This window comes from Mesorhizobium sp. P2_E10 (assembly GCF_056404235.1).
The window spans coordinates 1-47,871 of record NZ_JBFUEK010000026.1 but is presented as its reverse complement, the minus strand read 5'-3'; the positions used below and the strand labels follow the sequence as shown (position 1 = coordinate 47,871).

39 protein-coding genes and 3 pseudogenes are annotated in these 47,871 nt (G+C 57.6%); 25 read left to right on the top strand and 17 right to left on the bottom strand.

Annotated features, from left to right (window positions below; genetic code table 11):
* Window positions 1-385: 385 nt before the first annotated feature.
* A complete protein-coding gene (locus tag AC1D0N_RS30355; protein ID WP_477250136.1) occupies window positions 386-1,408 on the top strand; it encodes a DUF1403 family protein in 1,023 nt (340 codons plus the stop codon).
* 5 nt (window positions 1,409-1,413) lie between these two features.
* Window positions 1,414-2,109: an SMC-Scp complex subunit ScpB gene (gene scpB, locus AC1D0N_RS30350; RefSeq protein ID WP_477250128.1), complete on the top strand. Its 696-nt coding sequence runs from the start codon at window positions 1,414-1,416 to the stop codon at window positions 2,107-2,109.
* 65 nt (window positions 2,110-2,174) lie between these two features.
* Here the strand turns inward: scpB and AC1D0N_RS30345 are convergent, their stop codons facing one another.
* The 5 genes from AC1D0N_RS30345 to AC1D0N_RS30325 form a co-directional block, all read right to left on the bottom strand.
* Window positions 2,175-3,533, bottom strand: coding sequence for a Shedu immune nuclease family protein (locus AC1D0N_RS30345; protein ID WP_477250126.1), 1,359 nt, complete (start codon window positions 3,531-3,533; stop codon window positions 2,175-2,177).
* 342 nt (window positions 3,534-3,875) lie between these two features.
* Entirely contained in the window at window positions 3,876-4,790 is a 915-nt protein-coding gene (locus tag AC1D0N_RS30340) for a TIR domain-containing protein (RefSeq protein ID WP_477250124.1), read from the bottom strand.
* A gap of 76 nt (window positions 4,791-4,866) precedes the next feature.
* Window positions 4,867-6,693, bottom strand: a complete 1,827-nt coding sequence (locus tag AC1D0N_RS30335; protein WP_477250123.1) for a ThiF family adenylyltransferase — start codon at window positions 6,691-6,693, stop codon at window positions 4,867-4,869.
* Window positions 6,686-8,299 (bottom strand): nucleotidyl cyclase domain-containing protein, encoded by a 1,614-nt coding sequence (locus AC1D0N_RS30330; RefSeq protein ID WP_477250121.1) that lies wholly within the window; start codon window positions 8,297-8,299, stop codon window positions 6,686-6,688. Before AC1D0N_RS30330 ends, AC1D0N_RS30335 begins: the two co-directional genes overlap by 8 nt.
* The gene (locus tag AC1D0N_RS30325) at window positions 8,300-9,343 is read right to left on the bottom strand and encodes an adenylate/guanylate cyclase domain-containing protein (protein ID WP_477250119.1); all 1,044 of its coding nucleotides are present in this window, start codon (window positions 9,341-9,343) and stop codon (window positions 8,300-8,302) included.
* Window positions 9,344-9,566: 223 nt separating this feature from the next.
* On the opposite strand from AC1D0N_RS30325, the gene AC1D0N_RS30320 reads away from it, so the two are divergent.
* The 4 genes from AC1D0N_RS30320 to AC1D0N_RS30305 all read left to right on the top strand — a co-directional run bounded on the left by AC1D0N_RS30320 (window position 9,567) and on the right by AC1D0N_RS30305 (window position 13,073).
* Window positions 9,567-10,475: a helix-turn-helix transcriptional regulator gene (locus tag AC1D0N_RS30320; protein ID WP_477250118.1), complete on the top strand. Its 909-nt coding sequence runs from the start codon at window positions 9,567-9,569 to the stop codon at window positions 10,473-10,475.
* A gap of 22 nt (window positions 10,476-10,497) precedes the next feature.
* The gene (gene halB, locus AC1D0N_RS30315; protein WP_477250117.1) at window positions 10,498-11,184 is read left to right on the top strand and encodes an anti-phage Hailong system nucleotidyltransferase HalB; all 687 of its coding nucleotides are present in this window, start codon (window positions 10,498-10,500) and stop codon (window positions 11,182-11,184) included.
* Window positions 11,185-11,334: 150 nt separating this feature from the next.
* Window positions 11,335-12,210, top strand: coding sequence for a hypothetical protein (locus AC1D0N_RS30310; RefSeq protein WP_477250115.1), 876 nt, complete (start codon window positions 11,335-11,337; stop codon window positions 12,208-12,210).
* The gene (locus AC1D0N_RS30305; protein ID WP_477250114.1) at window positions 12,120-13,073 is read left to right on the top strand and encodes a hypothetical protein; all 954 of its coding nucleotides are present in this window, start codon (window positions 12,120-12,122) and stop codon (window positions 13,071-13,073) included. The genes AC1D0N_RS30310 and AC1D0N_RS30305 overlap by 91 nt, the downstream gene beginning before the upstream one ends.
* Here AC1D0N_RS30305 and AC1D0N_RS30300 read toward each other — a convergent pair.
* Window positions 13,051-13,245 carry a hypothetical protein gene (locus tag AC1D0N_RS30300; protein WP_352479091.1) on the bottom strand — a complete coding sequence of 65 codons (195 nt, stop codon included), beginning with the start codon at window positions 13,243-13,245 and terminating at the stop codon, window positions 13,051-13,053. The two genes, AC1D0N_RS30305 and AC1D0N_RS30300, sit on opposite strands and share 23 nt — an antisense overlap.
* Window positions 13,246-13,419: 174 nt before the next feature.
* Between AC1D0N_RS30300 and AC1D0N_RS30295 the strand changes: the two genes are divergently transcribed.
* From AC1D0N_RS30295 to AC1D0N_RS30285, 3 genes are all read left to right on the top strand, one after another.
* Window positions 13,420-15,570: a KAP family P-loop NTPase fold protein gene (locus AC1D0N_RS30295; RefSeq protein ID WP_477250112.1), complete on the top strand. Its 2,151-nt coding sequence runs from the start codon at window positions 13,420-13,422 to the stop codon at window positions 15,568-15,570.
* A 502-nt stretch (window positions 15,571-16,072) separates the two neighbouring features.
* Window positions 16,073-17,332, top strand: coding sequence for a metallophosphoesterase family protein (locus AC1D0N_RS30290; RefSeq protein ID WP_477250110.1), 1,260 nt, complete (start codon window positions 16,073-16,075; stop codon window positions 17,330-17,332).
* Complete coding sequence (locus tag AC1D0N_RS30285) at window positions 17,329-20,796, top strand: ATP-binding protein (protein WP_477250108.1); 3,468 nt, start codon at window positions 17,329-17,331, stop codon at window positions 20,794-20,796. Before AC1D0N_RS30290 ends, AC1D0N_RS30285 begins: the two co-directional genes overlap by 4 nt.
* Window positions 20,797-20,997: 201 nt before the next feature.
* On the opposite strand, the gene AC1D0N_RS30280 is transcribed toward AC1D0N_RS30285, so the two are convergent.
* The 5 genes and pseudogenes from AC1D0N_RS30280 to AC1D0N_RS30260 form a co-directional block, all read right to left on the bottom strand.
* Entirely contained in the window at window positions 20,998-22,233 is a 1,236-nt protein-coding gene (locus tag AC1D0N_RS30280) for an arabinose transporter (protein WP_477250106.1), read from the bottom strand.
* Between the two features lie 46 nt (window positions 22,234-22,279).
* Window positions 22,280-23,023, bottom strand: a complete 744-nt coding sequence (locus AC1D0N_RS30275) for an SDR family oxidoreductase (RefSeq protein ID WP_477250104.1) — start codon at window positions 23,021-23,023, stop codon at window positions 22,280-22,282.
* Window positions 23,024-23,054: 31 nt separating this feature from the next.
* Window positions 23,055-23,450, bottom strand: a pseudogene (locus AC1D0N_RS30270) ((R)-mandelonitrile lyase).
* A 20-nt stretch (window positions 23,451-23,470) separates the two neighbouring features.
* Complete coding sequence (locus AC1D0N_RS30265; protein WP_477250103.1) at window positions 23,471-23,938, bottom strand: cyclophilin-like fold protein; 468 nt, start codon at window positions 23,936-23,938, stop codon at window positions 23,471-23,473.
* Window positions 23,935-25,125, bottom strand: coding sequence for an MFS transporter (locus AC1D0N_RS30260; RefSeq protein WP_477250101.1), 1,191 nt, complete (start codon window positions 25,123-25,125; stop codon window positions 23,935-23,937). Before AC1D0N_RS30260 ends, AC1D0N_RS30265 begins: the two co-directional genes overlap by 4 nt.
* Before the next feature lie 152 nt (window positions 25,126-25,277).
* Between AC1D0N_RS30260 and AC1D0N_RS30255 the strand changes: the two genes are divergently transcribed.
* The 3 genes and pseudogenes from AC1D0N_RS30255 to AC1D0N_RS30245 all read left to right on the top strand — a co-directional run.
* Entirely contained in the window at window positions 25,278-26,171 is an 894-nt protein-coding gene (locus tag AC1D0N_RS30255) for a LysR family transcriptional regulator (protein WP_477250100.1), read from the top strand.
* A gap of 453 nt (window positions 26,172-26,624) precedes the next feature.
* Complete coding sequence (locus AC1D0N_RS30250; protein ID WP_477250134.1) at window positions 26,625-27,512, top strand: hypothetical protein; 888 nt, start codon at window positions 26,625-26,627, stop codon at window positions 27,510-27,512.
* Between the two features lie 88 nt (window positions 27,513-27,600).
* Window positions 27,601-27,713, top strand: a pseudogene (locus AC1D0N_RS30245) (amino acid ABC transporter permease); the annotation flags it as partial.
* A gap of 106 nt (window positions 27,714-27,819) precedes the next feature.
* On the opposite strand, the gene AC1D0N_RS30240 reads toward AC1D0N_RS30245, so the two are convergent.
* Window positions 27,820-28,326, bottom strand: coding sequence for a peptidase (locus AC1D0N_RS30240; protein ID WP_477250098.1), 507 nt, complete (start codon window positions 28,324-28,326; stop codon window positions 27,820-27,822).
* Between the two features lie 28 nt (window positions 28,327-28,354).
* On the opposite strand from AC1D0N_RS30240, the gene AC1D0N_RS30235 reads away from it, so the two are divergent.
* Both AC1D0N_RS30235 and AC1D0N_RS30230 read left to right on the top strand, forming a co-directional pair.
* Window positions 28,355-29,812, top strand: a complete 1,458-nt coding sequence (locus tag AC1D0N_RS30235) for an ISKra4 family transposase (RefSeq protein WP_477250097.1) — start codon at window positions 28,355-28,357, stop codon at window positions 29,810-29,812.
* Between the two features lie 264 nt (window positions 29,813-30,076).
* A complete protein-coding gene (locus AC1D0N_RS30230; protein WP_477250095.1) occupies window positions 30,077-30,244 on the top strand; it encodes a hypothetical protein in 168 nt (55 codons plus the stop codon).
* Window positions 30,245-30,400: 156 nt separating this feature from the next.
* On the opposite strand, the gene AC1D0N_RS30225 is transcribed toward AC1D0N_RS30230, so the two are convergent.
* Entirely contained in the window at window positions 30,401-31,564 is a 1,164-nt protein-coding gene (locus AC1D0N_RS30225; protein WP_477250094.1) for a M24 family metallopeptidase, read from the bottom strand.
* 13 nt (window positions 31,565-31,577) lie between these two features.
* Complete coding sequence (locus AC1D0N_RS30220; RefSeq protein WP_477250092.1) at window positions 31,578-32,246, bottom strand: aspartate/glutamate racemase family protein; 669 nt, start codon at window positions 32,244-32,246, stop codon at window positions 31,578-31,580.
* A 183-nt stretch (window positions 32,247-32,429) separates the two neighbouring features.
* Between AC1D0N_RS30220 and ehuR the strand changes: the two genes are divergently transcribed.
* Complete coding sequence (gene ehuR, locus AC1D0N_RS30215) at window positions 32,430-33,878, top strand: MocR-like ectoine utilization transcription factor EhuR (RefSeq protein ID WP_477250090.1); 1,449 nt, start codon at window positions 32,430-32,432, stop codon at window positions 33,876-33,878.
* 146 nt (window positions 33,879-34,024) lie between these two features.
* Here ehuR and AC1D0N_RS30210 read toward each other — a convergent pair whose 3' ends face one another.
* Window positions 34,025-35,053, bottom strand: a complete 1,029-nt coding sequence (locus tag AC1D0N_RS30210; protein WP_477250089.1) for an NAD(P)-dependent oxidoreductase — start codon at window positions 35,051-35,053, stop codon at window positions 34,025-34,027.
* Window positions 35,054-35,411: 358 nt separating this feature from the next.
* Here AC1D0N_RS30210 and AC1D0N_RS30205 point away from each other — a divergent pair.
* The 10 genes and pseudogenes from AC1D0N_RS30205 to AC1D0N_RS30160 all read left to right on the top strand — a co-directional run bounded on the left by AC1D0N_RS30205 (window position 35,412) and on the right by AC1D0N_RS30160 (window position 46,743).
* Window positions 35,412-36,863: pseudogene (locus tag AC1D0N_RS30205) on the top strand (ISKra4 family transposase).
* Entirely contained in the window at window positions 36,860-37,264 is a 405-nt protein-coding gene (locus tag AC1D0N_RS30200; RefSeq protein ID WP_477250088.1) for a hypothetical protein, read from the top strand. Before AC1D0N_RS30205 ends, AC1D0N_RS30200 begins: the two are co-directional and overlap by 4 nt.
* 220 nt (window positions 37,265-37,484) lie before the next feature.
* The gene (locus AC1D0N_RS30195; protein WP_477250086.1) at window positions 37,485-38,588 is read left to right on the top strand and encodes an ABC transporter substrate-binding protein; all 1,104 of its coding nucleotides are present in this window, start codon (window positions 37,485-37,487) and stop codon (window positions 38,586-38,588) included.
* A 248-nt stretch (window positions 38,589-38,836) separates the two neighbouring features.
* A complete protein-coding gene (locus AC1D0N_RS30190) occupies window positions 38,837-39,835 on the top strand; it encodes an ABC transporter ATP-binding protein (protein WP_477250133.1) in 999 nt (332 codons plus the stop codon).
* 13 nt (window positions 39,836-39,848) lie between these two features.
* Window positions 39,849-41,612, top strand: coding sequence for an ABC transporter permease subunit (locus AC1D0N_RS30185; RefSeq protein WP_477250084.1), 1,764 nt, complete (start codon window positions 39,849-39,851; stop codon window positions 41,610-41,612).
* Window positions 41,613-41,804: 192 nt separating this feature from the next.
* Complete coding sequence (gene eutB / locus AC1D0N_RS30180; RefSeq protein ID WP_477250082.1) at window positions 41,805-42,791, top strand: hydroxyectoine utilization dehydratase EutB; 987 nt, start codon at window positions 41,805-41,807, stop codon at window positions 42,789-42,791.
* Complete coding sequence (gene eutC, locus AC1D0N_RS30175) at window positions 42,791-43,783, top strand: ectoine utilization protein EutC (RefSeq protein ID WP_477250080.1); 993 nt, start codon at window positions 42,791-42,793, stop codon at window positions 43,781-43,783. Before eutB ends, eutC begins: the two co-directional genes overlap by 1 nt.
* A 66-nt stretch (window positions 43,784-43,849) precedes the next feature.
* Window positions 43,850-45,025, top strand: coding sequence for a M20 aminoacylase family protein (locus AC1D0N_RS30170; protein WP_477250078.1), 1,176 nt, complete (start codon window positions 43,850-43,852; stop codon window positions 45,023-45,025).
* Window positions 45,026-45,643: 618 nt separating this feature from the next.
* Window positions 45,644-45,862: a hypothetical protein gene (locus AC1D0N_RS30165; RefSeq protein WP_477250076.1), complete on the top strand. Its 219-nt coding sequence runs from the start codon at window positions 45,644-45,646 to the stop codon at window positions 45,860-45,862.
* 395 nt (window positions 45,863-46,257) lie between these two features.
* Window positions 46,258-46,743: a hypothetical protein gene (locus tag AC1D0N_RS30160; protein ID WP_477250075.1), complete on the top strand. Its 486-nt coding sequence runs from the start codon at window positions 46,258-46,260 to the stop codon at window positions 46,741-46,743.
* Here AC1D0N_RS30160 and AC1D0N_RS30155 read toward each other — a convergent pair.
* Window positions 46,664-47,587, bottom strand: coding sequence for a tyrosine-type recombinase/integrase (locus AC1D0N_RS30155; protein ID WP_477250131.1), 924 nt, complete (start codon window positions 47,585-47,587; stop codon window positions 46,664-46,666). The two genes, AC1D0N_RS30160 and AC1D0N_RS30155, sit on opposite strands and share 80 nt — an antisense overlap.
* Window positions 47,588-47,723: 136 nt before the next feature.
* A partial coding sequence (locus AC1D0N_RS30150; RefSeq protein WP_477250129.1) for an ATP-binding protein occupies window positions 47,724-47,871 on the bottom strand: 148 nt, incomplete at its 5' end.

Here is a 47,871-nt window from a genome sequence, read left to right as displayed (position 1 = left end):
GGAGCTGCATGAGGTACGCGGACTTGGCGCTTTTGCCGCCCTTGGGTGGAGCGGATTTCGTGAGACTACCTGCATTCGAGTCGGAAATCGTGAGACTACGTGACAAAGTCAGGTGGCCAGCGGCCAGGATCAAAAAGCCTCGGATATTCAGGCGTTTAACCCCAAGCGGGTTCAACGCAGGGAAGGTAGTCTCACGAAAACCGATTCAAAAAGGCGGCGAATCTCACGATATCCGGTCAGCTGACAACGAAAATGGCCATTTCTCATGTAGAGCGCAAAACGARCGATAATGCAACATTATCATTCGTTTGATGTGCGCGACAGGCGCGGCGGTTATGTACAAATTGAGTTGCTAAAAGCGCCGGCAGGATTCATCCTGTCGCGGATGATTCTTCGACCCAAACTGTCCCTGCGCTACCACGGTACGCTGACTGGTGAAGCCAGCGTCGCTGCATCGAAAGCCGCCGTGCCTGCTTGGTTGCGTCGGGCGGTTCCCGATGCGCAAAGCCTTACTGGAAAAAATGTTGAGGAGGTGGCGCTCATCGCAGGCGCCACCATCGGCGCACTCGATGCGGTGGTCCGCCGGCAGGAGCGGTGGGCCGGCGCCTGGCGGCAGCGGCTGGCAATTTCGGCGGCCGCGGCAACGGCAAAGCAGGCGGGTCGCGTCGAGGACGAAGCGGCCTTGCGCGATGCCGTATTGCTTACAAGACCGGGCGACAATGTCGGTCCCGCCGGCCTTTTCCTTCTTGCTTGGCGGCGGCTGGCATCTTGGCCAGCGGACGATCTGCTGACGGAGAGAAATGTTGCGGCGATGTTGGAAGATCTAGGTCTCACGCTCAACGATGAGGCGGTCAGCGATCTGACGGACGATCTGCGACAGCTTGCCGCCAACACCGGCACGGTCGAAACGCTGGTCGGGGCCTTCGCGGCCGCGGAGCGTTACGGCTTCCGGCGCGTTCTCGGAGCCTGGCTTGCCGATGTCTTGCTCGCGCAGCGGCTAGGCTGGACACATGCAATCCCTTTGTTGGGCGCCGAAGCGACCTTAGTTGTGGGTACGGGCCGGGCGCGTCGACCAGGGACTGCCGCTCTGGCTGCCGGCGCCGAAACGGAAGCCGATTGGGCCAAAAGCCTGCTGGCCGCACAGGCGCGCGCTGCGCTGCGCGCCATCGATCTTTCCGCCGAACTTGGGCGCCGCGCGGACAGGCTGCTTGCGGTTGCGCCGAAACTCAGGGCCAAGGCGGCGGACGTCGTCGTGGAAAAGCTGCTCTCTAACGACGCGTTCGTCGCATCAGAACAAATCGCCGGCATGAGCGATCGCGGCCTGCGCCGCCTATTCGACCGGCTGGTCGAGCTCGGTGCCGTGCGTGAATTGTCCGGCCGCCCCACCTTCCGCATCTACGGGCTGTGAAGACAATGGCGGAGAGTGCACGTAGGCGAGGAGGGAGCCGGCCAGATGACCATCGATCAGCTGACCAGCTGTTTGACCGGGAGTTGGATCATCTGCCGCCGGAAGCGCGTTGGCGTGAATGGATGCACCGGGCCGAAGCAACGATCTTCGCCGCTAGCGAGCCGGTCGACCGCGAAATGCTCGCCCGCATCGTCGGGAAAAGCTGCAGCGTTGACCTTTTGATCGACGACATACGGGAGGAGCTGCGTGGCCGCCCTTACGATCTGGTGGCCGTTGCCGGGGGCTGGAAGCACCTGACCCGGCCGGCCTATGCAGACGCCATCCGCAGTGCAGTCGGCGGCAACGAGCGCGCGGCAGACCTCACGCAGTCAGAGGTGCTGGTGCTGATGTGCATCGGCTACTTCCAGCCGATGACGCGTGGAGAGTTGTCGTCTTTTTTTGGGAAAGAGATTTCTCGCGACCTGATCGGCCATCTGCGCGGCGCGAAGTTGATCGCTTCGGGACCACGCAGCCCGACGCCGGGCGCGCCCTACACCTACGTCACCACAAAAGAATTTATGCTGGAGTTCGGGCTCGACACTCTACGCGACCTGCCGGATTTCGAGGCGCTCGAGGATGCCGGACTGCTGTCGAAAGACAAGCTGCTGGCGGGGGATATCGTCCCCGATTTTGCCCCCGACCAAGAGGACGTCGGAGACTAGACGAGCGAATAGCTGCGCGTTGATACCAGGGGTCCCTGGCGTTGCAGAGGTCCAGCGCCATGCCGCTATGCCGGCTTTGCCGAAAGGAGCTCGCGAAGGGATTTCAGCTTCGCTAGCAGCTCGTCGAAAGTGATGATGGACAAACCAGACAAGCTGTTGCGATACAGCTCGAAGGAACGCTTCCGCTCGGTATCCGGGATCATACCCGCCAGCACCACGCCTTTGATGCCGTAGGCCTCCAGCTTGTGCTGGGGGTTAAGCGCCTTAATCCGGTAGATATCGCTGCGCAGTTTGTCGATCTGGTCCAGCGTCTGCACGACCGCGCCGACGAGCTCGGGGGAGGGCGTCAAAACTCCGCCCCGGTACTGCTTCTTGCTAACCAGGTCCATGCCGGGCGTTTTGATCTCCAGTATAGCAATACTGTCGGTTAGCTGGTTGGTGAACAGGAAATCGGCGATCTTCTCGCCTGACCCGTCGAGGATCTTGCCGCCGACATGGGCCTGTCCCTGCAGCAAAAGCACCGGCACGTTGAATGCCATGTCCAGGATGAACGGGTTGGCCTCGAACAGCTTCTGCCATTGCGGCTCGGTGGCCTTCGCGGCGAACTGCGTTTCCATATGCACTATCAGCTCATCGAGGGACGCAAGTTCGATCTCGTCATGAAGTTTTACGAGCCCGGCCCGCTGGGTTTTGATCGATTGACGAACCGTTGCGCCGGCAAGCCCGACGACGGCCGCACGGTCTTTTTCCGAAAGGCGGGCGTCTACAATGGTCTCGCCGATCAATTCCGCCAGATCATCAGGTGCGCGCTCGAGCAGCTTCAGCGGAAACTTTGTCCGGTCGAGCCTAGTGAGAAGGTTGGTGTAGGCCGCTTGGTGCTTGTTCTTCCTGCTCGCGGCGCGCGCCTTATCATCAAAGCGGTTGGCCCCGCGGCGCAACTCGTCGAAAAGGCGATAGCCCATCTCAAAGGTCTTGCCGTCGGCCGACCGAGAGACCTCGAGAGTCTTCTCGTCGGTCAGGCGCAATTGCTCGATACCGTCGATCTGTGACAGCGCCTGGGTGATGAATGAAAGCGTGCGGTCAAGCCCAAGCCCGAAATTCGGATCTTTAGTGAACCCCGAGGGCAAGCACTCCTCCAGGTACGTCTGCACGTCATCGAGGGTGCTCGGCGCGACGAAATGTTCGACTCCGTCGGAATCATCGATGATGTGGGCGAACCCATTCTTTAGTACCAGCTCGATCGAAACAATGGGATCGTGCTTAGGCGCCAGGAAACCCGCGGACGTGGGCATGGTATTGACGGGATAGAGCGTGGTCGTGTCCGTCCTCGCATCGAACGTCATAAGCAGGACGCGGGTCGTTAGGTCCCCCTCGCGGTGCGCGATCTTTAGTCGTGTCGCTGAAGGCTGGAAAAATACTTCCATGAGGCCACGTCCTCGTTCCTCGATGGACAAGGTGCCTAGGTCGTCCTCTCCAAATCGTGGGCCGAACGTTGCCATGCTAATCCTAGAGGTGCGCCGAAGCACCTGCGCCGGCAGCGGCTAGCAGGTCCGGCTTTGGATCTTGTGGCGGCGTGACGAAGGCATCGCCATGAACACCGTGTTCCTTCAGGAACGGAGCCTCCTTAGCATTTCGCGAAGGCCGACCATTCGCTTTTCCGCTCTACGGATGAAAGTATTGTAGGTCATCGGGATGATGGTACAGCATCGGTCCACTCGGTTCGAATCCCGCCCTCGGCGGCATCGCTCGTCGAGCGCCATACAACGCTACCCATTGTTTGGTCCCAGCCTGTTGATATGGTCCCGCAGTACATTGCACGCTGGTGCCAGGAGCGCTGCAGCGTCTCCCCCTTTCTCAAAGCGGTAGGTGACAGTTGTTATGCCGGCTAGGTCACTTGGCAACTTCACCTTTTCTTCGCGGGGCTCCATCAATATGGCTCGTGCCCGACCAAGGCGGCCCATAAACAGCCCTAGCTCGAACACCACGTTGTCACGAGGGCTTGGCCACTCCTTTCCGCGGCTGTCGGTCAAATCGTCTGCGTGTGCGATCGCAACGGCAAAATCGGAATCGTCAATCTGTACCTCAAGATCCTGCAGTGTGTAGTTTGCGACACGAAAAACTCCGTCTGTCCAAACGATCGTCACAAAGGCATCATGCTGGAACGCATTCTGCACCGCTCGTGCGATTGGCAGCGCTTCAGCCGACGAAATGATAAATATGCGGATCTTCTCCCGGAAATTATTGACCAGCGTGTTTCTCTGCATGAGGCGCCGGGACAGCTCCTGCGCAATATTACGATAAAGCGCAGTATGCCGTGAGGCGATATCAGCGAATGTCTCCTCGGTCACACGGGCGACTACCCCGTCCTCGCTGGCGTAAACGCTCGCTGACCTTTTCTGGCTTGGCTCGATAGCCGCCATTTCGCCGACGTGGTCTTTGGGCCCTCGCTTTGCGACGAGTCTGCCGTTGACCACTACGTCAAAAGTACCAGCGAAGATCAAATACACGTCGTTGTCGGAGGCGCCCTGCTCAATAATTGCCGAGCCCTTTGTCACCGCGATCAATTCAATGCGCTCTGCGAGTTCCTCGGCGAGTAAGTGGTCGCCCATTACAATCTTCTGTGCGGCAAGGGTGGCGATGCGTAGCCTCTTGCCAGCCTCGCCTTCAAACCGCTCGATCATTCCACGCCCCCTCCAACGATGGTCTCTGCCTGCCGTCGGTGATGTTGTGCACCTTGGAAGTGTTGGGCGAAATCCATCACGCGGCCTCTTCACGGTTCGCCAGTTCGCAACATCGGCATGCGGGCCAAGGACGGCTTATGGCCTTACCCCCATTGTGGTCGACACCCAGCAGTAGCTGCGCGGCCTCCGTCCACTTGCCGTCGAACTCTTCGAGGTGTTCGCGCCTGGCGGCCCAGATCCGGTGCGCGGAACGCCGAACCCTGTTAAGCAAACAATCGAGTGCGAGTTCGGCGATGAGATCATTAACGTGGCCCAGCTCGGTCGGACCATACGGGGCGAAATGCACTCCGCAGGCGGGCTCTTCAAACGTGGCCGGTCTGGCCCATTCCGTCATCTCGAACAGTGACATTCCAAGACTGTCGACGCCAGAAAACAGACATCCGCCCTCCGGTGCTATGGCGACCGCGTGGCCAGCTCCGGCGTAGGGTTCGGTCCATCCGTAAACAATGGGCGTGGAACGGCCAGAATTGCGATGCCACTCATTCAGCATCGTGTCGGCTCGGCCGCTTCCAGTGGTCGAAACTATCAGGTCTGCCTGGCTGAACCAGATCGGCGATTCGAAGATAATCTGCTCGGCGTTGGCGTCGTGGCCCGTGATAGTGGCGTGCGGAAAATTAGCGCTGAGCTGCTCGGCTAGCTCCGTAGCCTTATTGCGCCCAACCGAGGTCGCACCAAGATAATGTCTCCCGACGTTCGGCCAATCCAGCTCGTCAAAATCGACGATATCCAGAGTTCCAACTCCCGCTCTGATCAGAGATGCAGCCACAAAACTACCCAGAGAACCGCACCCGAATAGAACTGCTTTCGAATTCCTAAGCTTCGTCGTGCGAGGGTCTCGCGCGCGGCCGTGAATCCAATCAGCATCTGCGCGAGCGACCCTGCTGCGCTTCGGCTCGGAAGCTCCGAGGTAACGTCCAGCCAGGAGAGCAGCAGACATCTTTTCGGGCCTGAAGCCCCCTTTGAGGATTGGATCTACTCGCCGCCGAGCGCGATTTGCGTCAGCGGGACGGTCGACGGTGACAGCCATTAGACCCGGGCCGTCCCGGCCTTCGGCTCCAAGAATCACCGTGACGGAAGATGGAACATTTAGGAAAATGGACTCGAGTACTCCGATGCCGGAAGCGCCTGCCTTTTTCGCCAACTCCAGCAGGTCGGCGCCGCGGTGTGGATACTCGGAAGGAAGGGGCGCCTGGTCGAGCCATAGCAGGACGCCCGTTTGAATTGTCGGCTTCAAAACGCTTTTGAAACGATTTTCCAGCCATTTTTTGAGGGTTTCGTCGTCCTCTGCAAGCAGCGTGAAGGATCGTCCGTACCAAACCCGTATCGGGCGTGACGGACCCCGGACGTCGAGCAGACTGTAGTGTCGTTCCGGCTTGCGCAGATCGTATGCCCAATAAGTCAGGAACTCGTCCTTGAAATCGCGCTCGACAATCGTCCCCTCGAGCAGTTCCTCGATGAGGCGGCAAGAGCGTGCCAGCAAATTTTCGACAACCTTGACGGGGTTCTTGATGTCGATTTGGTGCGAATTGCCGAGCAAACATAGGATGCCGTCGTCTTCGACGTGAGGCCACGTGAGTTTGGGCGGATGATCGACTAGAGCTGTCCGCGGGGCAACGATCGGAAACAAAGGTGTTATCAGCACATCAATGCGGCGGACGACGCCGTCTAAAAATTTAACAGACAAACGCCAGCCGCCTGTGAACTGGCGAGTCGGATAATCGGTTAGCTCATCCGGCCCTAGTCTTGACCAGCCGTCTCCATTTACAGCCCGAAAGAGAGCCTCCACGCCCTCTACTACCGCAGGGTCCAGCCGATCGAAGGTGGAGGCGCTATTTTCAAGCATGGCGATTTCCGCCGCTGTTCTGAATCGCTCCTTCGCTGGCTGTGGCCCTCGTCGTCCATCCGGCGGAGGTGCCGATTGCGGCTGGGGCGGCTAAAGCGGCAGCTCGTGAAGAGTCGAGCGAGAGCCGCTCCGAGGCGTCGGCGTAGTCGAGGTTCCGGGCGCGACGAGTGGTGGCGTCGAACAGGTGCTGGACATCAAGCGAGGCTGCTCCGAAAGCGCGAGAACCGAGCGCGGTCTGATCTCCTTCACAGCCGGCCTGCAGTTCCTCAGAGTCGGACACGGCCTTGCTGGTCGCGCAGCGGACTGAAAATTCACCACGGATTCCGAGGCGAGTGATCGGCGTAGGGCCAAGCTCGATGCCGATTGCGATACCAAGGTTCGCAATACCGGGCAGGATTGTTCGGCACAGATTGAAACTGGATCGCATCGCCGCGGCGCAGATGACGCTTCGGCGAACAGTTTCGCGCTCGTCGGTCTCGTAGGCCGTTCCTTCGGCCACCAAACCGTGCAGGCAGTCACCGATAAACCGCACTTTGCGCCCATCAAAGTCATGCTTCAGAACGGCCGCAAGTTCCAGACGGATTGCATGAAGATTGGAGACCAACTCCGGGATCTGGTCCGTCGCCAAGCAATAATCCACGTATTTGGTGAAGCCATCAATGTCAGCGAAAATCGAGATGAGCGGCATGTGGATAGAGTTGGCGGGTGAAAGGCGCTCGTACTCGATTGTCCGAAGCGGCGGCGTGTGCCGATGGAAGATGAAGTTGGCTTGTCGAAAGATAACCTCTAGGTCGCGCTCGACATCCGTAGAGAGCGACTTAATGCGTGCGTCCGTGATGTAGCTAGGGCCTAACGTGCCCGCTGTAGAAACCCCACCGTGTCGCAGATTGTAAATTTGGCGCCGCTGATCAAACAGAGATCCGGCAGCCGACATACCGAGCACCTGCCGAGCCCGGTCGCTAAGGTAAATACCTGGCTCGGTACCGTCTGCTAGCTTTGCTGCATAGTTCGCCGGGCTTCCGAGGAACAGCGGCTCTGGCTCGGCGCCGCGGCCAGAGTTGACGGCAATCGACCGACCGGTGTCAATTCCTATACGTGTCTCTGTCTTGAACTCGCCGTTGAGAACGGTCTCTCCCGTCGCCTCCACCATTCTTGCGATTGCCTGAGCGAACTCCAGCGCGCGCTCGACGCGGCGGCGTTCGTTTGCTGGACCAGGAGGGGTGACGATTACGGCGTGCAGCCGTGGCCCATGGAAGTCGACCCGCTGCGCATCGTACTCTCGGATGATCAGGTCACAGGCGCTATAGTGAGTATGCAGAAACTGCAGCGCTCGGCGATGTCGCGCCTCGGTTTGCCGTTGGGCATCCTGCAGAACCGAATGATAACCCGTGAGCTGGACATAAACGTGGACCCCGTCGACAACGACGGCATGGGATGGCGGGATCTGCACCAGAGGCTTGGGATCGCGACTGTCGCTGGAGGCGAGAGCTCTCACCTTGAGCTGGCTATATCGATCGTCAAACAATTGCACCTGAACGATGTTCTTGGGAACCGTTTGAAGGGATTTCCGGATTCGTGCTTCGGACCGCGTGGCGCTCCAGCTCATCTAACTCTCCTGGTCAATCGAAATGTGAGCAGCGAACTCTCGGTCCCCTTTCACGACGAAGCGCCGGGTGTCCGATGACAACCGCTTCAGGAGATCAGGTTCTGAAATGAATGGGTAAACGGCCTCGCTGATGCGTAAAGGACCCAACGGGATCCCCTGGGTGTCGAACCGAGCCTGTTCGTACCTGGATGCCGAGTTCACTGTTTCTCCCATAACCGTATAAGCGATGCGCCCAGTGCCCCCGAAATCCCCGATTACGACTGGCCCCAGATGCAACCCGATGCGGATGTCCAATGGAAGTTGTTCTGCAACGACGATGCTCCGGATTCGGTCAATTGTTGCGAGCGCGGCGCGAGTTGCCTTGGGAACCCGGTCCTTTGTCCGAGTTTCGTCAGGCAAACGCCAAAAGGCCATCAGCCCATCGCCCATGAACTTGTCGATTTCGCCACCTGCCGTTCTAATCTCTTCGACCTGAACCTCCATGAAGCGTCGCATTTGCCGAGCTGCGTCGCTCGGGCCCATATCTTTGGAGAAACTTGAGAAACCGGCCACGTCACTAAACCACAGCAGCGCATCCGTCTGGTCCGGATCTATCTCTCTTGCGTTTGCGCTATCGAAGGTTGCATTCACAGCCATAAGACCATCGTCACAGACGAACTTGCGCAAAACCTGATCGAGGGAAACGTTGTCGGAGAGCAAGCGTGACCTTTGCTGCGTCGCTTCCATGACCTTGTCCGCCAGGACAGCAGCAACAGTTTCGAACCATTCCGATCGTTGTTCGGGGGAAAGCTTGTCAACGAAGGAGCGGTCGATTTCCCAGAGATTGGCAATCCCGTCGGCCTTCATTGAAGTGCTACGCTTCGTTTCTTCGCGGCGATGAAATGCAATTTCTCCGATCAGGTCTCCCTTGTGACGCCTGACGATCTTATTTCCATCGCCGACTACGATGATTCCATCGTCAATGATCCAGAAGCATTCCGCCGGCTCTCCGGCTCGACAAACTACTTCGTCATCATTGAGCCGGCGTTTTCTGCGCGTGGCCAAAAGCCGCTCCCTTATAAGCTGGGGGCGGCGAGCGTACCTCTCAAGGAATTTATCAAGTCCAGTCATGAAGCCATTGACCACGAAACGCTCAAAGTGTGGATCGTCGATAAAGGCAGTCGACGGGCTGCCACGGAATATGCAAACCTAATGTAGGTACGGAATCTAGTTCCGTCAAGAAAATAGGAGCGTTACGCAATAATGCATACATTAAATGGCGACGGGAATGGCTGAGACGAGGGTCTCCGACCTCAAATGGGGTGTGCGGAAGCGCCTCGAATTCATTGAGTTCAGGCTGTTTTGGGACGGCAGGCTGAACAGGGGCGACCTGGCCGACATCTTCGGAATGTCTCACCAGCAGGCATCATCAGATTTTGGGACGTACCAGAAGCTTGCGCCTGACAATCTCGTGTACGACAATGCGCTCAAGGCCTATATTCGAACGCCCGAATTCTATCCCGTTCTCATCGGCGACAATTCAGATCGTTACCTTTTGCAAGTTGTAGCCATCCATTCGGGATGGATGCAGAAAGAAGATACGTGGTTTGACCAACTGCCACCAGTTGAAGTGGTTACCTTAGGCCGCAAACCGCTGAATACCACAAATCTACTGGCGGTACTCGACGCGATTCGCGAGCGCAAAAAGCTGCAAATTGACTATCGATCGATGACCGGCACACCGGAATCCTGGCGCTGGATTGCTCCGCATGCAATGTCGTTTTGCGCAGGACGTTGGTATGTCCGAGCTTGGTCAGAAGAACATAATGATTTTCGAGACTACAGCCTCGGGCGAATTTTAGAGACTAGAGGCAGCAAGCCTGCATCTGGTTTCAGCGCACTAGACTATGAATGGGCACAGCGGATCAATCTTATTATCGGGCCAAATCCTCAGCTGTCAGAAGATCGACAGAGGGCTGTCGAGTTCGAGTACAGCATGGTCAACGCTGAGGTGCTCGTGCCCGTTCGGTTGAGCCTGAGCTTCTACCTCATGAGCGAGCACAATCTTGATGTCCAACCTGGCCAGTTGCTGCCGGAGAAGCAGCAGTTGGTGTTAAAGAATCGCCAAGACGTCGAGGATGCGCGTCGACTCGCTCGACAAATGTCGAAAGAAGCGCTCAAGCGTGGTGGGGCGTGATGGCCGTGGAAGGCACGGGCCGATGGGAATTCTAGCGCTGGCACTTTACGGCAGCCGCGCACGAGGTGACAACACCAGGTCATCCGATATTGACCTTTTGCTGGTGACGGATGACGAGCGACCCGGGCATTCCCAAAAGGGCAGTATCTCCATGTCGTCGTATTCGCTCCGTGCGCTTAAGGAGCGCGCGAGTGAGGGAGATTTGTTTCTGTACCATCTCGTTTTTGAGGGTCGTCCCCTCTACGATCCGGACAATCATTTCTCTGGTCTAAGAACGGCGTTTCGTCTCAAGCGATCATACTCGACAGAGATACAAAAGGCAGTTGACCTTGGCTGGTTCATTGTTGGTTTTGGAAATTCTATCTCAAATCGTCCGCTACTCAGCCGTCGCATTACGTGGGTTGTCCGAACGATCCTGATAGCGACCGCGGCTGAGACAGGTCGCCCGATTTTCTCACGAGAAGAATTGTTGAATATTGCACCCGGTCTGGAAACAGAGCGGCTGATCGGTCAGAAGGACGCCAGTGAACCTGATCCACGCAGCGGTCGTGATCTTGAATGGTTTCTAATAAGGTACGGCCGGCCCCCTTCCATTTCTACGAACGTGGCGAGGGACAAATACGTCGAGATGTTCAAAGAAACGAAAAACGATGTAGCTCTGCATCTGATTGTTAGTACCCCGAAAGCGCCCGTCGATGGATATACTTAGATGCACCTACATGCCTATTCGAGGCCTGCACAGAATCACGTTTGTCGGTAATCGGCGGGTCGTTGCCGCGTACAAGCTTTCAGGATTGGCGCAGGGGCGGGTGGCGTATTGAGCGAAGAGAAACGCTAATGAACTTGATAAAGGCATAGAATGCTGACGATTCGCGACACGTTGAGGCTGCTCTTTCCGGACGCGTCTCGCGAACTCTCCTCCTTTTCCGAGTCTCCGGTGCTCCCGGCGGATATCTTTGCTTTTGCAGCTTTCGTGCTTGAGGCGAGCGGTGCGTATCATCATGTCGTGCCGGATACGGGCGATCAAGGAGCAGAAAGGCAAATGGTTGTCGACGCGAGCCTTCGAGCGCGCGCGGTTTCGATCGGGCGGGCGTGGCGCCAAAGTTCTGTGTCTCCCGGTTCGCTTCCAAAAGTGCCGCAACATGTCCATGACCTCTGGCGGGAGCTTGGACCGATCTCAAGGGAGCCGATTTTTCAGGCGCTTTCGCCACTTGCCGACATACCTGGGTGGTGGTGGACGATGCTGGAGTTGCTTATGATCGCCGACGAAGCCAGCAGAGATCTGGGCTTCGATCCGCAGAACGTATTCTATCAGCCGATCGCTGAGGCCTTCACCGAGGGTGATGTCATCAGCGGGAGAGAATTCCGCCGAATTCAGCGCGCGCCGGCAACTGTCTCGACTGCGGACCCCAGTATCCTTTGTGTGCAGCCAAAATCGCGCACGCCATCCGTTGGCTGTACCATGCGATCTTTGAGCCATCACCTTGCTCTTTTGCCGGGGCAAGGGGCCGTGCGAGCACGGTGGGTCACGTCGCCCTTTGGCACGTCAGAAAGGCGACCCCATGGCTTGGGATTGCTCCTCATTCCTTTCCCTTATCAGATTGTCCCCGAAGCGTTTGTGGGGATTGGTGACCACGACGGTAAATGGGTTGGTTTGACGTCGATCAAACCTGGCTGCCCAAGCAATCTGAAACCGAGCGGCGCCGGGTATTTGTCGATTTTGTTCGAAATCTAATTCAGAAGGCACGAGCTGCGGACAAGCAAATTGATGGTGTCATACTGCCTGAACTGTCGCTCGATTTTCCGCTTTTTCGTCAACTCGCGAAGGCCTTGGCGGAGGAGAAAGTTGATTTCTTAATTTCTGGATTAAGCAGCGACCGGGAAGGTCGGGGCGGAAATTTTGTGGCAATTGCTCCATTTTTTCTTTTTGAGCCGTCGGAGGAAATCAGTGGATCTGGCCTGGAGCAGGTATTCTTGATCCGCGAAAAGCATCATCGTTGGAAAATCACGGAGCCTCAAATTAAAGCCTACGGTATCGACAGCGCTTTGTCGGCGACACGTAACTGGTGGGAACATCTGAATATTCTTGGCCGCAGTCTAGACCTATTCGTCTATAGAGGAGGGACGTCGCTCACGACCTTGATCTGTGAAGATTTGGCCAGAGTTGATCCCTGCCAGGCTGTACTTAGATCGGTCGGCCCAAATTTGGTTATCGCTCTGCTGATGGATGGCCCTCAGCTTGAAGGCCGATGGCCAGCCCGCTACGCCACGGTGCTTGCTGAAGATCCCGGATCCTCGGTGCTGACGTTCACGTCGTTGGGACTCATCGAACGACAGAATGCCTCAAAGACCTTCCCCCAATCTAGCTCTGTGGCGCTCTGGAAGGACGAAGCAAACGGCGTTCGGCGTCTCGAACTGCCCAGAAACGCGGACGCGATCTACCTTGCACTAACGGCGGATCAAAAGACCGAACACACTCTTGATGGGCGCTCTGACGACGCCTACTCGCATCGATGGATTTATGCGGATCACATTGGCATTGCAGCCGACCCGCAGGCTAAGCCGTCTTGGCTCCTTAGCGCGAGGGGCGACCAGTAGGATGCCGGTTTTCCGCAGTCGGCTTCAGCGTGCTGTAGGCGGCTTTCGCTTGCTTGCGGAAAGCGTCGAAGACACGCTGCTCTTCACGAGAACGTGGCTCCTCCTTCCGCTGCTTGATCGCCTCTTTTGCAGCACGAGTAACCGTGGCGTACCGAGTTTTCAGATTCTGCATGGCCGCTCCTTCGTGTCTGTAATGTAGGCCTATAAGTGTCGCTCGCCAAGGCCCCTACGGCGCTGATTCGATTGAGGCGTTGGTATCTGAAGGCAGTTCTAAGACAAACCTGAGGTCGGGGCTCGGGCCACGAGGAGCCGCTCGAAGGCGACCAGCGATGCAGGATAAAGATATATGTCCATATCGAGCGACTTGCCCATAGCTTTGCCATCCGAGGACCGATACGGCCTCACCCCTTTCGCGAGAGCGCTCGCGGGCAGTATTGCGGGCATGGCAGTTCCTACGGGAGCGGTCCTGGCCATCAACGGCCCTTGGGGGGCGGGCAAAAGCAGCGCCATCAATCTGATTGAGCACCATCTAAAGCCGTCCGTCGAAAGGGGTGAGATCGTTCTCGTGCCCTTCAATCCTTGGTGGTTCGCCGGGGCTGATACGTTGATCCTGGCGTTCTTCCGGGAACTCGGCAAAGCGATCGGGCCGTCTCTACCCTCTAAATTCAGGAAATCCATTGCCTCACTAGGACAAGGCATTTCCTCGTTGGGGACTATCGCAGGCGCCGTCGCAGACATGAAAGCTCCGGGTATTGGCGCCATTGTTTCGGGGGTGGCGGGTATCATCGGTAAGGCGACCGCGTCAGACAAGACTGTGGACGAGGAACACAGGCTGGTCTCTCAGGCGTTGGCCAATCAAGAAAAGCGCTTCGTGGTCGTAATTGACGACATCGACCGGCTCAGCCCGGACGACGTGCTAACGATCTTCCGTCTGATAAAGTCGGTCGGGCGGTTGCCCAACGTAATCTATCTGTTAGCTTTTGATCGACAGATAGCAGAGCGCGTTGTTGCGGAACGTTTTCCATCGGAGGGGGCCAGTTACCTAGAGAAGATCATTCAGGGCTCTTTCGAGTTGCCGCCGCCGCGTCTTGATTTCCTGCGTTGGCATTCCGCAGAAGTCGCAATGAAAATCATGGGTGAGCCGGGCGAGGCAAAAAAGACGCGCTTTTGGAACGTCTTCTATGACATCGTGAGCCCGACGATCCATACGCCGCGCGACGTGGCGCGCATCGGCAATCACCTGTCAACCACTTGGGGTGCCGTCGCCGGGAACGTCGATCGGGCGGACTTTTTAGCCATTACGGCGTTGCAGCTGTCGGAGCCGGTGATCTATGCCGGGATTCGACAGAACCCAGACCTGCTTTGCGGCATCGAGCATATCGGCATTCACCGTCGAGAAAATCGGGCCGAGGAGTATGACGCTCTTTTTGGGCTGGGCACCAGAACTGAGCGAGACCGAAAACACTTGCGGACGGGCCTCAAACGTCTCTTCCCGCGGCTCGACGCTGTTTGGGATAACACCTTCCACCAAGGCGAAAGCTTTGATCGGGACCGACGCATTGCTTCCGAAAAGCACTTTCGCAGCTATTTTGCGTTCTCCATTTCCGAGGATGTTATACCCGCCGACCAGCTCGACGCGCTAATTGATCGCGCTGATGATCCAGCTTTCGTTCGGGACGCGTTTCGCTCGGCGCTCGGCGCTAGGCGCGCCACGGGAGAGACGCAAGTCCCATTGCTGCTCGATGAGCTTAGTGCCCACGCCTCGGAGATTTCTGATGCAAAGATTCCGCAACTCGTAGCTATTTTATTTTCGATCGCCGACGACCTCAACATCAAGAGCGACGCGAAGCAAGGCTTCGGCGGATTCGGAAATAATCATCTTCGACTTCATTGGCTCCTGAACCGCCTGGTGCATGATCGGTTTCCAATCGAGCAACGTGAAGCAGTTTACCGAGCCGCGATGGCAGTTGGTTCCCTCGGTTGGATGGCGGATTTTGCCCAACGGTGCTTGAGATACTTCGCGCCGCCGGACGATGGGAGGGACCGGAGTGAGCCGATTGTCGGCGAAGCCGTCGCGGAGAAGTTCAAGCACCTTGCACTTGCCCGATTGCGAGATGCGGCGAGCGACGGGTCGCTGGTGGCCAATCAAGATATGGCCTCGCTCCTTTTCGAATGGAAGCGCCTCTCAGGAACCGATGGCGTCCAAGAGATTCGGGATTGGACGGATTCCGCCCTCTCGCAACCAGAATTCCTTCTCGCACTTGCGCAGCAGATGCCGTCATCGTCATGGTCATTTGGCATGGGCGATAGGGTTCAGCGGCAGACCGTCAAAGTCGACACCGAGGCCTATGGGAAAATGATCGATATCCCTCGACTTTACGCGCGAGTCGACGACGAACTTTCTTCTTCGCGGTTGCCGCCAGAAGAGCTTGAGAAGCTTCAGAGGTTCAAAGAGATTCCCCTCGGTGCACATGGTGATCGAGACGCTTCCGATTAGACCGGCGCCAACAAAAGTCAGCGAAGAAGAAATGGCGCGAGACATATTGGACATCGATTCGACCGGGCGTCCGCGGAGCCGCCGACGTTCGCCCTGCCGCCACATGACGGAATGATTGATGCCTTGCGGCGAGACTATGTAGCCATGAGCGCTGGGATCTTCGGTTTGTGCCCAATTTCGATCTAGTGCTCGAGAGCGTCCGACATTGAACGCGCCAGAAAGCTGACGCTCAAGGAGCAGCTCAATCGACCTTCTCAGCTCGCGCTGTGACGGCGCCCATTGGCCGCCAGGTCCCGATCGCCGCGCGGGCAGGCGCCCCGGTGCCAGGTATCGATCGCGAGCCCTAAAATTCGACGTTCGCAAGGTGTTGGGCAACTACCTGTCAACGCGAAGGCCTAACCCAACACATCGCCACTAGCTCGAGAGCCAACACCCCGTATCTTGAGATTTTTCCTGTCGAGCCGTAGCCGAACGCCGTTATGCTCGGACCGGAGCCAGTGTCATGCCATTTCGATTCGTTCACACCGCCGACATCCATCTCGACTCGCCGCTGCGTTCGCTGGCGATGCGAAACGGCGACCTTGCCGAACTCGTCGGAGACGCCAGCCGTCAGGCGTTTGTCTCCATAGTTGACCTCTGCCTGGCGGAACGCGTCGATGCGCTGGTCATTGCCGGCGATCTCTATGATGGCGACCAGACGTCGATGAAAACCGCCCGCTTCCTGGCGTCGCAGATGACACGGCTGCACCAGGCCGGCATTAGGGTCTTCAAGATCCGTGGCAATCATGACGCGCTATCGCGCATATCGAAGCAGCTGGTGTTCCCGGAGACGGTCACGATATTCGGTGGCCGTCCCCAGTCCGTGCTGCAGACAGCCGCCGGGCTCGACGTCATGTTTCATGGCTTGAGCTTTGCCAGCCCCAAGGCGCCGGACAGCCTGCTGCCCAAGTATTCAGTGCCGCGTGAAGGCGCGGTCAATGTCGGCATTATGCATACCAGCCTGGCCGGATCGCCCGGCCACGACGTCTATGCCCCCTGCAACGCCACCGACCTGCATGCCCATGGCTTCGACTACTGGGCGCTTGGGCACATCCATGTCCGCCAGGTCCATCCCGGGGCGAGCACGGTGGTGATGCCGGGAATTCCACAGGGCAGGGACATCAATGAGGCCGGGGAGAAATCCGTCACCCTGGTGACGATACGAGACGACCGCACCGTAGAGATAGAGGAGAGGCTGACCAGCATCGCGCAATTCGAAAGGGTGAATGTCGACCTGACCGAAACGGAGGAATGGTCCGATGTCGTCGGACGAGTCCGTTCCGCACTCGAACGTGTTCGCGCCTCTGTCAAATCCCGTCATGCCGTGGTTCGTCTCGACCTGACCGGTGCGTCACCTTTGTCCTGGGCCTTGATCCGTGATCGCGACCTGCTGCTCGCAGAGGCCGAGCAGGCCGCGGAGCAGACGGGAGACACTTGGGTGGAGAAGCTCGAGCTCAAAGTGTCTCCATCCACATCCCAGACCTCCGAGGAAGCCGCCGACCCGATTTTCGAGCTCGCTCAATCCATGCGCGCCGATGCCGGCTCGGACGCGTTCCGAGCTGAGGCGAGGGCCTTGGTCCAGAAGATGGTCGCAGATCTTCCGCCTGACGGGCGCGATTTCGCCGGCAAGGACGAGGCTGAGCTGGAGTTGTTCCTCGATAGGGTGCTTGCCAACGGCGCAAATCTGGTCACCGCCCGCCTCAAGGCCGGTGGATCACAATGAGGCTGCGCCGCCTTGACCTCATCCGCTACGGCAAGTTCACCGACAGGACGATCGACTTCGGGCCGAAACCGGAATCCGGTCCCGATCTGCATATCGTCTTCGGCCTGAACGAAGCCGGCAAGTCGACCGCGCTTTCTGGCTATCTCGATCTGTTGTTCGGCATCGAGGAACGCAGCCGCTACAATTTCCTGCACGAGTACAGTGCGATGCGCATCGGCGGGGTGCTCGAACTCGGCGGTGCGGAGCACACCTTCACACGCACGAAACAGCGCGCCAACTCATTGTTGGACGAGACTGGCCAGCCGGTCAGCGAAATCGCGATATTGGCACATCTGGCTGGCCTGTCTCGCGACGCATACGAGACCATGTTCTCGTTGGACGACGAAACGCTGGAAGCAGGTGGAAAATCAATCCTGGAATCGCGCGGCGACCTGGGCAAGCTGCTGTTCACGGCCAGCGCCGGCCTCGGGCACGCAAGCGATACATTGAGCGTGCTCGAGGCCGAAGCGGACAGGCTCTATCGCAAACAGGCACACGGAACCGAACTTGCGCTGCTCAAGAAGCGGCTTGCGGAACTGAAGGCCAGTAAGGACGCGGTCGACACCTTGGCGTCGAGTTATGAAAGCCTTGAAGCCGAGCGTCTCGACGCGACCGAAAAATACGACCGCAGCATCGCCGAACGGTCGGTGCTGTCGGCTCGCCTCGAGACCATCGCGAAGTATCTTCGGGCGATCCCGATCCTTGCCGATATCCGGCGCAAGCAAGCCCAACTGGCCGAGTTGCCAGAGATCGCCTCACCGTCACGGACCTGGACCGGCAGCGTCTCCGACATGATCGAGACCGACGCCAGTCTGAGAACGCGCTTAGCCGCGAGTGTGGACGAGCTCGAGCGGGTGACGACGAAAATCGCTGCGGTCGATGCCGACGAGACGATCCTTGCGATCTCCGAACGGGTTCGCGGCCTGGCCGACCGCAAGGTGCGCCACGTCTCGGCCGGCCTGGACCTCCCAAGCCGCAGGACGGAGCTGCAAATCCTCGACAATGCCGTGGCGACCTGCCTTGCCGCACTGGGAAGGTCCTCCGCGCCAGATCCTGCCAAGCTGCTTTTGCCTGCTGCAACCATCGGTGCTGTGCGCACCATGGTCGAGCAGCGATCCGGGATTGTTACCAGCGTGCGCGTTGCGCGCGAGGAGGCCACGGCAGCCGCTGACGTGCTCCAGGCGGCACGCGACCGGGTCGGCGAAGAACGGGCCGTGCCAGAGCCTGCCAGGGCAAGGCTGGTTTCGGCTTTGTCTAGGGCCAAGGCCAGCGGGTACATGAGGGAGATCAAGGCGGCACGCGAGACTGCGGATGCCGGTGAAATTCGGTGGCAGGCCGCGATCGCGCGTTTGCACCCCTGGTCGGGTGACGCTCAGGCACTGGCCAGGGTCGCCATTCCGAATGCTGCGCAGCTTGGCGCATGGAAAGCGCTGGCAGCAGAGCTGGGGAAGGGCAGGGGCGTCCTTTCCGATCGTCTTGCCGAGCACCAGGGCAATCACGACTTGCTTTCGGCGCGACTGGAAGCCCTTCGCGCCTCTGTCGACGTCACTGACGATGATGCGGCCGACGTCATTCGGCGTGCCCGCGACGATGCCTGGGCAAGGCATCGCAATGACCTGACTGGGGAAACGGCCGATGATTTCGCGGCAGCACTGGCCCGAGACGACAATGTGGGCGCAGGCCGTTTGGCCAACGCGCGGGAACTGGTCGAGATTCGCAGCACAAACCGCAACCTCGCAGAAACCGCGGCCACCATCGCGCATGCGCGTGATCAACTTGCACGCAACGGCGCAGATCGGGAGGCCGCGCTCCTGGAAATACGCACGGCCGCCAGAGAGCTGCTCGGACAGCGCGAGGAAACATCCCCCGAACCGCTGATCGAACTGATCGAGGATCGCATCGATGCCCGCATCGATGCGCTCGGGGCCTTGGAGGAGATCGAGCTTTCGCGCAAGAAGGCCGAGCGGGCAGTTGATGAGGAAGGCCGAATACGCCTTGACTTGAGCGGCGCGCTGGCGAGCGTCGGCGTCGGTTCGGATGCTGGTGACAGCCTGGAGACGGTCATGGCCGTGGCAGAGCTATTCCTTGAGAGACAATTCAAGGTGGACGCTGAGCGCACGGAAGCGCTCAAGACCGTTGGCACAAGGCAAGAGGATCTGGCCGCCAGGCGCCGCGCTGTCGAAGCTGCGGAGCGACGTGAGGATGAATGGCAGGCCGGTATTGCCGAATCGCTCAAGGGCACCTGGCTGGTGAGCGGCATCTCGGTGTCCGGCATGGGGGGCGTCCTTGACCAACTAGCTGAACTGTCCAAGGGCCTTCAGGACCGGGACGCCATGCAGCTTCGCATCGAGAAGATGGAGGCCGACAGGGACAATTTTCTGGTCGAGGTTTCCGCCGTTGCAGCCGAAGCGGGCGAGGCGGCCGACGACGAACCGGAACAGCTGGCCATTCGGCTTGCCGAGCGCCTGGAGCGCGCCGAACGGATGCGCGAGGCCAAGGTAAGCCTCGTCAATGACCTGCGGCGCCTGCAGGATCAGCGTGAGATCCTCGATGCCGAGATTTCGGCACATGAGCGCCGCAAGAACGAGGTTCTGAGCATCTTTGGCGTGGCCACGTTGGCGGAGGTCGTGCAACGCGACGAACTGCTGCGCGACAGGGATCGCCTGCGCACAACCGTGGCCGAACTTGAGGAGCAGGTGTCATCCGAGCTCGCGGTGGAAGGGTTCGAGCAGGCGCGTTCGATGTTGGATGCTGTCGATCTCGATAGTCTCGCAATCGAGAAGGCTGAGGCCGAGCAACGGCTTCGCGCTTCCGACGAAGCGATACAGCACCAGCTTATTCGGCAGATGCGCGCGACCGACAAGCTGGACGCCATTGGCGGCGACAGCGCTGTTGCCCGCATAGATGCCGAACGGCGCGCCGTCCTTCTGGAAATCGAGGAAAAAGCCGTCCGCCATATCGAGCTGAAACTGGGAATAATGTCCGCTGGCAATGCTCTGCGTCTCTACCGCGAGCGTCACCGCTCCGGGATGATGGAGCGCGCATCAGACGCATTCGCCCTCATGACGCGCGGCCAGTACTCGGGCCTGACAACTCAGCCGGTGAAGGGTGGGGAAGTGCTCATCGCGTTGCAGCGCGACGGGCAATCCAAGGTCGCCGATGCGCTGTCAAAAGGGGCACGTTTTCAGCTCTACCTGGCGCTCAGGCTTGCCGGGTATTACGAGTTTGCGCAGTTTCGGCCCTCAGTTCCATTCATCGCCGATGACATCATGGAGACCTTCGACCATGTCCGGTCCGAAGAGGTTTTCCGGCTGTTTGGGGAGATGGCCAGTGCAGGACAGGTAATCTACCTGACCCACCACCAGCACTTGTGCGAGATCGCCAAGGCTGTAGTGCCGGGCGTAGCGGTTCATGAGCTCGGATGAGACTGGACAAATACCGTGCTGTTCGATTCCCCTTAGCTAGTCTAATCGACATTTCCAAGCGCCGGCTTTGGCGTCAGCTTTGCGCCCGAAGCCGGACCTAGAGGCCAGCTTTGCCTATTCCGAAAGCCGACGTTGCAGGCGAACGCTCGGGAGGTCGTCGTCGCGCCGCACGCGGTCATTTTCAACCTTGCGATTGAATGGCTACTTTGGCCGGTTTAACGGACGTGGGTAGCCGTCCGCCTGCTGGCTTCGATGGGCGTTGTACGCTAAATGCAATGCAATGGCGGTTGTACAAAAGGTGACACCGGCGCTGATAAAGAAGACAACGCTCAAACCTGCTCGATCGGCAGCCCATCCCAACGCCGGGCTTCCTAGAGCCATCGCGACATCCAGAAAGGCCGTGTAGATGCCCATCGCCAAGCCGCGGTTTTCCGGCGATGTGCCACCAACCGCCTCCACGCCAAGCCCGGGGTAGACCAGGGAATAGCCCAGGCCCGCCAGCGCTGCTCCGGAGGAAGCAAGCACGCTGCTTCCTGCCAGCCCCATGAGCAGAAGCCCGGCTGACTGCACGAGCACGAACAGCACGGCGATCTTCGCACCGCCGTATCTGTCAGGCAAATGACCGCAGACCATGCGCGCTGCGATCAGCGCAGCTCCAAACGCCGTAAATCCAACCCAGACGGGTCGCCAATGATTGTCGGCATAGAGAAGGGAGCTGAAGGCAAGGACGGAGCAGTAGCCGACACTGGCGAGTGCCGCACCAACGCCTGGCAGCCATACGGCGCGAAAAACCGCTCTCACATCGGATTTTCTCTGCCGCAGTTGTATCCGAGGGTTTGGCGCTCGCATGAGCGATCCCAATACAAGCAACGGCAATAATGTGGTCAGCAGCCCTATCGCCGCAAAGCCATAGGCTGTGAACAACATGGTTCCGAAAGGTCCGCTGAAGGCCAACGCCGCGAACATCGCAGTGCCGACCCATGCAATCACTTTTCCCGAATGCCCCGTATCCACGAGCGCCAGGCCCCAGGCCACGCCACCTGTGATGATGAAGCTCTCGGCACCGCCGAGCACCGCGCGTCCAATGACCAGGATCGAGACGGAGAGAACGGGCGAACGCGCGACGGCAACGGACAGGAGATAGAGCAGCCCGGCAGCCGCTGCCGTAACCAGGCCCACGAGAACGGCTCGTTTCCCTCCGTTCCCGTCCGCAAAGGAACCCGACCACACGCGTGAGACCAGGGATGCCGCAAACTGCGTTCCCGCAACTATGCCGACAACGACACTACCGAATCCCAGATTGTGGCTGACGTGCAGCGGAAGAACAGGCAACGCTGCGCCGATGACAACAAACCCGGCCAACACCGCTGCCATGGGGGCCAGCAGGCTAGCCGCGACCGAACGCAATGGTGTTGACGATGTCGGCAGGTGTGTCATTTTCGGAAGCAATCTGATGACGTCGTTTGCGGGGCTTCGGTTCGGATCACCAAGGTTGGTTGGCGGGCCCGACCGTGAACTCGTTAATCGTGGTGTCTTCCGGTGCATCGATGGCGAACGCAACGACGTCAGCAATCCGGTCCGGCGAGATTCCGTATTTGTCATAGGTATTCTGCATCGCGGCCGCCGTGCCTTCATCGCTGATGGTTTCAAGCAGCTCCGTGTTGATCGCGGCCGGATAGATAGTCGCCGTGCGAATGTTCGTCCCTTCCATGGCGGACTCCATGCGCAGCACTTCCATGAAGTCGCGCACGAACCATTTCGTGCCTCCATAGACCGCCCCGTTCGGGTAAGCCTTGAGGCCGGCGACCGATGAGGTCGCGATGACGTGTCCGGATTTCCGTGCGATGAACTCCGGCAGCACCGCGGCGACGCCGTTCAGGACACCCTTGACGTTCACGTCGACCATCTCGTGCCAGTCGTCGGTCTTCAGTGCCGATAGTGGCGAGATCGGCATCAGGCCGGCGTTCAGGAACATGACATCGACGCGACCGAACGCCTTCTTGGCCAACTCGACGATAGCGTCGTTATCGGACTGCTTCGTCACGTCCAGTTCCTTGTAGGTCGCCTGACCGCCGTTCTTCGCGATCTCGTCGGCGATCTGCTTCAGCCTATCGGCGCGCCGCGCGCCAAGGACGACCTTGGCGCCTTTGCTCGCTAGCAGCTTTGCGGTTGCTTCGCCGATGCCTGACGATGCTCCGGTGATGATTACGACCTTGTCCTTGATCATGGCAGTTCTCCAAAGTTGATGATTTGGTTTCTCAGGCGCCGTATTGGGCGTCCGTCACATGCTCCATCCAGTCGACGACCTTGCCGTCCTTAACCTCCTGGAGGGCGATATGAGCCATGGCGGTTTCCGCTGACGCGCCGTGCCAGTGCTTTTCGCCCGGGCCGAACCAGACAACGTCGCCGGGACGGATTTCTTAGATCAGGCCGCCTTCGCGCTGGACGCGGCCGGTCCCGGAGACGACGATCAACGTCTGACCAAGCGGATGAGTATGCCAGGCTGTGCGCGCGCTCGGCTCAAAGGTCACCTGAGCGCCTTGGACTCGCGCGGCGTCGAAGGGGTTGAAGAGCTGATCGATCCGCACCGTGCCGGTGAACCAGTTCGCCGGGCCTTTGCCGGAAGGCCTCGTGCCTGCGCGAAGAATGTCCATAACTGATCTCCCTTGTGTCCTCAGATGCGTTCGATGCGGAGCGAGAACTCGCCGCGCACATGCAGGGCCTGCTCGCCCCCGTCGAAGCGGCCGAGCCTGATCAGCCCTGGGTGGCGGTAGTCATCGTAGAACATCGCCAGATTGCCCCACGGCATGAAATAGCAGAGGTCATAGGGCTGCTCGTTGGCGAACGGACCGCTTCCCTCCTCGGTTAGCTTGCGCGGCAGATAGGCGATCTTCTCGTTATGCGCATAGTCCTCAATGTTGAGGTCCAACGGCAGCATGGAGAAGAAGTCGCGCGCCGAGGGATTGTCGTAGAGCGTGGCGGTCATGGTGCGGCCGTTAAAAGTCATCCTTATCTTCATGTCGGTGGGCTCCTGGCTGGCTGGGGCCTTGCCCTCTTGGCTGGCGGCTGCGCGCGGCAAGGCCGCCACCGCGAGCGCGGCGAGCAATGTCCGGCGGCTGAGCGTTGCACATTCGATGATCATGGCAAGGATCTCCGGGCCAGATGCGATGCGGCAAAGGCGGTGAGCGCCGACCCGCAGAGCAGCACCGCGCCGAAAGTGAACGCTCCCCACCAGCCGACCGTATCGAAGAGCGTGCCGCCGATGGCGGCGCCGCCGGTGATGGCGAGCTGAATGACGGCCACCTGCAGCCCGCCGCCGGCCTCGGCATCGTCCGGCAACGTGCGGCTGAGCCACGTGCCCCAGCCAACGGGCGCGGCCGTGCCGAAGAAACCCCAGGCAACAAGTAGCAGCGCTGTAGGAGCCGGCAATGTGCCGAACGCGATCAGCGCAACGGCTAGCGCGGCCATGACCAGCGGGATGACGATGAGAATGCTGAACAAGCGTGTGCGCAAAAGCCGGCCGATGCACCAAGTGCCGGCCACTCCCGCCAGCCCCATCCCCAGCAGGATCGCCGAAAGCGAGGTGATGTCGAGTCGGGTGACGCTCTCGAGGAAGGGGCGCAGATAGGTGAAAAGCGCGAACTGGCCCATGAACAGCAGCATGATCGAGGCCATGCCGATGGCGACTGGAAGACGGCCCAGCAGCGCCAGCGGATTGCCTGGACGTTTCTTTTGGCGCGGGGGCAGCGCTGGAAGGCTGATCCACTGCCAGACCAAAGCCAGCAGACCGAGCGGCACGACGAGAAAGAAAGCGCCGCGCCAGCCGACATAGGCGCCAAGAAAGCTACCCACCGGTGCAGCAATCGTAGCGGCAATGGCATTGCCAGCGTTCAGCATGGCGAGGCCTTTTGGAACCATGTCTTGCGGCATCAGGCGCATGACGATCGCGGTCGACATCGACCAGAAGCCGCCGATCGCGATTCCGAGGAGCGCGCGGCCAAACATGAGAAGCGCGTAATTCGACGCAAAGGTCACTGCGAGCCCGGATACGATCAGGAGAACCGTAAAGCCGGTGACGACCAGCCGGCGGTCAATTCGCCGGGTGAGGCCCGCGACCAAGAGGCTGGTCACGACGGCAAAAGCACCCGAAACCGAAATCGCCTGTCCGGCGCGGCCTGCGGTGATGTTGAGATCGGCTGCGATCGGGGAGAGCAGGCTGACCGGCATGAATTCCGACGCGATAAGCACGAAGACGCACAGCGCCATCGAAAGCACCGCACCCCATGCGGCGCGGTCTTCTATGAATCTCGTATCGTATGTTGTTTCCATAATTGACGTCCTGCAAGGCGAATGGGGGCGGATCAGCCGCCTTCTCCAATCGTCATGCCCGGAATATATCGATGCGAAATCCATTCTATTAGACTGAGTAGTTCGCATGGACTTATCTGCCTATGATATAAATGCGGGTGAGGAGGTGACCTATGCAGCGTGATGGCATGAAGGATCTGCTCTGGTTCGTCGCGGTCGCCCGGGAGCGCAGCTTCACCAAGGCGGCGGCCAAGCTCGGCACCTCGCAATCGACCCTAAGCTCGACAATCAAGGATCTGGAAGCTCGTCTTGACGTCCGTCTGCTGACTCGCACGACACGGAGCGTCGCCCCGACGGAGGCCGGCGAGCGGCTTTTCCAATCTCTTGGCCCGCGCTTCGACGAAATCGAGGCCGACCTTGCAAGCCTGGTGGCCTTTCGCGACAAACCCTCCGGAACGGTCCGCATCACGCTGTCCGACCATGCGCTCCAGACGACTGTCTGGCCGAAGCTGCAGCCAGTGCTTGGCGACTATCCCGACGTGCGCGTCGAGCTCTACAGCGACAACGGCATGAAGAACATCGTGGAGGAGCGCTTTGACGCAGGCGTGCGGCTCGGCGAGAGCATCGACAGGGATATGATCGCAGTGCGGATCGGTCCGGATTGGCGGCTCGTGGCCGTGGCTTCGCCGGAGTACTTTGCCCACCATCCGGTGCCAACCACCCCCCAGGATCTGGTCGATCATGACTGCATAAACATGCGGCAGGCGACTTTCGGCGGATTGTATGCCTGGGAATTCGCCAGGGATGGGCGCGACCTTCGCGTGCGGGTCGAAGGCCAACTCACCTTCAATTCGAGCATTCCGATGGTCGAGGCTGCGATGGGCGGCTGCGGGATCGCCTATGTGCCGGAAAATCTGGTGAGCCAGCACATTGCCAAGGGACGGCTTAGGCTCGTGCTTGACGACTGGAGTCCGCCATTTGCGGGCTATCACCTTTATTACCCGAGCAGGCGGCAGCTCTCGCCAGCGATGGCGGTAGTCGTCGAGGCGCTCCGGTATCGCATCTGACCCCAGCCAAGCCACTCCTTGCGCTCGTTTGGTGCGGGGACGATGCGGGTGGCGATGTTCCATCGCACATCCCGGAGGCCTTCACCGGTCAGATCTTGCGACAGCAACGATCATACCCAGCCAACTCTGAGCTTGTTTGCGATGGCTGCTCCAGGAAGTTTCGCCCTGACACCGGACAGTTCGTTCAACGGCCGAGGAGCGGCCGGTGTCGAATCAAGAAAGCTGGCGCAGATCCAGCTTGATCGGCCTCTCGGCCTTCTGAGAAAAGCGCAGACCTTGTTGCATTGGCCGCTGGATCGCCGATCGCGCTATCGACCAAGCCCTCGCGAACTAAGCTAAGGCCCGTTCGGCTCCTGCAACATGGGACTTCTCGCCGACATCGACGCCAAGGGCACTTGCGCCTTCGTAAAGCGTTCTCCTGGCAGAGATGCGGTGAGGTGCGGCGCCATGATCATGAAGAGAACGGATGGGTCGAGTTCCAATGACAATGTCCCAACGGGCGCATCGGCTTCGTTCCCCTATGACAGGATCACCGTCGAACGCTTCCGGAAGAGTTTTCCCCGGGCCCGTTGGAGCGATGAACTCAAGGCCTGGTTTGTCCCGGGAAAGACCGCCGCTCGGCGTTTCAATCGTTGGCTGGAGCAAGAATTAGCCGGATCGAACGTGCATGCTGACAGCAGGGGACGCGACGCCTACGCCTTCGATCCTATCGTTTCCAAGTACCTGCTCGTGCACCAGGATCGGCTGGAGGTGCAAACACCATATTCTCGCTCGGTGGTAAACACGATGCGCGACGTGCCGTTTGCGTCCTGGGATCCCGACAGGCGCGCTTGGACAGTGCCTTTTCGCTCCTACGAACAACTGCATCGACGCTGGGCGGAAATCGAGGCGGCCGCCATTCGCAACGAGCCCGAAGCGCGAAAGCAGCGCGCGGCGCAGAGGCGCGGGTCTCCGCAAGACCTGGCGTCACGTGCACGTGCTATAGAACGCCGCCGCAGGCGCTATCCGCTCGACCCCGCCGATCTTCCACCTTTTGGCCGGCCCGTAATGACACGAAGCTTTGGTGTCGTCGTCTTCGTCGGATGCGATGGTGACTCCGTCGACGGCGAGATACTTCGTTCCCACTACTCCGACCTTCCAGACCACCATAATTATGTCTGGGGGCGATGGCGTCCCGCCGACCTCGATGAGCTCATCAAGACCTGGCCCTCGCGATCCAACACGAAGATCGATGGAGCAGTTTGGTGGCAGCCGACTCTCGACGATTTGAGGGCCGCAAGAAAGATGGCTCGCGCATTGGAGGGAAGGCGGACGCGGCTGCGAATAATTACCCGCCGTTGATGCTCTGCTCGATCTGCCGGGCCGATGGGCAAGATGCTGAAGTAGCCGTACTGGTCTGACAGATGGCTGTAGAACTTCGATCCGGCTCACTGCCGCGACCCAGACCTATCGTCCGATCGAAACCTTCACGATCGTCGCGCTGATCTACTTCGCCGTTTCGTTCCCGTCGGCCAGCTTGTCGGTTATCTCGAACGCCGCCGCGCGGCCGGGGAGCATGTCCCGGCTGTGACTCTCAGCGGCAAACGGAATATTGCCGGAGCCAGCTTCCGCATGGTAACAGCGTGATACTTCGACGGTCGCGCTCAGCCTAACTGGGATGGCTGAACTCCGCACGCGACGCCTGCAGCGCGACGCTCGACAGAGGCTCTCGCTGATCGGTCCGAATTACTCCCGGATCATAGCTCTTGCGGGCGAACACCTCCCGCACCATGGGCGCGAAGAACTCCAGCGGCCGGGTAGCGTAGTCCGGATCGAAGCTCGCCTGGTCCCATTTCTCGCAGCACTCGGCGCAGTCGTCGAAATAGGCGGCGTCCCTGAACGCATCCCGCTTGTGCGGGTTCGCACCGACATGCTCGGCGTAATAGACCAGCTGAAAATCGCCGTGCTTCTCCACCACCCAGGCGCATTGCTCGCGCAYGAACGGTCGTATGATGGCAGCGGCATATTCGTCGTGATTGTAGGGAGCGTAGATGTCGCCGATGTCGTGCAACAGCGCCGACACCACCCAGTCGATGTCTGCGCCGGCATTCCAGGCACGCGGAGACCGGTAATTTGTCTGGGGTCGAATACCGATTATTAGGTCCGCGTAGTCCATGAGCGTCGCTTTGTTCGGAGGGAAAGCGATGGCGGTAGAATGGACGATCACGATCGAGGGCAGGAACGAGTTCGGTGACGTTTGCCGCAAGGCGGTCCATATCGACAAGAGCTGGGAACGTCTGTCTGACGGCGACCTTGGCCTGTCGATCGAGGAGGGTAAGACGATCATGACGGCGCTGCAGAGGGCTGTCGTGAACCACGAGGCGGAAACGTATTCCCTTTTTCGACGAGTCTGCCCGGAGTGCCACAGGTTTCGGTCAGTTAAGGACTACACGACGCAACGGATCCGGACCGTCTTCGGCACCGTGGAGGTGCGCAATCCTCGCTGGATGATGTGCCGAGATTGTTACCCGGGCATGGTCATTGCCTTCGCGCCGCTGAAGGAGATCTGCCCCGATCGAGCGACAGCCGAGCTGATGGAACTGACGGCGCGGCTGGGGAGCATGATGCCGTACCGACGGGCAGCGGATGTGCTTGCCGAATTCCTACCTGTTGAGCCGACCGAGACGCATGCCACCGTGCGCAAGCGAACCATCAGGATTGGCGAACGGCTCGACGATCAAGTTGCAGAGGAAGAATTGCGCGCAAGGGCGCAAACGGGCGAACGACGCCAGCTTGAAACGCAGCTTCCCGGCGATCGCCGCAAAGAGTTCGTCATTAGCATCGATACGGCGCATGTTCGCAGCGCCGATTCCAATTCAGCGCGAAACTTCGAACTCGTCGTAGCCAGATGCGGCCGCGGCGGGCGTGGCGAAGGCGGCGGTCGCTATTTCGCGACCAGCAGCACCGACCAACGGGCAATCCGGGATCGAGCGCTCCATGCGCTTCAGCAAGAAGGATATTGCGGCTTTGGCGACGTCACCGTGATCTCGGATGGCGCCGAAATCCTGAAGCGGCTGCCCCGCGCCATGCCAAAGCCGACGGCCCACATCATCGACTGGTTCCACATCGCCATGAAGATCCAGCCGATGCAGCAGATCGCCGATCACATCGTGCGATCCCGGTCCGGTCTCTCTGAAGAGCTTCCCACCATCGACCGGGACATCAAAGCGGTGAAGTGGCGTCTGTGGCATGGGCGGGTTGATCGCGCGATCCCCGACCTGGGGCAATTCCTGGCGAGACTGAAGGCTTCGCAAGGAGACGGCGAGTTCTCGATCGCCCGTCTTCACAGCCTCGGCTCCCAGCTCCTGGCCTATGTCAGATCGAACCGCGGCGCGATCGTCAACTATGGCAAACGCTACCGTGCCGGGCTCCGGGTCGCAACGACCCTGGCTGAGTCAGCGGTGAATTCACTCGTCGGCAAGCGGATGGTCAAGAAACAGCAGATGCGCTGGTCGCTCCACGGCGCTCACATGCTCATGCAGGTCCGGACGGCAGACCTGAACGGTGAGCTTCGCGATCGATTGCGGGCACCGTTCCGACTGCCAGAGCCGAACGTGCCACCACTATTCAAGCCCAAACCGCCTCTTCTGCGCGCCGCCTGACCCCAGACAAATTACCGGTCTCACGACAGATAATTCTGGACGGCATACTGGAACCGGCCGGAAACACCGGAATGTTCGCCACAAGCGCCGACATTTTAGGTTCCGGTCTGCCTCGACGAGAGAATTGCCGCGCTGTGTCGTTCAGATCGGGCGTCAATTTACGGCCATGAGATGACGTTCCCAGACAAGAAACAGGGCCTGTCTAACCATAAGCTTGAATTCGCGCGTGATTGTCGGAAGCCGCCCAAAGCGACGCGAGTAACCATGAAACGTGTGGAAAAAGCACGGCCGTTCGTGCCGACCGAAATCCATGTCGGCACGGTCATGGACGAGAAAGGCACCTTTGGCATTCTCTCGATCCGGACAACTGAAGGCCTACTATTAGACCTTCCGACAAGTCTTGATGCGACGCAACGGCGATTGTCGCGCTAAGATCGGGGTGCAATGTCCTGCTTGCGCTACACAATTCCGATGGCATTACCGAGCGGAACATTTCACTCCCGGCAGTAAAGTTTGGGTTTCAGAGCAAGAGTAACTGACCTTAACTTGAAGGCGGATCAGGGACTCGGGTCAAGCCAAAGAGGATTTTTACTCTATGACGAACATACCTCGTCTTATGGTACTGAAGCTCTCGGCACCACCATCGGTGACGCGGACCGTCTCACTCAATATGTAACCCTCTTCCCGCTCCCAGATCCCCACAATAAAATGTAAGGTCGAGTTTGCGAGCAGGATACTGGTATCATCCCACTGAAGGCTATAATTTCCCTCAGCCCAATCAATTCCAATGCCATAACCAATACGCGACTTCTTTTTCACGCCGGCGGGCCCAAATACTTCCCAAAAGCGTGCATAAACATCGCAGCATCGAGCACCGGTTTTAAACGCGGGGAGTGTGGCCTCAAATGCGTCTCGAACGCTTTGATCGATATGGACAAGCCTCGCGGACGGTTTTCCAAGGAACGCGGTTCGAGAGACAGCCGTGCTGTATCGACGCTGATATGCACCGGTCTCAAAATTTGTTTGCATTCCCGCTTGGTAAATGCCGGATGACCAATAAACATGGGGTGCATTAGATATTGGCCCCACCGCCATCACGGGCCCCGTGATCGGTGGACCACCAGGAAAATCCGTGGTGCCCGCAGCTAGCGTCGAAACCACCTCGGCAGCTACGTCGGCTTCCCGAACGCCTCTGCCGATCTTCTTCACACCTGCCAAGATAGCGGCATCGGCAATAGCGCCCGCACGTCGCATGTACATTAATTCGTCTGTCGACTTCACAGCGCGAACTGCATTAACCCAGCCGCTGCCTTCAACGATTTCGACCGGGCCAATCGCCTTTGTGAGAGCAGCGTAGTTATCCACGGTGAGGCCCCGTGCAGAACGCTCGATAGCCAACCGGCCTGTATTCCTCCTTGCTGCAATGATTTCGCCGATCTGCCTCCAAACGGGCTCCTCACCCAGACCGAGCAAATCCTCATCGTACCGAATGATGTGCTCATCATTTAGGTATACGCTGTTCGCGCAAAGAACGTCCATCTCCCGCAGAATGAGCGTCGGCTGCTCGTCGCTCAGACAAACTAAGAGCCCCTGCGGAACGTAAGCTGAAAACCCTTCGTACCCTGTTAGGTACACTATATTGGGCTCACTGATAACAAAGAGGGTGCCAACTCCGGCCGCCTCCATTCGCAGCTTAACAGATCGCAGCCGTTCCTGGTATTCTAAAATAGTAAAGGCTAACGTCCTAGACACACGGTGCTCCTGACTATGTTACATTATCCGCGATGCCGCTAACTCCTAGAGCTGAAGCGGCGATAATCATGCGCGCCATTGCGATGGCATCAAAGACCGGACGGCGCGCACGCAGTTGATATTGCGGAACAAAACTGCATAGCGCACAGCACTCAACCAGCACGATCTCCACTGTTTCGTCATCACAAAGCTCTTGCAGAGCTTCTAACGAGTCTTCAAGGATCTGATCCCAGTCGTAGTGTCGGTGTTCGGTCACCTTTTTCCATGAGACGCTTCCTTCGAGACCGCTTAAGCGTATTGAATTCTTGGAAAGTGATGGCCACGCTGCTTCGAGATGTTGGTCCGTTAATTTGCTGGCGTCGAAGGTCAAAATGCCGATTCGACCGTCTCGGCTCAGAAGATTCTTCAGGAAAGGAAGCAGAAGAAGGCTGGACGTTGCGACCGGCACCGACACACTTTCCCTGATCAGTTTGTCGTACGCGACTGTAAATCCGCAGTTGCTGATGATTAGCTTTGCCCCTCGCTGCTCGAGAAATCGCGCAGACTCGACGAACGGGTCGCAAAGTTTTGGATCAGCGTTAACAATCGCCTCTACGGACGCACCTGGGACATTCTTCGTAACGACAGGCCAATCAAAATTGTCAGGATGGTCGAGTTCACGCGGCTTCGGATCAGCGTTCACAGGCTCGTCTAGTCGTAACAGTCCAACGTACGGTAACATTTCGAATTCCCAAATTTTCGCAGATACTTTTCACCTAATCCGGCCGCGAGACTCCGCTGCTCTCGGGCCTTCTCCCATAGAGGGCGGCCGAGCATGCACAGCCTTTGCGTTTCGTGGAACTAAGTGGTACGACACCTAGAAACGATGTCAATCGACGTATTGGATCATTTCAATATGCAAAGGAGTTTACTAAAAGTGCGATGGACGTGGAAGCCTGAAATTTTAACCTCTGGTGGTCCGCGCTACCAAGCGATCGCAAATGCGATCGCCACAGCTATCGACGCCGGCGAACTCCGTCCTGGAGAAAGGCTGCCGCCACATCGAGACCTATCATTCCGAATGGGGGTGAGTGTCCAAACGATCTTTCGCGCCTACGCCGAACTGGAACGTCGGGGACTTGTATCCGGTGAGATCGGACGAGGTACATTCATTCGCTATGCAAACCCTGACAAGGTGCCGAGTTCAATCGTCGACAAGCGAGAAGATGATCTCCTTGATCTGTCCACGATGGCTCCAATTGCCGGAGAAACCCATGTTCAAGCGTTACGTGAGATGCTCGCTGCGCTGTCCAAATCGCGCGAATTGGAGTCGCTTTTAGCGCACAGGCCGATTATAGGATTGCATCATCATCGCCTGGTGGGGTCCAATCTGCTGAAGACGATTGGACTAAGCGCCTCTCCCGAGACAGTGTTGATCACAAACGGCTGCCAACACGGCCTATGGGTTGCCCTCGCATCAGTCACCGAGCCTGGGGACATCGTCGCCACCGACCAACTAGTCGAAAGCAGCGTTATCACAGGATCAACAATTCTTAAGTTGCACCTTCGTGGATTGGTAAGCGACTCCCAAGGTATTCTTCCGGAGGCCCTTGCTGCTCTCTGTAGCCGCGAACATGTAAAAGCCATTTACCTCACACCAACGTTGAACAATCCTACCGTCAGCTTGATGAACGAGGACAGGCGACGAGCGATTGCGGCTATTGCGAGAGAATTCAATACGTGGATCATCGAAGACGACGTTTTTGGTCCCCTTATTGAAGAGCGGCCACGACCGATTGCCGCTTTTGCGCCGGAGCGCACCTGCTATGCAACGAGTTTTTCCAAGAGTATCATGCACTCCCTAAGAACCGGCTATTTGTTGGTTCCCGAACCTCTGCTGCCGCGGGCAATTTCCCGGCTGAGGACCACGGGCTGGATGTCAAATTCGTTTATGGCCGAGATTAGTTGTAGATGGCTCACCGACGGAACCACCGACCACCTCATTGCGTGGCAACGCCAGAAACTGGCCCAACGACATACTATCCTTGACCTGGAACTGGGAGACGCTCATCACAGTTCCCATCCGACGTCGCTTCATGTTTGGCTCCCCCTTCCCGATTCGTGGCGCACTACCGCGTTCATACAGGAAGCTCGAAGAAACGGACTATTGATAACCGGACCGGACCCTTTCATTGTCGGGCGCGAGACGGACCCTCATGCGGTAAGGCTGACGATAGGTGACTCCGTTCGCGAAGATAAGGATTTCGAGCGCGCAGTTAAGACGCTTGCACGCCTCTTGGTTGCCAACCCCCAGCCGAGTTCACCAGTCATTTGATCCGACCATGGTATAATTACCGGGGCGTTGTTTTTCAACGTATGGTTGGCAGGGAATAATAGCGACCTCTAAAGTGGTTTGGCTGGACTAACTCCGGCAGCGGCGACCTCCCGCTGCCGGATTAACGAGATTGCTATAACTCTCGTTTAATATCCCAAGGCCAAACGAATTTGCCGTTCCATTGGCTTCCCAGCGAAAAACTGTGCTACATTTTCCGTGCCAAACTGAATGTCTCGTTCGAGGACGTCGTCCGCATTTGCAGCTTGATCGTTAGACGTGATTACGTTCGGAAGCTTTTGAATATTAAGACGTGAACCCCAAGAGTATGGGAAAGTATTGCCGTAGTTATATAGCCACGGAACATCGGTCGCATAACCGCGCAACTGTCCTGAGGTCAGCGCCTCGTACAGAGCGTCCTCCTGCACCAGCGCGGCCCTCGAAACGTTGACGAGAAACGCCGATCTTTTCATCACATCGAGTTCTGCGGCTCCGATGAATCCACGCGTCTCCGGGGTGTCGGGCGCTGCAAGCACTACATAGTCACTCTGTGAGAGTACACCGTGTAGTTCATCTGGTCCGAACATGGCGTCAAAGCAATCCACAGGCGCAGCGTCCTTCGAACGTCGGACGCCAAGAACCTTCATATCAAAACCCTTTGCGTGCTTCGCCACGCGTGATCCGATGTTGCCGACGCCTATTACGCCGATAGTTCTACCATGCAGCATAGCGGAACGGTGTTCATCGGCATAAAGCGGGAACAAGAACTTCCCTTCCTCTGCAGCTCGATGTTTGACGACTGTCTTCTTCGCGAGCGCGAGCACGAACATCATAGCTTGTTCCGCGACAGCAACAGTGTTCGCGCCTCGGACGTTTGCAGCTTGGATGTCGCGCTGTCTGAAGATTTCAAACGCGCCCATTGACCTGAGGTCGTCGACACCGGTGTGCATCCAAGAGAAAACTTTGAGATTCTCGCAAAGTGGAAGAAGTCCGTTCGGAAGGCTAAATGCGATAATTGCATCAGCGCTCGGGGCAAGGTGCGCCACGTCCGCGTAATTGCAATCAAATCGTGAGAAATACTTGCCTTCCGGGGCGACCACCTCAGTCCCGGCCGGAAGCATAGACCTAGCGTAGGTTTTCTCTTCTTCGGTTGCATACCATAGGCACAGAACTTTCATTAACTCACACTCCTCTTGCTGGAAACTGATCCCGAACGATCCCATCGCAACCGTGCATTCGATGATGCTTCGGCGCCATGTTTGAGGAATCAAGCGACCATAAGTACACTCTCACCAGATGCAGGTTTCCATGTCAATTTCCAACATGACATGATTCAATACAGCGCCGTCACGAATTGAGCGATGAAGGATGGATGGGCCGTGATTGCACCCCTGTTGCCGAAGACAGTCGGGGGTGAAAAAGGGGTCGCATGGCAATCTCCTTGAGACCGGTAACTTCTCTGGGGTAATCGCGGCCACGATTTGTTAGCGTGAACTGGGCCATCAACGTCCCTTGTTCAAGGAGACGACGATGGCGATGGAATGGACGATCTCAATCGAGGGTAAAAACGAGTTCGGCGACATTCGTCGCCGAGAAGTCCGGATCGACAAAAGTAAGTAACGCCTGCGCGATGGAGACCTTGGCCATTCGATCGGTGATGGCAAGAAGATCATGGCCGCCTTGCAGAACGCGGTCGTGACCCAGGAGGCTGAAACCTATGCCCCTCTTTTAGACGGGTCTGCCCGGATTGCCACCCCTTTCGGCCAGTCAAAGACTATACGACGCGCCGCATTCGAACGGTCTTCGGCACTGTGGAAGTTCGCAATCCCCGCTGGATGATGTGCGGGATTGCCACCCAGGGATAGTCGACGCGTTCGCGCCGCTAAAGGAAATCTGTCCGGATCGGGCGACTCCCGAGTTGATGGAACTGACGGCGCGGCTGGGAAGCTTGATCCCGTATCGACAGGCGGCCAGCGTGCTCGCGGAATTCTTGCCCATCGAGCCGACCGAGACGCATGCAACCGTCCGCAAGCGGACGATCAGGGTGAGCGAGCGGCTCGACGACCAGATCACTAAAAGGAATCGTGGTGTGCGAGAGCGCAGATGGATGAACGGCGCCAGCTCGAAATGCAGCTTCCTGGCGATCGGCGGAAAGAGTTCGTCATCAGCATCGATACGGCTCATGTTCGCAGCCGATCCAAACTCAGCTCGAAATTTCGAGATCGTCGAAGCCCGATGCGGCCGCGGCGGGCGGGGAGATGCGGGCGGCCGCTACTTCGCCACCAGCAACACCGACCAACCCGCGATACGGGATCGAACCCTTCATGCTCTCCGGCGAGAGGGGTATGCGGCTTTGGCGATGTGACGGTGATTTCCGATGGCGCCGAAATCCTCAAGCGGCTACCCCGAGCGATGCCGAGGCCGACCACGCACATCATCGACTGGTTCCACATCGCCATGACCATCCAACCCATGCAGCAGATCGCGGATCACATGGTTCGATCCCGCTCGGATCTTGCCGGCATCCTCCCAACCATCGACAGGGACATCAGAGCGGTGAAGTGGCGTCTGTGGCACGGACGCTTGGATCGAGCGATCCGCAACCTCCAAGACATTATTACGCGATTGCTTCCGTTGCGAGGGGCTGGAGATCTGTCGGCCGCGCGTCTCCATACCCTCGGTTCGCAGCTCTTCACCTACATCCGCTCGAATCGCAGTGCCATCATCAATTATGGAGCCCGCTATCGGTCAGGCCTTCGCGTTGCCACGACCCTTGCCGAGTCGGCGGTCAATTCACTGGTGGCCAAGCGCATGGTGAAGAAGCAGCAGATGCGGTGGTCTCAGTATGGCGCCCACATGCTAATGCAGGTACGAACCGCCGAAATGAACTGCGAGCTTCGTGATCGGCTGCGTGCAGGATTTCGAGAACCAGATTTTCAAGTGCCTTCGCTGTTCAAGCCCAAGCCGCCTCTTCTCCGAGCCGCATGACCCCAGAGAAGTTACCGGTCTCTCCCGATGTCGAGTTCCATCCGCTCGACAAGCGCGGCGCAAAAACGGTAGCCGAACGCGCGAGGGTGCATCGGCAGGCAGTGCGTGACCTCGATCGATCAGCGCCAGATATCGATGTGGCTGCACGCCTGACCGCCCCCGGCGAAGCCCAGCCTGACACGATTCCATACGAGCCCTTCGGAACCGTCTCTTATGATCCGGCGAAGCGGCCGGCGCGGATCGTGATGCCGAAGAAGCCTTCGAGCTCCGAAGTGCACCGACGCGAACAGGACGAGCGGATATGCCCAACAAGCAAATCAGAAGCCCCGTCCAAAAATGCTGGGCATGAGAAAAACTACCTCTCGCCGCCGACTGGTAGTCCGGTGTGCCGAGTTGTTTGACGCCCTACTATACTATCGAAAGGCGAATCATTGGATCATACCAATTTTGCATTTGACATGCATACCAGCCGGTGGAAAGCTCTAAAGAAAAATGATGGCGCGTACGGTCAGGCTAGGAACGCAGGATGCTGGCTTAGGCGACATGACTTAGCTGCTCAGGCCAGAAATAAGAACGAAGGTCGGCCGATTGTGGTCCGGACACAGCAGAGGGTGAACTGAAATGAAACTCATTCTGAATCGTCGGCGTTTTGTCGCAACCGCATCCACCGCGCTTGCCTTAGGAGCATTACCGCTTCTCCCGAAAATTGCTTCGGCACAATCAAAAGAAGTGCGTGTCACAACTCACGGTGGAGACGCTGGTAAGGCTATTATCGAAGCGATGGTTAAGCCGTTCGAAGCTGAAACGGGGATCAAAGTAACCGCTATTACGCAGGACTTCGAGCCAGCTCAGCTCGAATTGATGGTCAATTCAAACAACGTCACGGTGGACGTCGTCGCGTTAGGTGGCGCATCGGCGATCTCCTTTTCTCAGAAGGGACTCTTGGAACCAATCGATTATTCGATTTACCGGAAGGACGACTTGGATGGCATCCTTCCCGATGCTCGACAGGCCTATGGAGTGGGCCAGTACGTTTATGGCTATGTGATGGTCTGGAACACGGACAAATACCCGGCTGGCAAGCCGCGGCCAACGTCTTGGGCGGAACTGTGGGATGTTAAAAAATATCCTGGTACACGATTTCTTGTCGCGGGGCAGTGGGGCGAGGAAGGTGCGTGGGAGGAGGCGCTTATGGCAGACGGCGTTCCTATAGACAAGATTTACCCCATGGATATAGACCGGGTGTTTTCCACACTGGACAAGATCAAGCCGCATGTCCGAAAGTGGTGGGCGAGCGGATCAGAAGTTCAGCAAATAATGCGAAGTGGAGTTGGGGACCTTGTACAATCTTACGACGGCCGGGCACAGCTGTTGATCGACCAGGGTTTGCCGCTTGAAATCAATCGTAAACAAAGCAAAATCGCCTGGGACTATTGGGCAATTCCAAAAGGCTCCCCGAATGCAGAAAACGCGCAGAAATTCATCGAATTCGCAATGCGTGCAGATCGCCAAGCTGCGTTTTCTCAACTGATCAGTTTTGGACCCACAAACCTAAACGCATTCAAGACGATCCCGGAGCAGGTGGCAGCAAAGCTCGCTAGCAATCCGAAATATCTGGAAAACAGTCTCAAAATCAATAAGGCCTGGTACGCCGAGATTGGCCCTGATGGCAAGACAAACACCACACGTCTGCAAGAGCGTTGGAATGAATGGATTCTGCAGTAGCGCTGCCGCGTGAGCGCGAGCTGTGCGTTGTCGCTTCCGAGCGTCAACGCGCAGACCTTTTGAATCACGACGGAGGAACTATGCCCCATCCCACTATTTTAAACAGGGACAGATCCCTTCGTAAAGTTCAGGCCACCGCACAATCGACCGCCGATGGAAAGGTGCTCAGGCTCGGCCTACCCGACAAGGATGTTAAGTTGCAGCACGGTTCCATTCATTCTCAAATCGAATTCCGCAATGTTACTAAGATGTATGGCAGCATCGCGGCGGTAAAAGATTTATCCATGAACGTCGCTCGGGGAGAATTCCTCACAATCCTGGGTCCCAGCGGTTCCGGAAAGACCACGGCGTTGATGCTTCTCGCTGGTTTCGCGATGCCGACAAAAGGAGACATCTTGATCTCGGGCAGATCGATGTCGGCAGTCCCATCCTATCGCCGCGATCAGGGTATCGTATTTCAGAATTACGCACTCTTTCCACACCTCACAGTTCGGCGCAATTTGGAGTTTCCGCTTCAGATGCGTGGGGTCGCTGCTGTCGAAAGAGCAAAGCGCGTAGACAATTTCCTGGACCGGGTCCATCTCAGCGATTATGGTCGGCGAATGCCGTCGCAACTGAGCGGCGGTCAACAGCAGCGCGTTGCGCTTGCCCGGGCTCTGGTAGCGGACCCCCCCATTCTCCTACTTGACGAGCCGCTCGGTGCCCTCGACCGCAATTTGCGGGAACAGATGCAGATTGAGATCAAAAACTTGCATAAAGAATTGGGAAAAACGACAATATGTGTGACACATGACCAAGAGGAGGCACTCACACTTTCAGACCGCATAGTTGTTATGCGATCCGGCCAGATTGAGCAAACTGGAACCCCCGAGACCCTGTATGATCGGCCAGCAAGTCGCTTCGTAGCAAACTTTCTTGGTGAAGCTAACTTCCTTGAAAAACTCGGAACTAAAGTCCAAGCAGACGTATCCCAGCCTGCTGGCACAGTAGCTATGATCAGGCCTGAGCGCCTTTCGATCACTGCAGCGACGGGTTCGGCGCCTAATGATACTGACGATTTTCAGTCAATAATCGGCAAGGTTGAAGACATGATCTACGCTGGATCCCTGCGAAAATACAATGTGCGCGCGGGAGATCAGCTGCTCATCGTTCGCGAACATGTCGCTTCCGGAAAGCCGGTTTTCCATACCAAGGATGATGTAAGGCTTAGCTGGCTACGGTCTGACATCCGTTTCGTCGCGGAATGAGGAAGGCCAACAGATGAAAAATCTCCTCAAATTGAGACGGACGCCTTTTCTTCTCACTGTTCCCGCGCTCGTAATTTTGGCAGTCGTGTTTGGCATACCGCTGATAGGCCTTTTTTTCACTAGCCTGAACTCGCCACAATTCTCTTTTCAAAACTATACAGCTTTTTTGAGCCAAACGGCCAATATTCGCGTTCTCGCGCAGACGATCGAGATCAGTGCGGTCGTAACCCTCGTGTGCGTGTTGATCGGTTATCCGACGGCTTATCTAATAGTCGCTGCCTCTAAACCAGTCCGTATGACAATACTCGCTCTCGTCGTTATCCCTTACCTCACCAGTTTTATTGCCCGCACTTATGCTTGGGTTGTCATCCTTGGTGATGGAGGGCTGATAAACACCTTGTTGATCCAATCCGGCCTCATCTCGAGCCCCTTGCAACTTATTTTCAATCGCACGGCGGTATACATTGGCATGGTTCATATAATGTTACCGATGATGATTCTTCCGCTAGTCAGCGTCATGATGGGTATCGACAAATCACTGGTGTCCGCCGCTCGAAGCATGGGCGCGAGCCCCTCCACCGCATTCTGGCGCGTATTCTTTCCCCTCAGCATGCCGGGTGTGCGGAGTGGCGCCCTACTCGTTTTCGTAATTTGCCTTGGCTTCTATATAACGCCCGCCGCGTTGGGCGGCCTAGGCGATGCAATGCTGTCAACCTTTATTGCCGCCCAGCTCCAATCTTCCTTCGACCTGCCGAAAATTGCGGCGGCTGCTTTTATACTTCTTGCCATAGCATTAGCGTTGCTTTCGATGCTGGGTCTTGACTTGTCTGGCAGCGGCCTCTCCGCTGGCGCCAACAGAACAAGACGACTGGTGCATCTACAGCTAATTAGCAGATTAAGACGCCAGGTGGATGAGCTTACAGCGCCTTATCGGAAAAGGCGCTGGACGACCTACCTATACAAGGCTGGCGCTTCCGAGCATCCCGCAAATGCGTTTGGCGGGGTGTTCGTCACGCTTGTCGTCACCTTCTTACTCTTTCCTGAAATGGTCGTTATCGTAATGTCCTTTAGTTCCGGCTCGTACCTCGAATTTCCTCCTTCAGGTTTTTCCCTGCGATGGTATCGGTCATTCTTCAGTGACCAAAACTGGTATGGGGCCGCTCAGACCAGTGTTCAAATCGCTGTCATGGTCGCAATGTTATCGACAGTCGTCGGGACGCTTGCGGCTTATGGTCTAAGTCGCACGCATCCCCGCGCTCGGCAAATATTAACCATGCTTATTATCGGGCCGATCACGATCCCGGTCATAGTGGTGGGTGTGGCAGTTTATCTCGGACTTATCGATTTAAACCTTGTTGGCTCTCAAATGGGCATTGTGCTCGCCCACATGCCCGGTGCGATTGCATTCGTGGTGGTGATTGTGTCTGCGACTTTAGCCAATTTTGACACTCGCCTAGAGCAGGCAGCTCAGAGCATGCGTGCTGGCCCGATCCAGACTTTTATTAGGATTACTCTGCCGTTAATCCGTCCCGGGATCATTGGCGGCGCAATATTTGCATTTCTCCACTCCTTCGACGAGGTGGTGATCACATCTTTAGTGAGCGGCTTCTCTGTATACACACTGCCCCTCAAAATGTGGGAGAACATGCGAAACGAAGTAGACCCCACAGTTGCCGCAGTAGCATCGCTTCTAACATTGCTTCCATTGCTCTGGATGATCGTGATCTATTTCAACTGGAGAAGGTCAAAAGCCCGCGTCCCCGGCCTCATAGCTTAACCTGGACTTCCGCGATGCACTTCAACTGGCTTACTATAGTCAGTTGAGGTCTGTGCAGGCAGCTCCGGACAATTTCCCTAGCATCGCGTCGATCCTCTGTCCCTTTTCCGGAAAGCCGCAAATGGTCAGCGGATACGCTGGAATCTGCAACCCGGTAGCGTGTGTTCGTAAGGATCAACAAGGAAATTGGATATGGTAGATATTGAAACCATCGGCGCTGCAAGTCGACGGATTGCAGAATATATTCGGCCGACGGCCCTTGTCAGCTCTCCTGCACTTTCCGAGATCGTAGGATCTCCTGTCGCCCTCAAGCTCGAGCACTCTCAGGTAACCGGCAGCTTCAAAATTCGTGGGGCGATTAACGCTATTCTGCAGCTAAATGATGGTGAAAGGGCTCGAGGCGTGGTTGCCGTGTCGACTGGAAACCACGGGCGGGCGTTAGCTTATGCCGCTCAATCGGTGGGCTCTAGAGCAACCATTTGCATGTCGCGGCTCGTGCCAGAAAATAAAATTGCCGAGATCCGGCGTTTGGGCGCGGACGTCCGTATCGTGGGCAACTCTCAAGACGAGGCGCAAGAGGACGTAGATCGATTGGTCCGTGACGACGGGCTTATCCTACTTCCGCCGTTTGATCATACAGATATTATTTCTGGACAAGGAACAATCGGCCTTGAAATCGCTGAGGCAGCCCCGGATGTCGAAACCTTGATAGTTCCCGTTTCGGGAGGTGGATTAGCAGCAGGAATAGGCGCTGCCGTTAGAGCGGTGAAACCAGACGTGAGAGTGTTCGGGGTCAGCATGCGTCGAGGAGCGGCGATGAGAGAGAGTCTTGACGCAGGACGGCCGATACTCGTGCAAGAGCAGCGGACGCTTGCTGACGCGCTCGGCGGTGGTATTGGGCTCGATAATAAGCTGACTTTCACAATGTGCCAGAACCTTTTGCTTGGTCTCGTTCTGGTTGAAGAGAGCGAAATTGCGGCTGGTATTCGGCACGCTTACGACAAAGAACGGCAGGTCATAGAGGGGGCTGGCGCGGTCGGTATCGCTGCGTTGCTTTCGAACAAGATAAAAGGGCTGAAGGGCCAGACCGTGGTCGTGCTGTCTGGGTGCAATATAGACATGGGCTTGCACCGCCGGATCATCAATAACGACAGTGAAATGTTTGAGGACAACATTTGATGTCACATGTAACAATTCTCAGCGAGCGAGAGCTACGTGAACTCGTTCCTCTTGATTTAGCAGCTGTTGAGTGTATGGAGCGGGCGTTTCACTCATTGGCGACGAAACAAGTCAATATGCCACCGATCCTTCGCCTCAACATTGACGAGCATCAGGGCGAAGTTGATGTCAAGACGGCGTTCGTTCAAGGTGCGAGCAGTTTCGCGATAAAAATTAGCCCAGGCTTTTTTGGCAATCCAAAACTTGGTTTACCGAGTACGAGCGGCTTGATGGTCCTTCTCTCAAGCGTCACCGGACTACTGCAGGCACTTTTACTCGACAATGGCTATCTTACAAATGTGCGTACTGCTGCTGCGGGCGCCGTCGCGGCTAAATTTCTGTCCCGCCGCGATGCGAGCGTTGCCGCGATATTGGGAACGGGAACGCAGGCAAAACTGCAGCTTAAAGCGCTCACGTTGGTTCGGCCGATACGAGACGCTAGAATTTGGGGACGCGATTTTTCCAAATCCGAAGCTCTAGCACGTGAGTTGTCGTCGGAATTGGGTTTTCCGGTTGTCGCTTGCCCAGCAGCGGTTGAGGCCGTTACAGGCTCAGATGTTGTGATAACGACCACACCGACTGGTAAGCCGATATTGGAGGCCGCGTGGCTGAAACCCGGCCAGCATGTCACGGCGGTGGGATCGGACGCTGAACATAAAAACGAAGTCGAGCCGACGGCAATTGCCACCGCGGATCTTTACGTCGCAGACAGTTTGATGCAAACGCGCCTCCTAGGCGAACTACATCATGCCATCTTTGCAGGCATCGTTAGAGGCGACAAATCCTTCCCCGAACTTGGCGCGATCATTGCCGGGACCGAAAATGGACGGTCGAATGAAGCGCAAATTACGATAGCGGACCTCACGGGCACGGGAATACAGGACACGGCTATCGCTTCACTCGCCTATGAAAAAGCAACAGCGAGTGGCGCCGGATTAACATTTGAGAGCTAACTGCGCCCATTAAGAGGTCTTGTCTTTGGGAACTTCTTATCGGCAGATTTGTAGGAACATCGCAATATGCCTGTCATTAATAGTTTGTACCAACTTGGAGAAACGGTCGCCGAGTGGCGCCGGTACCTCCATCAAAATCCCGAGCTAGATTTCGACGTAGGTAATACCGCTGCATTTGTCGCTGATAAACTTCGCGGCTTTGGGGCGGACGACGTCGTTACAGGTATTGCAGAGACCGGAGTCGTTGCGATAATCCAAGGCCGGCTGAGAGGAGGCCCTACAATCGGATTAAGGGCTGACATGGACGCCTTGCCAATCGTTGAAGCTAGCGGGAAACCATGGAGTTCTCAAATTCCAGGAAAAATGCATGCGTGTGGTCATGATGGCCACACCGCGATGCTGTTGGGAGCAGCGAAATATCTGGCTGAAACAAGAAATTTTAAGGGGTCAGTCGCTCTGATCTTCCAACCTGCTGAGGAAGGAGCAGGCGGTGGCAAAGCTATGGTACAGGCTGGCATCATGGAACGCTTCGGAATCTCCCAGGTGTTCGGAATGCACAATAGGCCAGGTCTCGATATCGGATCTTTTGCGATCTGCAATGGCCCTATAATGGCCGCTCTCGATAATTTTGACCTTGTATTGAAGGGTAGGGGCGGCCATGCGGCGGCCCCGCACGAAACGATAGATCCAATCATCATAAGCGCTCAAATTTTGCTTGGCCTACAAACTTTGGTTTCTCGAAGCACCGATCCACTGAAATCCTTGGTAATCACCGCAAGCAAAATCCATGCTGGAGGCGCGTATAATATCATTCCGATGGAAGTTGCAATCGCTGGCACGGTAAGAACGTTGGAACCAGAACTGCGGGATTTTGCGGCAAAGCGAATTCACGAAATTGCCGTAGGCATTGCGTCAGCATATGGAGCAACTGTAGATTTCTCTTACCAAAGGTTTGACCCAGTCACATTCAACCATCCAGAGGGCACGAAGCTTGCCCTTCGAGCTGCTCGACAGGTCGTCGGCGAGCGATCCGTTGACCCTTTCGTGGCTCCGGTGATGGGGTCGGAAGACTTCGCCTACATGTTAGAGGCGCGGCCTGGCGCCTTCATTTTTGTCGGAAATGGACCCACAGAACCTGCTCATCATCCTGGTTATGATTTCAACGATGAAGCTCTGCCCTACGGTATGAGTTTCTGGGTATCGCTCGTTGAATCAGTATTATCGCCAGAAGGAATTGCGTAGGAGACAATCGGCCTGGAGTACCCCATTTTGCGGGACGTGCGGGTTTAGGCCCGGGAACAAGAACTCGCGAGGTGAGCCGAATTTGAGGCCGGAGTGCGGGCGGACCTCACAAATGCCGGCCCCTGGAGATAACGAAAGGTTGTTAAGCGGCTGAGACGGTTCAGGCCTTGTACTTACACGGTATGAGGGCGTCGATTTCGCTGCAGGCCACCCGTTTGCGAGATGCTCATCAAGCGTCTGGTGAGCCAAGCTTGGGCGCCGACGGTATTCATTTCGCCTTTTCCAGCGGCGTTGACGTTGCCCCCAGTTTCTATCCAGTTTTGAGTTCGTTTCCGGCGTGGGTTGTGCCCTGCTGGGCGGGTGAAGCGACGGGCGCTGGCGCGGAGCCTTTGGCATAGCGCAGCGCGACCGACAAGCGCCGCGGGATCAACAGCCTGGCGCGGATGGTGCAGCAGGTGCTCGCGCTCGACCCGCACTTATGCATCGGGTGAGATTTTGTGGCGGATCCGTCCCGGCGCCAGCCGGGGACTGCCAAATCTAGAATTCTCCGCCCCATAATATTTCATGCCTCTCTGACGGACGCGGGATCCCCCTGCACCGCAATGCTGGAGGGGCAATATGCTCGACTTCTATTTTTCGTATCGTGGGGTACTCAAGCGCCTGCGTAGCGGTGCGCTCGGCGGCGAGATGGATTGCTTCGCGGAGCATTTTTTCACGCTCGGTTATAAGCGAGCGTCCGCCAAGATTTACCTGAGCCGGATTGCGCGCTTTATGCAAATTCCGACGATTAACCGGACATCGTTCCGATCAAAAACCGGACGCGATTCCGAGAATTAACCGGACGCGATTCCGATTAAATACTGGACAGTTTTAAAGCCTAGATAGTGCCTTTGGGTCAGCAACCTGCGCATGCATTCCCTCGACGGTAGAAGAGAGGTGCATGCCGAAGAGAAGAAAGCTGACCGTGAGACAATTGAGACAATTGCTACGACTAAGCGCGGAGGCATAAGCGTTCGTGACATTGCCACCATGCTTGGAATTGCCCGCAGCACGGTGCAGGACAACATAGAGAGAGAGCGACCGCCGCCGGTCTTTCCTGGCCGTTACCAGCGGAGCTGACCGACGATGTTCTCGAACATCGGCTCTTCTCCCGACAGGGCGTCAAACAAGGACTGCGCCGACGCGCCGAGCCCGACTGGGGCGCGCTCGCGGTCGAGCTGAAGAAGCCGGGCGTGACGCTGTCGATCCTGTGGGAGGAGTATCGGGCCGTTCATCCTGACGGTTACGCTTACAGCAGATTCTGTGATCTCTTTAGAGGCTTCGAGCCGCGGCTGACGCCGACGATGCGCCAGGTGCATGTCGCTGGCGACAAGGTGTTCGTCGACTATTCCGGCAAGAAGCTGCCGATCGTAGACCGCAAGACCGGCGAGATCCGCGAGGCCGAGATCTTTCTCGGCGTGCTCGGCGCGTCGAGCTACACCTCGCATGTGCGCATGTTCCACTTTTTTGACGGCGTCCGGCGCCTGATTGTTCCCGATTACGTGCCCAGGCACGTAATCGGGATTTTGTGTCCCGAGCGGTTATGTGCCCCGCGGCCTGCTGACCCAAGCATTCTCGACGACACGGGGCACATAACGATCAGAGGCCGGCGAGCCATTCGAGAAGTTTTGGCTCGCTCTGCCAGACTGGCTTTCGGGGAGGTCCCACCGAAGAAGTAGGCACCTGACAAGCCTCAAGTGCCTCCTGCTTCATCCTGATGCTAATCTCGGCATATCGGTTGGTCGTATCCAGGCTGACGTGGCCAAGCCAACCTCTTATGACGTTCACGTCGACGCCGGACTCGAGGAGATGAACGGCCGTCGTGTGTCTCCAAACATGTGGAGATATGGACCTCTGTCCGTTGCCAATGCGAATACTCGAACCATGACGCCGGACAAGCTTGTACAGGCCGAATCGCGTCAGCGGCTTGCCGACGTTGCTCAGGAACACCTGACTTTCTGGCGTAGCTGGCTGGCGTCGGTTACGCAGCATCTCGCCAAGCAAGCGGGCAGTCTCGGGCCATAGTGGGCAGGTCCGCCACTTATCGCCCTTGCCGTGCAGGTTCACCCGCGGTGAGGAGGTCAAAACCAACTGATCGACGGTTAATCCGATGACTTCCGTTGCGCGGGCGCCCGTATTGTACAGGAACATGAGCAGCGCCTTGTCGCGGATGGCCAGCTTTCCGCCGCGCGGCAGTTTGTCGAAGAGCCGTTCGACCTCGTCGCGTTCGAGATAATAGGTGGCTGCCGGCTGCGCACGCTTCCTTGGGATGGCGGCGACGCGTTCGGCCTGCGGCAGCACTATAGGTTCCTGGCCACCGGCATAGGCGAAGAAGGTGTGTAGCATTGCTAGCCGGTGGTTCCGTGCTCGGATGCCGTTGCCGCGCTCGGCTTCAAGATGGGCGAGAAATGCCCGCACATTGTCGGCGCTGAGGTCGCTCAGCCTGAGCTTGCTGATCGGGGTTCGGTTCTCCCGGGCCAAGAATAGGAGAAACAACCGGATTCCGTCGCGGTAGCTCCGGATCGAGGTGGACGCCAGACCCTTCTCGGCTTTGAGATGGTGTTCGAAGAACTGATAGACCCCCGCGGGTCACTTCAAATTCCCCCGGGTAGGGTCAGTCAAAATCCCCCACCCGCAAGACAGGACAGAAGTGGACTTGTTAGTTTGGCTTTGTTTCCCGAGCAAGGGCTTCAGCGGCCTCTTTGAGGCGATAGCTGCGTCCATCGAACTCAAGCAGATGGCAATGATGCATCAGCCGATCGAGTATCGTCGTGCTCATGGTGTTGTCTCGCAGATATGTCCCCCAG

Bases quoted from the DNA above. Each gene is read 5' to 3' on its own strand.
- AC1D0N_RS30355 (WP_477250136.1), top strand. From the start codon at position 386: ATGATTCTTCGACCCAAACTGTCCCTGCGCTACCACGGTACGCTGACT.
- scpB (WP_477250128.1), top strand. From the start codon at position 1,414: ATGGCGGAGAGTGCACGTAGGCGAGGAGGGAGCCGGCCAGATGACCAT.
- AC1D0N_RS30345 (WP_477250126.1), bottom strand. From the start codon at position 3,533: ATGGAAGTATTTTTCCAGCCTTCAGCGACACGACTAAAGATCGCGCAC.
- AC1D0N_RS30340 (WP_477250124.1), bottom strand. From the start codon at position 4,790: ATGATCGAGCGGTTTGAAGGCGAGGCTGGCAAGAGGCTACGCATCGCC.
- AC1D0N_RS30335 (WP_477250123.1), bottom strand. From the start codon at position 6,693: ATGCTTGAAAATAGCGCCTCCACCTTCGATCGGCTGGACCCTGCGGTA.
- AC1D0N_RS30330 (WP_477250121.1), bottom strand. From the start codon at position 8,299: ATGAGCTGGAGCGCCACGCGGTCCGAAGCACGAATCCGGAAATCCCTT.
- AC1D0N_RS30320 (WP_477250118.1), top strand. From the start codon at position 9,567: ATGGCTGAGACGAGGGTCTCCGACCTCAAATGGGGTGTGCGGAAGCGC.
- halB (WP_477250117.1), top strand. From the start codon at position 10,498: ATGGGAATTCTAGCGCTGGCACTTTACGGCAGCCGCGCACGAGGTGAC.
- AC1D0N_RS30310 (WP_477250115.1), top strand. From the start codon at position 11,335: ATGCTGACGATTCGCGACACGTTGAGGCTGCTCTTTCCGGACGCGTCT.
- AC1D0N_RS30305 (WP_477250114.1), top strand. From the start codon at position 12,120: ATGGGTTGGTTTGACGTCGATCAAACCTGGCTGCCCAAGCAATCTGAA.
- AC1D0N_RS30300 (WP_352479091.1), bottom strand. From the start codon at position 13,245: ATGCAGAATCTGAAAACTCGGTACGCCACGGTTACTCGTGCTGCAAAA.
- AC1D0N_RS30295 (WP_477250112.1), top strand. From the start codon at position 13,420: ATGTCCATATCGAGCGACTTGCCCATAGCTTTGCCATCCGAGGACCGA.
- AC1D0N_RS30290 (WP_477250110.1), top strand. From the start codon at position 16,073: ATGCCATTTCGATTCGTTCACACCGCCGACATCCATCTCGACTCGCCG.
- AC1D0N_RS30285 (WP_477250108.1), top strand. From the start codon at position 17,329: ATGAGGCTGCGCCGCCTTGACCTCATCCGCTACGGCAAGTTCACCGAC.
- AC1D0N_RS30280 (WP_477250106.1), bottom strand. From the start codon at position 22,233: ATGACACACCTGCCGACATCGTCAACACCATTGCGTTCGGTCGCGGCT.
- AC1D0N_RS30275 (WP_477250104.1), bottom strand. From the start codon at position 23,023: ATGATCAAGGACAAGGTCGTAATCATCACCGGAGCATCGTCAGGCATC.
- AC1D0N_RS30265 (WP_477250103.1), bottom strand. From the start codon at position 23,938: ATGATCATCGAATGTGCAACGCTCAGCCGCCGGACATTGCTCGCCGCG.
- AC1D0N_RS30260 (WP_477250101.1), bottom strand. From the start codon at position 25,125: ATGGAAACAACATACGATACGAGATTCATAGAAGACCGCGCCGCATGG.
- AC1D0N_RS30255 (WP_477250100.1), top strand. From the start codon at position 25,278: ATGCAGCGTGATGGCATGAAGGATCTGCTCTGGTTCGTCGCGGTCGCC.
- AC1D0N_RS30250 (WP_477250134.1), top strand. From the start codon at position 26,625: ATGAAGAGAACGGATGGGTCGAGTTCCAATGACAATGTCCCAACGGGC.
- AC1D0N_RS30235 (WP_477250097.1), top strand. From the start codon at position 28,355: ATGGCGGTAGAATGGACGATCACGATCGAGGGCAGGAACGAGTTCGGT.
- AC1D0N_RS30230 (WP_477250095.1), top strand. From the start codon at position 30,077: ATGAAACGTGTGGAAAAAGCACGGCCGTTCGTGCCGACCGAAATCCAT.
- ehuR (WP_477250090.1), top strand. From the start codon at position 32,430: ATGTCAATCGACGTATTGGATCATTTCAATATGCAAAGGAGTTTACTA.
- AC1D0N_RS30210 (WP_477250089.1), bottom strand. From the start codon at position 35,053: ATGAAAGTTCTGTGCCTATGGTATGCAACCGAAGAAGAGAAAACCTAC.
- AC1D0N_RS30200 (WP_477250088.1), top strand. From the start codon at position 36,860: ATGACCCCAGAGAAGTTACCGGTCTCTCCCGATGTCGAGTTCCATCCG.
- AC1D0N_RS30195 (WP_477250086.1), top strand. From the start codon at position 37,485: ATGAAACTCATTCTGAATCGTCGGCGTTTTGTCGCAACCGCATCCACC.
- AC1D0N_RS30190 (WP_477250133.1), top strand. From the start codon at position 38,837: ATGTATGGCAGCATCGCGGCGGTAAAAGATTTATCCATGAACGTCGCT.
- AC1D0N_RS30185 (WP_477250084.1), top strand. From the start codon at position 39,849: ATGAAAAATCTCCTCAAATTGAGACGGACGCCTTTTCTTCTCACTGTT.
- eutB (WP_477250082.1), top strand. From the start codon at position 41,805: ATGGTAGATATTGAAACCATCGGCGCTGCAAGTCGACGGATTGCAGAA.
- eutC (WP_477250080.1), top strand. From the start codon at position 42,791: ATGTCACATGTAACAATTCTCAGCGAGCGAGAGCTACGTGAACTCGTT.
- AC1D0N_RS30170 (WP_477250078.1), top strand. From the start codon at position 43,850: ATGCCTGTCATTAATAGTTTGTACCAACTTGGAGAAACGGTCGCCGAG.
- AC1D0N_RS30165 (WP_477250076.1), top strand. From the start codon at position 45,644: ATGCTCGACTTCTATTTTTCGTATCGTGGGGTACTCAAGCGCCTGCGT.